This window comes from Ruegeria sp. YKSD179 (assembly GCF_059612885.1).
Genome location: NZ_JBXWRL010000042.1, coordinates 1 through 50,309 on the forward strand (window position 1 = coordinate 1; position 50,309 = coordinate 50,309).

Sequence of the window (50,309 nt, forward strand, 5' to 3'; positions counted from 1 at the left end):
CCTGACGCCGCTCGCACATCCCTAAGTTTAAGGGTGATTTCATCCGATTCCATTTCAGCGCCTTGCGATTTCACTTGTGCGTTATAACGCACATGTGGTACGTGCGCTATAACATACAAGCTCAGATACCGCATGCAGGGCAAAAGGGAAACAGTATCATGCCATTGTACCGATCCAGAACTTCTACCCATGGCCGCAATATGGCCGGCGCGCGCGGTCTATGGCGTGCGACTGGTATGGGAGACGACGATTTCGGCAAACCGATCATCGCCATCGTGAATTCGTTCACCCAGTTCGTGCCGGGTCACGTCCACCTGAAGGATCTGGGCCAGATGGTTGCGCGCGAAGTCGAAGCCGCTGGCGGGGTCGCGAAAGAGTTCAACACTATCGCTGTCGATGACGGTATCGCGATGGGTCACGATGGAATGCTGTATTCGCTGCCTTCTCGAGAAGTTATCGCGGACAGCGTCGAATACATGGTCAATGCCCATTGCGCGGACGCGATGGTCTGTATCTCGAACTGTGACAAGATCACTCCGGGCATGCTTATGGCAGCAATGCGACTTAACATTCCAGCGATCTTCGTTTCGGGTGGTCCGATGGAAGCCGGTAAGATCGACATCGCCGATCTGGACGTCAAGAAGATTGACCTCGTCGATGCAATGGTTGCCGCTGCGGATGATAAGTACACCGATGAAGAGGTGAAACATATCGAGGAAAACGCATGCCCTACTTGCGGCTCATGCTCCGGAATGTTTACCGCCAACTCGATGAACTGTCTGGCCGAAGCATTGGGTCTGGCCCTACCGGGCAACGGTTCGACACTTGCCACACATGCTGACCGAAAGAACCTCTTCCTTGAGGCCGGACGTCGGATCGTTGAAATCACCAAGCGGCATTATGAGCTTGACGAGAAAGGGTTTCTGCCCCGCGAGATCGCCACTTTCAAAGCATTCGAAAATGCGATGAGCCTTGATATCGCCATGGGTGGTTCAACGAATACCGTTCTGCACCTATTGGCAATTGCGCACGAGGGCGAAGTCCACTTCACCATGAGCGACATGGACCATCTCAGCCGCAAAGTACCCTGTCTGTGTAAGGTCGCACCGAACACTGAAAACGTTCACATGGAAGACGTTCACCGTGCTGGCGGAATATTCTCAATCCTAGGAGAACTCAGCCGAGCAGGATTGATTCACGAAGAATGCAGCACGGTCCATTCTGCGACGATGGGCGAAGCGATTGCCAACTGGGACATCAAGATTGCCAATAACCCCAAGGCGCAGGAGTTGTTCAAAGCCGCACCCGGAGGCGTACGCACGACACAGGCTTTCAGCCAATCAAACCGCTATAAGGAGTTGGATGTTGACCGCGAGAACGGAGTAATCCGATCCAAAGAACACGCGTTCAGCCAAGATGGCGGTCTAGCAGTCCTTTTCGGCAATATCGCCCGCGAAGGGTGTATCGTTAAAACAGCAGGCGTCGACAAACACATTTTGAAATTCACAGGCACGGCCTATGTTTGCGAAAGTCAGGATCAGGCGGTCAATGACATCTTAACAGGCAAGGTCAATGAAGGTGACGTGGTCGTCATCCGTTACGAAGGACCGCGTGGCGGGCCTGGAATGCAGGAGATGCTCTATCCGACCTCATACCTGAAATCCAAAGGTTTGGGTAAAGTCTGTGCGTTGCTCACCGACGGGCGTTTCTCGGGAGGCACCTCGGGGCTTTCCATCGGGCATGTATCGCCCGAGGCTGCAGAAGGTGGCGAAATTGGACTCGTCAACAACGGCGACACGATCGAAATTGATATCCCCAATCGAACTATTCATCTGGCCGTTTCTGACGAAGAGCTAGCAGAACGCCGGGAAGCTCAGGAAGAACTGGGATGGCGGCCTGCGGAGCCACGCAAACGTAAGGTTTCGACTGCGTTGAAAGCATATGCAAAGCTTACGACCAGCGCTGCGAAAGGTGCTGTGCGTCAAGTCTAACTGATCGCGTTCTCTTTGTCAGATGGAAAGCAAGAGGTGTTCAAAGTTGTATTTTTTACACATTTTACCGTTTAGGTTGTAAATATTCGTGCAGCTCCTAAGTTAGAAAAACTCACAGATTAGTGAGGAAATCAAAATTGTTCATAAGGAGAATAGGAATGGGAAAAGGTTCACCTCAAAACGACCCAAAGGGTGCAGGATACCCATCGCAGACCGGCAAGTCGTCTGGCGGTGGCCGCGGCAATGACAAGCCGGGGGGGAAGAAGTAACCTGATTTTTTTCTATCAACGAGTAGAAAACCGAAATCAGAGTTCAGTTTCTTTTAGTGCGCTGCGCGGAGACGACCTTCGCGTAGCAAACTCAAAAATCTGTTTTTCGAACTTCAAAAAAGTCAATCGCCCAATTTGGCGTGGACCTCGTCCAAATCAATCTCAGATACCGGCATCTTATTGCTCGGGTTCTCAAAATCATATTTGAATAATTCAAAATCCTGTTTGTAGATTTCATAGACAAGGTGCATCGATAAATCGTCAAAGTAGTCTTCGACGGGATGCGCTCGTTTGGGGCCATGACCCTCGGATTCGTTAAAGCGCGGAATTTCGGACAGCGTTACTTGATGCTTCGTTTCCAGGTGATCGAGAACATCCTGCATGCCGTCGTTGAATTTCTCGGTCCAAAATATGCGATCGTATCGTCCGCCATTTGCTATCAGGGTTGAGACATGCCCTGACATGGCAGACCAATGAATATCAGGATCCATCGGTCGGCGCCAAAGGATCGTATCTCGAGCAAAGAGTAGAAACCTGCGAAAGCTGGCAATTTGATCGAAATCTCCTTTGCCGTCCTCACCACCAACTTCGATCCCGTAGTTGTAGATCAACGTTGGAACCAGATTACCGCGGTAACGTTTCCCGTTTCGCTGAATGCCGCAAATCTTGTCAAAAAACGAACTCAGGATGCGGGTATATGGGTTTCGAACGCAAGTGAACGTATACGAACCGTGAGACCGTACGTTTCGGGTGATCAAACCCTTGCTTTCGTCAAAGGCCCATTTGTGTAATCCGCTCGTCGCATCGTGTATATCGCCTTCAAAGAATTTGCCGTGATCCGAATAAAACATGATCTGGCCAATCGTCGAGCAGGCGCATTTAGGCACAACTCGGTAGACCATACTTTGGCTCTCGGTCATCCATGTTCCGGGAAAACCCATCGACTGCGCCTCCTCTGCCGGTCGCGTCTTAGAACGACACCCCCGCATTTGAAATCAAAGAACCAAAAATATTCTGTTTATTCAATCGTTCATCATAAGTATCACGGTTGCAAACAGGCAGAAACGGAATTTGCGGAAGTCCAATGGCAAAGATTGCCTTCATCCTTTTGTGCCATAAAAACCCCGATGCGATCATCGCGCAGGCCAATCAACTGACTGCCGCCGGCGATTGTATGGCAATCCACTTCGACGCGCGCTCGGGGCAAGCGGAGTATGAACGCCTGTTTGCTGCCTTGGCCGACAACCCCAACGTCACTTTCGCCGCAAAACGGGTTAAATGCGGTTGGGGGGCGTGGTCGCTGGTTCAGGCGACATTGAATGCTTTGCAAGCGGCGACCGAAGCATTCCCACGTGCCACGCATTTTTACATGCTGTCTGGTGACTGCATGGCGATCAAAACCGCCGAATACGCGCATCGCTTTTTGGATGATAATGATGCGGACTTCATTGAAAGCCACGATTTCTTTGAGAGCAATTGGATCAAGACCGGTATGAAAAAGGACCGGTTGATCTATCGGCATTACTTTAATGAGCGAACTCAGGCGGGACGGTTTTATGCAAGTTACGAGTTCCAGAAAAAGCTGGGCCTAACTCGCGATATCCCCCGAGATATTCAAGTTATGATCGGCAGTCAGTGGTGGTGCCTGCGTCGCCGGACGGTGGAGATGATCCAAAAGTTTCTGAACGACCGTCGCGACGTAGTCCGGTTCTTCTCCACAACGTGGATACCGGATGAAACCTTTTTTCAAACTTTGGTTCGCCACCTTATCCCAAAGGAAGAAATCGAAAACCGTACGCTGACATTTCTGATGTTTTCAGACTATGGAATGCCCGTCACATTTTACAATGATCATTATGACATGCTGCTTCGTCAGGACTATTTGTTCGCCCGCAAGATCAGCCCTCATGCCCAAGAACTAAAAGACCGATTGGGACAGCTGTACGCCGGCAAGGACGTAACCTTTCAAATTTCGGATGAAGGTCGAAGTTTACACCGCTTTCTGACCAATCGCGGACGCGTAGGTCGCCGATTTACCCAACGCTTTTGGGAAACGTCAAATACACTTGGGCCGGATCGGGATCTATATTTAGTTACTTGCAAAAAATGGCACGTGGCCAAGCGACTTGTGGATCAGATCAAGACAGAAACCGACCTTCCCTGCCTTCACTACGTATTCAACGAAGAGAACACTCCATTACCGGATCTGGGCGGGATTGAAACCACATTGGCGAAACGGTCCCGACACCGCCGTGCAGTTGTAAACATGCTTTACGACCATTTTCGGCGCGACAGGCTGGTATTGTGCGTCGACCCCGGCAGTATCGAGATCATCCGAGATTTCTGCGCCGACCAAGTCAAGCTGCACGTACTAAACATCGCCTGCGAGTTTTCCAACGACTACCTTGCGGGGCATGCCCTTCGGGTCGGCCTGATTGGCGAAAGCAGCCCAGTTGAGTCCGTGCAGCGGATTTTGCCGACTCTTCGCAACGAACTGTCTCACGAAATCGAACAGATCCGATCAGCATCTAAGGAAGAGTATTTTCGTATCTCAGAATCACAGAACCGGGCCAACAACGTCGCTGAGTTGGCCCGATTCTTGACAGTTTCTAATAAGAAAGCCGAAGCTATTTTGAGTTTGGACTACCTGTTCAGCGACTGAATGAAGAAATCAAATGTCGAATTTGACCCCTTGTGCCAAGGGTAACTCAGCAGAGTAGTTAACAGTGTTTGTCTGACGGCGCATGTAGGCTTTCCATGCGTCGGAACCACTTTCTCGACCTCCTCCGGTTTCCTTTTCTCCGCCAAACGCTCCACCAATTTCAGCCCCTGACGGGCCGATGTTTACGTTTGCGATACCACAGTCAGATCCTGCTGCGGTCAGAAACTGCTCGGCCTCGCGCATGTTCAGGGTAAACACACAGGAGGACAGCCCCTGCGGGACATCATTTTGGAGATCGATGGCCTCTGAGAACTCATCGTAGCCCATAACGTAAAGGATCGGGGCAAAGGTTTCAGTTTTGACCGTCCGAGTTTGGCCTGGCATCTCGACAATTGCGGGTTCCATGTAAACGCCAGCGGGTACACCCTCTGTCACGCGTTTACCGCCGAACACGATGCCGCCTTCGGCCTCGGCGGCGCTTAGAGCGGCTGTCATCGCAGCACCGGAGGCTTCGTCCACCAATGGCCCGACCAGTGTTCCTTCGCTCAGCGGATCGCCGATCGGCAGGCCGGAATATGCTTTCTTCAACCGAGCGACCAACTCATCTTTTATCGAGTTGTGAGCAATCAAACGGCGGAGCGAGGTACAACGTTGCCCAGCTGTGCCAACAGCAGAAAAAACGACCGCCCGAACCGCCATTTCAAGATCGGCAGAAGGTCCGACGATCATCGCGTTATTTCCGCCCAACTCCAAAATGCATTTGCCGAACCGTTGAGCCACAACCGGCGCAACAGCGCGACCCATACGGGTGGATCCAGTTGCGGAAATAATCGGAACATCTTCGCTTGCGACCAGAGTTTCCCCTAAATCTGTTCCACCAATTACCGTTTGCAGCAGTCCGTCAGGCGCGTCGCCAAACCGAGCCAGCGCACGCTCGAAAACCCTCTGGCAGGCCATGGCGGTAAGTGGGGTTTTTTCAGACGGCTTCCAAATCACCGGGTTACCGCAGACAAGGGCAATTGCGGCATTCCATGACCAAACGGCCACCGGAAAATTGAAGGCAGAGATGACACCAACCGGGCCAACCGGATGCCAAGTTTCCATCATTCGATGTCCGGGGCGTTCCGAAGCGATGGTCAGGCCGTACAATTGGCGCGACAAACCAACGGCAAAGTCGCAGATGTCGATCATCTCCTGCACCTCACCCTGCCCTTCAGACGTAATCTTACCGACCTCCCAACTGACCAAGGCACCCAGATCGTTTTTAGCTGCACGCAGTTCCTCACCCAGCAGCCGTATCAACTCACCCCTTCGTGGAGCAGGTACAACGCGCCAATCACGAAAAGCTGCCTTTGAACGAGCAATGATAGCGCCCATCTCAACCTTGGAGGTCTCGTTCACCGTGGCCAGCTGCCTTCCATCGATTGGGGAAGTCACACGCAAGGTTCCACCGCTTAAGTCAGCGGCCGTCAGATCCAGATTCGCCAAAACAGTGTCTACAGTCATCATGACATCTTTCATTTCTCAGGCAGCCTTGTTTTGTTGAGTTACGTTGCCAGCGCGGTACAGCCGGCCAAATTCTGTATTCAGAAACTCGGGTAACTTGACTTGTTCCTGTCGAATAAATCCTTGCGACGGCAGCACACCCGTCCGCATTAAATCCACAACGCCCAGCACTCCCGCAGCGGTTGTTACCTGAATTGCACTCCAAACCCGCCCGTCTATGGTGCGCGCGAAGGATTTGTTGATCAAAGATTTCTCGCGCAGCGATCCGTCGATCGTGCCACGTGCAGTGCAAAAAACCAAAACCACATCTTGATCCGTGCGTGGCAACGCATTCTCGAAAATGTTTTTAAGAAGGTCCTTGCGCTGTCCCAGCCCTAGGTCATTTAACAGCAAACGCAAAATATCCCGGTGTCCAGGATAGCGAATTGATCGATATGACACAGCCTGCGCTTTGCCTTCCAGGGTTTCGGGCAATGTTCCAAGCCCTCCCGAGGTGTTAAAGCATTCGTATTCCACCCCGTCATGGCCAAAGATTTCATAATCCTCCAACGGGGCAGTTTTGACGCATTGGCCATTTACGATTGCATCGCAGGGATTGCAGTATTCGTTGATCAAACCGTCAGTCGACCACGTCAGATTATATTTCAGAGCATTGGTTGGATACAAAGGCAGGGCGCCCACCCTCATATGCAGGCTGTCTATCTCGTCGAACTCTGCTGCCAGGGCAGCGCCGGCGATTCCGACAAAACCAGGTGCAAGGCCGCATTGCGGCATCATTGCGGTTTGGCTCTTACTTGCCAGCTCGCGCACTGCCTGCGTTGCCGAAACATCCTCGGTAAGATCAAAGTAATGAGCGCCGACCGTGCATGCGGCTTTGGCGATTGCCGGAGTCAGAAAAAACGGGGCTGCGGAAATTACTGCATCAAATCCCTGCAACCCACGTATTAGATTGTCATCATCAGATGCATCAATCTGCCGTGTCGAAACACCCATCTTATTTAGTGCTGACAACGCAGCAAGATCATGATCAGCTATTGTTACTGAATAGTTCGCCGATGTTTTCAGCAAGGTGGCGATCATCTGCCCGATCTTACCTGCGCCGACAATGCAAATGCTCCAAGTCACGAAATGCCTCCATTTGTTGTTTCTTTTGATTATGAAAGGCAATTTGTTCGTTTCGCAGGGGTAATCATGACGAAATTCACGCCAGTGTCAGCGTTTTGACGAAAACTTCGGCAATATGCTGGCTGGCGAGACTGGAATCGATGGGTGCCATGACTTTCTCCACCTAAGGTAGACGGGCTGAGATCAAGCCCCTCAAGCCAAACGTTTGACCCATTAGTACTGAAAAACTGGATACGATGTTGATCGCGAAAACCACCAGATTTGGCCGGATATTATGTGTCCAAGGGTATTTGAATGCCCGTATTTGGAGACAAAAATTACTTCTTTCTCTTTTCAGGCGGTTTTGTGCTATGGTCTCAAGATAGTTTATACATTTAAAATTCTGGAGGATGTGAGTCCTTTGTCGGAAGCCCAAATTAGGAACTACAGGCTGCGCCCTCTGGAGAAGGTGGACCTGGAAACGGTAGTGCGTTGGTTTCAAGACGTTGAGGATTTGTCGCTTTTTGACCGGACCTCGCGCGTCCCGTTGAACCATTGGCAGACCGAAGACGCATGGAAGGACGTGATCGACGGATCTCATGCCGGATGCAAGTGTTGGTTTGTTGTCGAGACCGCCGAAGGACTGCCCTTGGGTTTGACAGGTTTAGAAGCAATTTCAAACATTAACCGCGATGCCGTTATTCCGCTGTTCGTAGATAAGTCAGCCCGTCGTATGGGTATTGGAATTCGCGCGGCTGCATTGACTCTGGACTTTGCATTTCGACAACTAGGGCTTCATCGGATCACGTCCTATTACCGCGCAGACAACCACAGCACACGGGACCTTGTTAGTCGGTTGGGTTGTCAGGTCGAGGGGAATATGCGGCAAGCGTGGTTCGCAGACGGGCGGTATCATGACATGGTCGTGGTGGGAATACTTCAACAGGAGTGGAGCAAACGGCGAGAGGAGTTGGCCAAAGAGCTGTCCAACAACATAACTATTAGCTTTGGTGACGGCGCATCAGATAGCTGGTGCTGGCCGCCGAGAGGTGCCAAGCTTGACTAGGACATTAAGATTCGCAACGCTCTTTCAAAACAAAATTCTGCTATATCTTGTTCGTCAGTATCGCCGAAAAGTTTTAGCTGAGTGCCCACTGTGAACAGTACACATTCTCAAACAACGATCAGGCAAAAGCTGGGCGCCGTCGTTTTCGCGGATGTTGTTAGCTATTCGCGGCTAATGAGCGAGAATGAGATGGCTACGTATAACGCGTTGAAGTCTCTGCTATCGCAGTTGGAACAAGTCTGCGAGCAACATCAAGGCCGGGTAATCGAGGTCCGTGGCGACGGAATTCTGGCGCTTTTTGAAACTGCCACCAGCGCAGTCGAATTCAGCGTGGAATTACACCGGATAGCAAGCCAGCACAACCAGGCGCGAGATGACGATCAACAGATCAAGTTTCGAGCAGGGGTTCATTTGGGCGAGGTCCTGATGGACGAGCGGGGCATTCACGGCGACAACGTCAACATAGCCGCACGATTGCAGGAAATTGCCGAACCCGAAAGGGTTTACGTCAGTTCGGCAGTCTACGATCAGATCCGAAACCGGCTGCGATATGGATATGAGTTCCTTGGACCCAAGCAACTTAAGAACATCCTGTCACCGGTCGCAACCTATTGCGTACGCAGCGAGATTGAAGGCGCAACCATGGCTGCAACTCTGCGACCCGAAATGCAGCTCGAGGTGTTAGAACGTCCAGACATCCCATCTGTGGCGGTGTTGCCTTTTGCAAGCCAGGGCAGCGATGAGGACGATCATTGGGTCGCTGAGGGGCTGACCGACGACATTATCATGAACTTGTCCAAGTTCCGGAACCTATTCATAATCGCGCGGAATTCGTCGTTCTTCTTCAAGACACAGTCGATGCCTCCACAAGAAGCAGCGCGACGGCTGAATGTCCGCTACGTGGCTCGCGGTAGTGTACGCAGGTCGTCCAGCCGAATCCGCATCACAGCCGAGCTAATTGACGCCAATTCTGAACGAACGATTTGGGGAGAACGTTTCGACCGCAAAATCGACGACATATTCGACATTCTGGACGAAGTTACAGAATGTATCGTAGCGGCCACTGCAGTTATGATCGAAAGCCACGAAAAGCAGCGAATGGTCCAGTCTGTACCGTCCGACATGCAGGCCTATGGATCGGTACTACAGGGGCAGCACCATATCCTGAAGTATACGCGGAACGATAACCGCAGGGCCCAGCACTGTTATGAGTCTGCACTCCAGCGCGACGGCGGTTATGCGCGGGCAGCGGCGGCGTTGTCGCGGACGCTAAATATCGATTGGCGGTATTCATGGACTGAAGACCCAAACAGCGCCTTGGACAAGGCCTTAAAGCTCGCACAACGGGCAGTCGAATTAGACCCGACTGACGCTCGCGGATTTGGCGAACTCGGTTATGTGCAGCTTTATCGTAAAGAACATGACTCAGCTATCGAGTCTTATAAACGGGCATTGCAACTTAATCCCAATGACGCAGATATGCATTCTGATTATGCTGACGCTCTGGCACATTGGGGTGACAACGAAGCTGCAATAAAACATATCCAACAGGCGATGCGACTGAATCCGTATTTTCCTGACCAATACCTCTGGCACTTGGGTGGCGCCTATTACAATCTGAAACGCTATGACGACGTAATTTCAGCGGTCAACAAGATGAATAACCCGACAGAAGGTCAGCGGGTTTTGGCCGCCAGCTACGCTCAATTGGGCAAAATGGATATGGCGAGGCAGATCGCCGACAAGCACCGCGCGGCTCATCCCAACTTTTCCCTTTCTCGCTGGGCGGAAGTTCAACCCGATCGTCTGGCGGACGATACCCAACATTTTGTTGAAGGTTTGGAAAAGGCAGGGTTCTGAACGTGAAAAAGGGCGCACGTCAAATGCGCCCCTTGCCTTATTTTAAGAGTGATTATTCGCCGCGAGCCTTTGCACCGCTGACTTTTGCACCACTCACTTTCGCTCCGCTAACCTTTGCACCGCTGACTTTCGCGCCGCTGACTTTGGCGCCGCTCACCTTGGCTCCGCTGACTTTGGCGCCGCTCATCATAGGCGCATCATATTCGAAATAGACGTCCAGAAGGACTTCTTCGATCTGACCAGCTGCAATGTCCATACGGATCGTGTAATCAGCTTGATCGTAGTTCCAGACACGGATGTCATTGGCCATCTGGTAATCCGCTGCCGCAACACCAGAAACCGAAGGATCCAGAGGCGCACGTGCCGTTTGCCGCGTTGTATCGGGGCCACCAGTGTTTTCCAGATTGAAGCCGCGCGGAAGGTTGCCCCCAGTGGCGCTTTCTCCATGTCCATGCACCAAGAATATCGTTGGCTCCGGCAGTTCGTAATAAGTTCCATCATATGCAAAGCCATAAATCCGGGCCAGGCGAGCATCGCCTCCGAACTGATCTCCGATGAAATTATTCACTCCACGACCGCGCCTGCGATCATCCTGTTCGATGAACAATTGTCTATTGTGAGTGTTGGAATCCTGTAACCAGAACGTATGTTTAAATTGGCGACCGCGCCGCACATAAACGTAAGATTGATATTGGGCTTTCTTCCGCTTGTCTAGGTTGAACGCACCAGCACCATCATCCACAACTTTGTAGATCCCAGATTCGTTATTGGCAGTGTCACCCTTTTGAACCAGAACCCTGTCGTCCAACCGGACTGTCACCCCATCAATAGTTGTGAAGCCTGTGGGCAGAGAACCCGCCGCCGGAATTTCAACCGCTAGGCGAACGGATTTCTGTTTTAGTTTTAGATCGCTTAACTCTCTTCCAAACAATAATACTTCTGAAAAACTGAGTAAGGACTCAGACATATCAATTTCTCCCTATGGTAAGAAAGATGACGTCGTAGACCCCATCCACCCCTCTAACGCATCAATGCGCGCTCAGTCTCAAATATCATCCCTTGCGCACAAGTTGCCACAAAACGCGGCCAAAAACAAAGACTTTCAGGTCGTTCTACTCTGGTTTCAATGTTCGAACTGAAGATGCGTGGCTGGTCCCATCCGGTTTGCTCAGACGCGGACCGGGTCTCGTCAGCCCAATTTCGCGCATTCTAAAGTTGCCTTCAATGATCCTGCGAAAAGCACCTCCGGTGATCTCCTGATCAACGACCAACAGCGCACGCTCAACTCCAAAATAACTGAGCATGTCTGCATCCAGCATCTCCCACGCGTCGGCGAGATATGAACCCAAAAGATCCCTGGCCTCGACCAATGCAATTCTGAAACCCTCTGGATTTTCCGCGTAATGCTCGTCGAACAAGTCCTGCATTATCTCGTTATATTCCGGGGTACCCTCAAGTTCATCCGACAAGTCCTCCATCTCGGGATCAATCACGTCGTGCGCCACCAACCTTTCGTGATAGATATCCACCAAGATGTCGAACATCGCGCCGGTCAAAGGTTCCGATAGCGCATGTTCACTGGACCACCCGTGTGAAAACTCGGACAGAACCCGGTCGTTGGCAGCGATCCTAATCTGCGCATTTTGAGAAAGTTCGGCAAACCGACTGAGGCGGTTATAGGTGTATAGGTTTCCCCTCGTGTTTCTAAGCAAGTCTTCGACAACCGACCCGAAATGCAGCGATGCAAGCAAAGCCACCATGTCCGCTGCGGATTCATGGAATCCGTAGTACTCGCCCGATGCGTCTCCGTCGGACGGCAAACCGATGACGCTGTATATTATTGCATGTCCAATTTCATGCGCCACCACATCAAAATTCAAGCTATATGGGCGGTATTCTTCCCCATGCTCAGTTGTCCCACCGGTTTCCAGAAAACCCCAACCGATATGCGCGTTGTCGAGGCTTGGCAGTAAAGACAATTCCAGCCGATCAAAGTCTTGTTCGAAATGCCACGGTATAGGCCGCCCGAAATACCCCTCCCAAACATCCATTGTGAAATACGCGGACCCAAACAAATGCGCGGCTTCAAAAGCCGGATCAGACGGATCTATGTGAATGAAATTGCCGAACTCATCCGGTTCAGGCGGCGGAAGAATGTATCCGTCCCAAGCTGGAAGGTACATCTGCGGCCCGTCAGGTCCCGGGATCATCGCCCCATATGGCGTCGTCTTGCCAATCGGGTTCATTGCGTACATCCGAGGCCCAGAAGGGCCTGGGCCGATAGAGCCTTGCGGCGCAGAGATTTCAACCATCTCGGGTTTCATGCCCGGTTCCAGAAATGGCGATTGCGGATACAAAAGGAACCGGGTGCCCGGTATCTCTTCTTCAGCAGTCACAGACCAGCCCATCTGTCTCCCCCTAGGATTTACCAAGCGGCGCGGCACCGATTAAATCCCAATGTCCGCGTTAAGCCTGGGACCTGTCAAAATGACAAAACAAGTATTCGGCTTCAATCAATTCAATCAACTCTTCACGCCCTTCCAGACCAAGAGCGGCTGCATAGGATTCAAGATCATCAGGTACGTCACGGTCAAGACAAGTTTCAAAATACCACATCAGGATCTGGGTCCGATTGGTCGGGGCTCTTGTCTCGCCTGCATCAGTCTGATCTTGCACTACCAACGATTTTCGGTGTGCTCGGTCCTTCAAATCCGAATAAACTCCATCGCGCCGCAGCTCATCTATTATGGCAACATTCAACGTGTGATTACGCTCGGCGATTGCCGCATCGGTGTGGCACTGATCAGCAAGCAGTGTCTCGTATTGTTGCAAAGTCAGATCATTGTCTTCCAGCCACGACATCAGATCCGAGCGTCGTGGCAGACCCGCTTCAAAGCGGTGGCGCGACATTTGCTGAACCAAATCGTTGCGCTGCAATTGGCGTTCAGCTCGGCGTGCTTCTTCTCTCGACAACAGGGCAAGAGCCGCTCTGTCCCGTAGGCGCGCGTAATGCGTCGGGGTAAGCCTTAATTCATCTACCAAAGCAGCGTCACCTTCGATTCCCAAGGGGCGTTCGGCGTCAACGCGATCGCAAAGCTCGCGCCAAGCCAGCGTCCGTTCGACTCGGGCAGGTTCACCAACAAGCTGCGCAGTTCCGCCAAGGTGTTGGGCCATCATTGACAGCATCTCGCGAGCGTCGTCGGCCTTTACGTCAACGCCACCCTGCGGCAGCCAATCAAGGAAAGCCTCTATTCCAGAAAGTCCGGCGGCGGAGCCTGTGATCCTGTCCCAACCTCGGTCGCGATAATTCAGTTCCTTCGTCAATCGCACCAGTTCAACAGCTGTATCAGGAGGCAAAACGCCTTCTTCCCGCGCCTTTGTTACAGTTGCACGGACCGAGACCATAGGCTCGCTCAAAGGTTTGAACCCAAGTTCCGCGGGGCCGTGAATAACAGCAACTTCATCGTCGTCGAGGATTGTGCCACTCAAGTAATCCTGGAACACGCGGCCCACACCGATCATACCAAAGTCTGCCAATTCGGCGGCACGTAATGCACCCATGCTTGCGCTACCGTAGACCGGAATACCCTGTTCCATCGCCCACAGAATTTCCTTATGCCAAACGGATGGAACCCCATCAAAATACCCATCGATAATTCCGATGGCTTTGGGATTGCTTTTGACTGCACGATAAACGTCACCCTGCTGCACCGGAGGCAGAATAGTCGCATCAAGAATTTCCGAAACACTGTTGGCCGAAAGTGTTGGCCCTACAAACACAATTACATTCATGCGTGCACTTTCGCGGCCTGTCTCGCACGTGGCCCTGCCACGAAATCCGGGTCGTCATGCGGTGCCTCAAGACCCGGGATTACAGCCCGAACAACCGAGATGTCAATTTCAGGTCGCGAAAGGTCTACGATCACAATCTGCGGTATTCCAACAATGGAAAGCTGAGTCTTAATAAGAGCCAAATCTTCGTCAAATGAGTCAGTCATATGTGTCGGGCACATCCTGAAATCCTCGCTCGCCGCGGAGTTTTGGATCAGATCCTGAATGTACTGTCCACGCCAGGATCGAGATGAACTTGAGAATTCGTCTGGATCCAGATCGTCTCTTGCACCAGATATGTAAGTCAGTCGGGTTTGCGCAGCTTCGGTTAACGCCCGCAACAGCGCGATGGATCGGTCCGGGTGACATCCATCCCCAATACCGATATGGCCGGATACGGCACCCAATTCGCAGATAACGCAACGGAAACTCGCAATCCCAATATCCGAGGTTGTGTTCCAAATACCAAGGTCCAAGCCCGCTGCAGCGATCCTTTCCATCGCTTGTCGGCACCTTTGATCCTCAATTGTCCCGGGATCGATGCGCGCCTGAGGACCTCGGAAATGCCAAAGCGTTGTGGCGTCCCGCTCAATCAGTTCACAAATTGCATGGCAAGTTGCCTCTGTCAGATCATTCCCTGACGCTAAACCATTGGTCGTTCTAGGAAAGGCCCGGCGGCCACTGACTGGCGATGAGGTGTAATCTGTGTCTACCATCTCATAGGGAACCCAGCAAGGGCGTCCCTTCGTCAAATCCTGCCCCTTGACCCATAGGATACTGGCATGCGGGACGAAACGACCGCCCGTGACCTCTGGCAGTTTGTCAACCTCAACGACATACTCAGTCTCAACAAGGTCGGAATAGCTGGCGAGGCGTAGACCCAACTCGATCCGTTCGGCATGCCAGGATTCAATCGCTTCCATTACCCCCGAGGCTTGGGCCGCACTCAAAGAGAGCCCCTTGCCCAGTGAGACCGCAACCGAACGCGAATTGGGTCTTGTTACCATGACGGTGGGCAAGCCGATGCGGTCCAATCCGGTAATGTTAGCGATGCGGGTTATGCCCATATCCTTGAGAAATGGCTGTACAACGGCCAGAGTTTGTTCCGGATCCCGCAGTCTGTGGGTGTCGTGCATATACGTCTTCTGAGAATTTCCAGGCATACGCTAACCTTGCTATTCCATTGAAAAAGAACCCGAAACCCCGACAAAACAATACCCGAGGTCCGTAACGGTTCGGGTTAGGATGCTGAATCAGACAGCGTGGGTCAACAGCGCCGGTTTTTCAGGTATGTTTTTATTGAATGATTGATCCCCCTTGCACGGACTGGTCTCTACAGTTAAATCGGCCTTCGCATAGCCTCAATGGCTCAACCGTTAGAGCAGATCCTTCATAACCAGCGGGTTCATTCGCAATTGACGCTCGAGGCCAGTAGGTTAGAGAAGGCGCGCAGTAACGAGTAGGGCCATAGTAGGGCCGCGGAAAAAGAAGGAGGCCGCTGTAGCTCAGCTGGTAGAGCACGTCATTCGTAATGCGTGTCAGATGGGCGAAAGCCGCTTATGAAACATACGGTTAGGCGTGGCTTCGCCTCTCCATTACAAGGATCTTACAAGACAGAGACTGTCTTGATTGGATCACACCGCGCTGATAAATCGGCGCAGATGCCGCAGTAGCTCAGCTGGTAGAGCAATGCATTCGTAATGCATGGGTCGGGGGTTCGAGTCCCTTCTGCGGCACCACCATTTCTACTAACTCGCTGTTAATCAATTGGTCGTAGGTTCGATCCCTACCGCCGGAGCCAAAATCTCTCTTAGATAACAAGAGAGTAACGAGCCGCCCCTAGGGGCGGCTTTTGGCATTCTGCAACATCTCTGCAACATAGCGAAGACTGCCGCAATCAAAAGCCAGCGTAGCTCGACTGGTAGGAGTAATGCACTCGTATCGACGAGTTCGCGGTTGCGCCCCATCAGTGGATTCATCCCTCAGGGAACGGATTAGACATGGTCGGATAATCTAAAAGCCGATAAATAATCTAAATGAAAACCAAATCTTACTTCGCATCTAGCGCTTTGGAATTTCTGAACACTCCAACTGAAATTGTACTTGGCCGTCTCGCGACACGAGTTGGAACGGAGCACAGCGGCGATGAAGCCAATCAAATTCGCGCCTGGCGGGTTCAGATCGACTTGCTCAAAGCGTCATTATCAAAGCTCGATACCGATGGGTGGGGTATCCTTCTCGAAATGCCTCTGCTCCGCCTAGGTAGACGGATCGACGCCATCATATTGGTTAGAGATCAAATCGCGTGCATCGAGTTCAAGATCGGTTCGAAGAGTTATGGATCAGCAGATGTTAGACAGGCGGTCGACTACGCGCTATGCCTACGTGACTTTCATGCGGCCAGTCATGGCAGGCAAGTGGTGCCAATCCTCTGTGCGGATCAAGCACCCGACAATCATGAAGCGCTTGGGATCGACTTCATTGACGATGTCGCGGGCTGTCTTAGTGTTAACGGCGAAGGTTTGTCCATCGCATTGAACGCTGTCGCGGAACTCGCCAATGGCGACCAAATGTCTTGGGCCGATTATGACGCCTCTTCGTATAACCCCACTCCAGATATCGTTTCGGCAGCGCGGGGTCTTTATGCCGGTCACTCCGTTCGTGAGATAGGGCGCGCAGATGCATCCGCCGAGGCGCTGGAACGCACTTCAGAACGCTTGCGGCAGATTACAAACCAAGCGCGCGACCAAGGACGCAAAGTTGTGTGTTTTGTTACCGGTGAACCTGGCTCTGGTAAAACGTTGTTAGGCCTTGATTTAGTTTTGACCGGGAACGCCGGACGTGTCGCTGGAGAGCCAGCGGCACTCTTGAGCGGTAATCGACCGTTAGTTTTTGTGCTCCAGGCTGCAATCGCCGAAGATGCCCGTGATCGCCTGAGCATCAAAGCAGGCGAAGCTAAACGGCAAGCACAACAGGCGCTGCAGACATTGCTGGGCTACTTGAAGGACCATGTGGAGCCGACATCGAATCCGCCGGAACACGTGATTGTTTTTGACGAGGCACAACGAGCATGGGACGCTGAGACTGGTCTGAAGCTTCTCGGACGAGCCAGTTCAGAACCCAAACTCTTTCTTGAAATCATGGGACGACTACCTTGGGCGTGTCTTGTCTGTCTCGTCGGGCCTGGACAGGAAATCAATCGAGGAGAAGGTGGACTTGCACTTTGGGGTGAAGCTCTCACCAAAGCTCGCGACTGGACCGCACATGTCTCAACCGAAGCACTGCGTGGTCGAGATGGGATGACCGGTCTTCTGGACAGCTTGGACGAAAATGCTCTTAAATTCGACATCGAGCCAGACTTGCACCTATCCAGCAATTTGCGTGCATATCGAAACAATCTTTACGGTCATTGGGTTGGTGCCCTGCTGAACGCGAAGATCGCGGATGCAGCCGCAATCGCTAAGAATATGGAGCATCCTCCGGCGTTTGTGACGCGTGACGAGCATGTTATGAAAGCGTGGTTGCGGTCTCGACAACGCGGCGAACAGCGGGTTGGACTGCTGGCCAGCTCAGGTGCGACGCGTTTGATTGCCGAAGGTATACCGCCTTCACCAAAATCGAATGAGTTAGATCAAGTTGTGCATTGGTTTCTAAAGCCAGAGGTCGATTTCCGATCATCGAATGCTCTCGAGGTGCCGCTATCCGAGTTCGTATGCCAAGGTTTGGAAATTGACTATGCCGGCCTATGTTGGGGCAACGACCTCACATGGTCAGGGCAGGATTGGATTCCTCGCAAAATGCGTTCTCCGAAGTGGCAGAAGTTGAAAAAAAAGGAAGCTAAGCAATACCGCCTAAATGCATACAGAGTCCTTTTGACGCGAGCCCGCGCTGGCACCGTGATTTACGTGCCACTCGGGGAGTTGAAAGATCCCACACGCGAACCGTCTGATTTTCATGGCGTCTACGCCCAACCGGATTTCACCACCGAGTTCAAGTTTCTGTCCGCCGGAAGCATCACCAGAGTAAGCATAGGTAACGAGGGGCACCGAAAATCCCGTCTGAGGCGGGATTGCCGCAAAGCTCGCGTACTGACCCGGCAACCAGAAGCTTACGCCACCTTCGTCTGCACTAGCATATGAGCTTGCGGCAATTGCGGCTATCATGCACGGACCAGCTTTCAAGACCGATCCGAGCTTTGCCGAAAACCCTATGCGATCGCTCCAGGAAATCATTATCATTAACCCGGCGTGTACCAGACAGGTGACGTGTACGCGCGCTCCTGCGTCGAGGTTGGCACGTCGTCTGAGATTTCGTCTCCGAAACGAATTGCGTCGTAGACCGTCCAACGCGGTGTCGGAATTTCCAGAACTCTAGCGTAGTAAAATGCCCGCAAAGACGGATCGAACTCCGGATCGCTCCAGACGGCGATCAATTCCGGCGCACCAATGGAGTTGGTGAAGGTCCCAGTTGCAACGTCAACTGTGTTCCCTACAGATGGCAGCTTGCCATCCGGTCCCGGTTCGCGATCATCCGACCAAACCACATCGAAAACCTTTTCTTCAGTTTCTCCTGCCTTATTCAGCCAGCCTTTGACGATCTGGATGCGGTCGAGATTGCCCGAGAACGGATCCTTGAGGGCGGCGACCAGAAAGGTCGGTGCCTCGGCACCTTCCGGCGCATCCGGCAGATCGCCCCCCATTGGAACACCCTTCTCGTAGCCAATGTCTGCCGGTAAACGCGACCGGGCGTCAGCGTCGACAAACTCCCATCCTCCGAAGAAACGAACCCCGATACGGCTTCCCGTGGTCCCATAAACCTCTTTGCGTTCCATGGCGTCAAAGATTGCTGCGCGGGTATTGTCCTCGGCCCAGACCGCAGCCAAGCCGGACGCGGCCATTTCCCATCCCAGGACGGTAAGCCCTTCGAAGTCGCCGACGAGGTGGTTCCACCGGCCAGGCTCCGGCTCGACCCCGGAATGCTTGCCGAAGAAATTGTCCTCCTGCGCCGTCGCGAGCGCGGTGTGGCTGTCGGTTGATCCGACCACGCCGAATTTGTAGGGGTTGGCGCCAAGCTGGTCTTCGAGCTTTAGCCCGTTTTTCAGCGCTTCCCGCGCATACTCGTATTGAAGCATCCAATCCTCTTTCGGCGTAGGCCCCAGATTGGCCTTGTCCCATGTCTCGTAGTCCGCGAACTCGTCATTCGGGCTCAGGAACGGATGCGCCTCTCCATCGCCTTTGATCTGCGTGATCTCGTACAACGGCTCCCATTTTGCTCGGCGCTCGACATAGTCACCCGTGAGCGGTTCGCCCGTTTTGGGGTTGGTCTCGACAGGGAACATCAGACCGTTCGAAACGTTTCCATTATGGGCCAGCGCAAGGATCCGTCCCCCGGTTTCGTCTTCGTAGCGCTCCATCCAGTCCCAAAGGTCTTCCGGGTTGAATGTTTCCGCAGTGGTAAATGGCAGCATCTGGCGCGCACGGCTCGCATCGTCGCGATATATGACGTTGCGGTGCAGGTTGTTGCCGGCCTCGGTCGACGTCCATTCATAGCCGATGAAGGCGGTGAAGGTTCCGGGATCATCGAATGCGTCAGCGGATGACGTAAAGTCGTCCCAGACCGACTGGACAAAACGACGATCGGCAATCGCTTCGGGAAGCGACTCTCCCGTAATCCCGGCGAATGTCTCAATTACTTCCATCGTCGCTGCCAGAGCGACGTTTCCGCCCTGGTTAATACGGTCATTCCAATCCCGGAGCGTAGGGTCGCGCATCAGCGTCGCGTTGCCAGCGACAATCTCATTCATTGCTCCCATGGCATCAGAATGATCTGCGACGACAAGCCAGTCGAGCGGTCGTGAGAGCTTCACGCGCAAGCCATGTGATGTGGTCACTTCATCGCCCCGCGCAAAGCGGTAAGCGTCCGCCGGTGTCAAAACAACTCCAAACGCGCGCGCATCCAGCGAGTTCGACGTGTGAAGATGCGTATCGCCCCAGAGCGGTCTAGTCGGGAAGTTTCTGCCAGCGTACGGCGAAAAATCGTCTGGTGCCAATTCCGGCATGTCTTCTGAGGAAATGGTCATTTCGCCGACCTGCCCGCCTTGCGCAGCTTCCTGCGCAACGGCGTTAGTCCCAAGCACCCCTACAGATATTAAAGCTATTGAAACAGCACGAAGTTTCATTGTTTCTTCTCCTTATTTTTTAATTCTGACGTGCGCTTAGCAACGCGATTGATTTTTGGCGGATTATGAAAACCTCGAACGTTACGAACGTCACTGCGGCGGTTGATACGGATCAGGTGTTCCAGGAGGGATGGCTGGAAACTCTTTGAATGTCGTCGCGTGTTCCAACAATTGCGGAAGTGCTTTTTCCACGGCCCAGGTGTGCGGGAAGAGGACGCTTTCTCTCTCGTTCGGATCGTTCAGTAGGTTGTAGACGCGCGGTGTGTCAAAGGTCAGAGTTTCGTCAAAGATCGACGCGTTTTCCTTGAACATGACCTTCCAGTCTTGCCACTTCACGCCGAAGACCTGATCGCCCATGTAGACAATCACGCCATCACGGTTTGAGTTCTCCTGAACACCAAGGAAAAATGCCGACTGATCGATGCCGTCAAATGCTCTGTCGCTTGGCACGGATCCTCCGGCGAACGCGGCTAGTGTCGGAAACAAGTCCATTGAATGCACGATCTCATTGCTGGCAGACCCTGCGGGGATCGTGCCGGGCCACCTGATGACAAAAGGTACGCGCATACTGCCTTCGAGGCTGGTGAAGAGCGTACCGCGCCACGGACCAGCGGTTCCCTGCACCATAGGTACCGGCGAGGCATTTGAATTGCCAATCCGTGCCGCTTCCGGACCATTGTCCGCAGTGAAAATGACGATCGTGTTATCTGCGATGCCTGCGTCTTCAAGCGCCTGTTTCACCCTCCCCAGGTAAGTGTCCACCTGCAGCAGGATGTCGGCCCACACGCCGTTGCCTGTGGCCCCTTCAAAGTCAGGGTGAGCGATATTCGGATAATGCGTCTGAGTGTAGGCGAGGTAAATGAAGAACGGGGCGTCTTCACCACTTTTGCGGTTGATGTAGTCTACGGCCTTGTCGGTCAAATCCCCGTCTATCAGACCCCGATACTCAAGGTCATAGTCACGAGCCACGGAAGCAGGCTCCCCTGCGACGCCTTGCATGACGACTGGCTCTTCCATCCCGGCTTCGGCAAAGCCGCTAAGGGTTCGCCACACCGTCACGTCGGTGGTTTCAACGCCGTAGAACTCGTCAAAGCCTTGGTTTGTGGGATACCGCCCCTCTGACCAACCGAGGTGCCACTTACCATACATGGCCGTGCTGTAGCCCGCGTCTTTTAGCATTTCGGCCATCGTGATTTCCCATTGGGTGAGCCCGTAGACACCCCCACCCAAGGGGACCGTATGATTGCCGCTACGTACCCCATAGCGCCCTGTCATTGTCGCCGCTCTGGAGGGCGTACACTGGCTTTCGACATTGAAGTTCGTCAACCGCAAGCCCTCTGCAGCGAGTGCATCCATCTCCGGGGTTGCCGTTCCACGGATAATGCCTCCACCGTTGAAGCCCGGTTCACCCCAGCCAAAATTGTCAAGGAAGATAAAAACGATGTTGGGTTTGTCCTGTGCGAACGCCACGTTTCCCAAACTGCAAAATATAAGCAAAATCAATGTGCGCGCTGTTTTCACAATACCCCCCTGATACTGTCGGCGATTGTTCTTACAGGAGGCTAAACCACGCGATCGTTGATTGCCGAACCATTTTGCGCCAACAATAGAGAGAAATTTCGAAACTTTAGCCTATGACTTATTCGCCTTCCGTTACCGTCGCCGAAGCACTTGGAAGTGTTCCGACACTGATCACCAATGCTCTCGGCGATCGTACGTTAGAGCGGTGCCTGGCGGAGGCTGGCTTGCCTCTCGGCATCTCAGAGAAAGTCGGTTTCTACATTCCCGAAACGGCCTTGAACCGATTTCTGGACGCTGCGGCGCGAAGCGCTGGTGACGACCTTTTCGGACTGTATCTTTCGGAGCATCTTTCCGTAACGGAGTACGGCGATTGGGGTGATTATGTTTTGGAGGCTTCCAATCTTGGAAAGGCTTTGGCAAGGGCAGTGCGGATTATTCATCTACACGCCAACAGGGACATGCTGGAAGTAAGGCAAGACTCAGGTTCGACCTTTTTCAGGTATGTTTTCGCTGAAAGACGAAACGCCGGTTATCGCCAGTCAGCTCTTGCCGCCTTGGGCTCCCTTCTGAGTGTGCCACGCCATTTTCTAGGGCCAACATATCGTCCTTTGTCCATTGGCCTCAACCTGAACGATGTCAGTTGCGAAGCTCGAATTGAAGCTCGCGTCGGGACCAAAGTTCACACTGACAGAGACTGCATTTACTTGGAGATACCGACTTCCGATCTGACGGCGTGCAATCCGGCCATTCCAGAAATGTATACGACAATTGGGGACGTCATTCGGGCTTGCAGGGGGGGGCCTCCCAAAAATTTCGTTCAGTACTTGGAACAGCTTATTCTGCAAAGATTAGGAGAACAGCATATCGACTTGGATGACATTGCGCATGCCACGGGCACAAGTAGAAGAAGTCTCCAACGAAGAATTGACAGATCTGGTACCAATTTTCGATCTATCCACACCGCGGCTAGGATGCGCAAGGCAAGCGAGCTGTTGACTCAGACATCAGCCACTGTATCGGCCATAGCCCTATACCTCGACTACTCGACCGCAAGTCACTTTTCCCGCGCATTCCGGAAACAATTCGGCATTACGCCCCTTCAATTCCGAAACACGAGATCTGTTCTGATCTGACCTCTCCTTTGGGCTTTGTCGCACCATGGTGTGGAAAGGCACAAACTACGTCTTGCCCGATCAATGAATGTCGGTTCCGTGACGTACGTTACGGGTCTTGGGTTTGAAACCCCTGAGCAGCTTGTCAGCAGCGTCTTTCGATGCTCCGGGTCTCTTGTTCATCTTCGCTCCATAATGGCTTCGATGAACCAGAAATCCTCCGTTGCTCAAACCCCTAAATCTGTCCGGAAAGTGCTGACGTCAGACACACGGGAGGGCTTGCAATTTCACGAGTCTATTAGGAACTTTCGACGCGCATCCTGATTGATACCTGAAAGTCCCATGAAAATGCGCAAAGCTCTCCACTCTCCGCTCGTCCATTTCTTTGCACTTGGTGCCCTGATCTTCGCCGTCTACGCGGCTACCGTGGACGAACCTGTTGCTCCTGCACCTGATGCCATCAGTCTGACCGAGAGCGAGGCCGACCGTCTCGTGCAGAACTTCGCCGCAACCTGGAACCGCTCGCCGACGGCGCAGGAGCTTGAGAACCTAATGCAGTCCTGGGCGCTGGAAGAGGTCCATGTCCGCGAGGCGCTAACCCTCGGACTTGATCGGGGCGACGCAGTTATCCGCCAGCGATTGAACCAGAAGATGCAGTTCCTGGCGGAATCTGGCGCTGCGATGCTGGAGCCCGATGAGGCCATGCTCCAGACCTATCTCGACGAGAACCCGGATCGTTTCAGACGGCCCGCCCGCATCGCTTTCGAACAGATCCTAGTGCCCGGAGGTTGGGACACCTCGGAACTTCGGGCGCTGCTGGAGAACGGTGCCGATCCGTCGACGCTGGGGCCCGCTACTTTGCTGCCGCCATCCTTTCCGATGACGCCAGCACCCGTGATAGACCGCACCTTCGGAGAGGGGTTTCACGAGGCACTGGCAGACCTACCGGTCGGGCAATGGCAGGGCCCGGTCGAGAGCGGTTACGGCCTGCATCTCGTTCGAGTAATCGAGAGGAGGGATGCCGCTCTGCCACCGCTGTCCGAAATCCGCGACCGCGTCGAGGCCGAATGGCTCGCGTCCGAGGTGGAGAAGATGCGTGAAAGCTTCGGTCAGGCACTGCTGGACCGCTACACCGTGAGCTTGCCCGACGCCGAAGAGGTGCTGAGCCAATGAGCCGGCTAATGCTCCTTTTGATTGTCATCCTCGCCGTATGTCTGCCTGGGTCCCCTTCAGCCCACGCGCTCGATCCAGGGTATCTCGATCTTTCGTCCATGGGGCAGGAGCGCTGGCGCGTGACCTGGCGCGCACCTGACGTTAACGGGCAAAAGATGCCCATAGAGGCGCGCCTTCCTGGGAACTGTTCACATGAACCGCCTCCATCACCTTTCTTCGATGGACGTGCCTGGACAACCGCATGGGTATCGAAGCAAGCAGGCGCTCTGGTATCACGGTAAACTTGTGATCGAGAACTGCGGGGGTTTTGAGGTGCACGGTAAGAGGTTGCCTGCGGCGCTGTCTGGCTCCGTGCAAAACTTCGACCTCAAAATTCGTAATGATGGGGTCGTAGGTTCGAGTCCTATCACCGGCACCATTCTTCTTCGGAAACACTCCAAATTTAACACTGGAATCAACACCTTCGGCAAATTCGCAAGGTGAAGTTTGCGCTTTCGGTTTTCAGACAACCGGGCTAGGCTGCGCTCAGGAATGGCAGATAGAGCCAGTCTCGGGGCGTATTAACCCCTCCGGTATCGGTCGGTGTCGATCGTAATGACACCTCCTCGAACCCTAAGCGTATCTATTTTCAACAGCGCGTTGCTGTGAAAGGGAACGCTTCGGTATCGCGGATAGCCGCGCAGCCCTTCGCAACAGTTGGCAAGCAGGCGGCCGCTGCGATGTAATATTGGGCCACGAGATCAAATGCTCTTTGAACATACGGTTCAAACTCATCTCTTGGCGTTTTATAGCTCATCGCACTATTTTTTTTGATAATTTTTCCAAAAACACCGGCGCGCAATGATACCGCCCAATTTCTTCTATAATTGCAAATACTCACTTTAGCACTTCAGACTGTCGCACCTTTCAGACGAATGGCTGTGCCAATACTGCCGGCGCAGACGCCCACTACGATGGCAATCACCAATTCGAGTGTTTCGACATGGGCTAGTTGCCAGCCAGCGAAGATTAGTGTCTCGATCACGCCGACCACACCGCCCATTAACGCACCCAACCAAAGTTTGCGCGTCATCATGCCCAGCGCCAACCCGAGAATACCGGGCAGGCTAAGGACATTGCCACCGATGGTTCCGAGAATATCCAGCATTGTTGCGCTACCTTCAGTCTGTGGAATTTTGCAGGAATGAACGAATATCGTCGCCAGCGGCTGCGTGTTTCTCAAGCGGTTCCGCTGCTTGGGCACTCAGCTCTTCTGTAACCTTTTGATACTCTTCGAGATAATCCGACGGCAAACTATGAGCGATACCCTGATGGCAATCAATACAGGTCATATTGTTGTCAATGGCGCGTTGATGCTCCGAGGCTGCACGTGCCTCCTGAATGGTGAAGTCCATATAGGCAAAGTTATGACAATTCCGACACTCACGACTGTCGGATTCCTTCATTTTTTTCCAAACAGCCGATGCCATGCTCAACCGATGTGCCTCGTACTTCTCGGACGTGCCAATGGTACCAACCAACTCGTGATAGACATCCTTGACCGCCATGACCTTGGCTTTGATCTTGTGGTTCCATTCGTGAGGGACATGACAGTCCGAGCAGATCGCGCGGACGCCGGAATGGTTGTTGTAATGGATCGTCTGCCGATACTCACCAAGATTGGTTTCCATGGAGTGGCATGAGGTACAAAACTCTTCTGTATTGGTCAGTTCAAGCGTCCAGTGAAATCCACCCCAGAAAAGGATGCCTGCCAAAAACCCGGCGATCAAAGTAAATCCGACGCTGAGTACGGGTATCGGGCTCCAGAACCAGTCCCATATGCGACGGGTACGGCCTCGGTTGTCTTCTGCCATCTTGCGCGCTCCTTATGCGATCCGTTTCGATCAGTTGCCGTAGGACGGCACAAAGACGTTTTCGACCAGCGGTTCAGTGTCGGCCTGTGGCACATGGCATTGATTGCAGAAATACCGTGTGCCCGCGATGTGATCCAGTTCGTTTCCTTCGCGATCAAGGTAATGGGTCATAGATAGGGTAGGTGCATTGCGTTCCCCCGCCTTGGTCCAGTCATGGCAAGACAGGCATTGATTGGTTCTCAGGTCGATCTGATACTGGGTGATCGAATGCGGGATGAGAGGTGGCTGCTGACGGTAGTTCCTGACCATGCGCCCCTCGCGCCCTTCCCACTGAAGGCTCATATTGACAACGCTTGGTGCATCCGGCGGCGTACCGCGCAGGTCCTGAAGCTCCTGAGCCAGAGAAATGCTGCCAACCACAACTAACAGGGCAGCGACTATAGCGACTATCTTTTTCATCTTGCATGTTCCTTATATTTGGCTGGACGGCTGTTTGTTGATTGCCATCGCTGCTTTAGGCACGCTCGACTTTGCAGGCGCATTTTTTGAAATCTGTCTGCTTGGAAAGCGGACAGGTCGCATCAAGTGTCAGTTTGTTTGTAAGTTGCCCTTCATCAAACCAAGGCATGAAAACCAATCCGCGTGGCACCTTGTTTCGACCTTTGGTCATGATCCGGCTAGTCACTTCGCCCCGGCGGGTCTTGATCTTGATTTCCTGACCGTGCCGCAATCCGCGATCCGCGACATCGTCCGGATGCATATAGAGAACCGCCAACGGGAACGACCTGTGCAACTCGGGGACCCGGCGCGTCATCGACCCAGAATGCCAATGTTCCAGAACGCGGCCAGTGCAGAACCACAGATCATATTCCTCATCCGGGACTTCCGGCGGCGCTTCGTAAGGTGCGAATATTATCTTGGCTTTCTTGTCGGGGAACCCATAGAACTGCAGTTCCGAGCCGGCCTCAACATACGGATCATGGCCCTCGCGATAACGCCAGCGTGTCTCTTTGCCATCGACAACCGGCCAGCGAAGACCGCGTTCTTCGTGATATCGTTCAAAAGGCGCAAGATCGTGGCCATGGCCACGACCAAATTCGGCGTATTCTTCAAACAGGCCCTTTTGTACGTAAAAGCCAAAGTGGTTGGCGTCGTCATTAGGATGGCCGTGTTGGATTTCGCTCAGTGGGAACTTATCGACATTGCCGTTGTTGAAAAGGATTTCATACAAAGTTTTCCCGGCCATTTCGGGCGCAGTAGCAACAAAGTCTGCGCCCCACGCTTCCTCAACGGTAAAACGTTTTGAGAATTCCATAAGTTGCCAAAGATCAGATTTGGCATCGCCAGGGGCGTGCACTTGCTGGCGCCACATTTGGGTCCTTCGTTCCGCGTTTCCGTAGCACCCTTCTTTCTCGACCCACATCGCTGTTGGCAGAATAAGATCTGCCGACATTGCCGTGACCGTTGGATACGGATCTGAAACAGTCACGAAATTGTCCGGGTTGCGATAACCTGGCCAGCCTTCCTCATTCATGTTCGGTGCGGCCTGCATATTGTTGTTACACTGCACCCAATAAGCGTTCAGCACCCCATCGTTCAGCATGCGGTTTTGCAAAACAGCATGGAAGCCCACTTTATCCGGAATTGTACCCTCGGGAAGCTTCCAGATTTTTTCTGCTTTGGCGCGATGTTCAGGGTTAGTAACAACGTAATCGGCAGGCAACCGATGGGCGAAAGTGCCGACTTCCCGGGCTGTACCACATGCCGACGGCTGCCCTGTTAACGAAAATGGAGAGTTGCCGGGTTCAGAGATTTTGCCTGTCAACAAGTGTACATTGTACATCAACGAATTCACCCATGAACCACGGGTGTGTTGGTTAAAGCCCATTGTCCAAAGGCTCATAACCTTACGATCGGGATCGGCATACTGCTTGGCAAGGCGTTCAAGTTTTTCAGCGGGCACACCGGACAATTCAGCTGTGTATTCCAAAGTGTAAGGCTTAACCGACTCAGCATATTCATCAAAACTAATTGGGGTGAGTTCGCCGGAATTCGGGTTGGCGGCGGCCAACTGAAGCGGGTTTTCATCTCGCAAGCCGTAGCCGATATCCGTGGCGGTTTTAGTGATGTTAACGTGTTTGGACAGGAACTCTTCATCCACCGCCCCGGTCTGGATAATGTGATTGGCAATGTAGTTGAGAATTGCCAGATCGGTCTGCGGCGTGAAAACCATCCCGTTGTCGGCAAGTTCGAATGAGCGGTGTTCAAAAGTAGAAAGCACATGAACCTGACAGTCTGCCTTTGTCAGGCGCGTGTCAGTAAGACGCGACCACAGGATAGGGTGCATCTCGGCCATGTTCGAACCCCACAAAACAAATGTGTCCGCGGCCTCCAGATCGTCATAGCATCCCATAGGTTCGTCCACGCCGAAGGTGCGCATAAAGCCTACGACGGCTGACGCCATGCAGTGCCGTGCATTAGGGTCAATGTTGTTGGACCGAAACCCTGCCTTCATTAGTTTTGACGCAGCGTACCCTTCCCACACGGTCCATTGGCCAGAACCGAACATTCCGACCCCTTCGGGACCCTTGCTTTTTAGCGTCTCTTTCCACTTCTCGGCCATAATGTCGAAAGCCTGATCCCATGAGACAGGTTCGAACTCTCCGTCCTTGGCGTACTCACCGTCCCTCATGCGCAACAAAGGTTGGGTCAGCCGATCTTTCCCGTACATGATTTTGGACAAGAAATAGCCTTTGACGCAATTGAGGCCCCGATTGACCTCGGCTTGAGGGTCGCCCTGTGTCGCGACAACGCGGCCATCCTTCGTTCCCACCAGAACGGTGCATCCGGTCCCGCAAAACCGGCAAGGTGCCTTATCCCATTTGATATCCGGGACACCGACCTGTGCATTGGCTTTGCCTGTGGTCAGCGTCAAACCCGCTGTTGAGGCCGTGGCAGCGGCAGCAGTCGCTTTCAGAAAGGTCCGACGGGATTCAGAGATGGTCATATCGGGGTCTCCGGTGTTAAATTTGATGAGAAGCGATATTCTGCGGATGAGTATCCGCTGGATCTTCGAAATGGTGATAGGTTAGGGACAAAGAAATTACGCCCGGCACATGGTGCAGATCCATAATCGTCTCTGATGCAAGGCGGTTTGGCGTGTCCTCGACGACCACGACAAGGCGGCCGTCCTCGGTGGCTGCGTGAACTTCAGCACCCTCCACGCTTTCAATTCTATCCCGGGCAGCCTTCAGTGAATCAGGCGACACATGAACAAGGCAGCCACATATGTTCATTGGCTTACCTCCAAAATTGGATTGTCGTTGCGCTTCAATGTGACTGCACCAGCGGGACACGCACCGACGCATGCGCCACAACCCGTGCATGTTTCGGCGTCCAATTCAGGCACATACAACCCACCAAGCTGGGGGCGAAAACGCAGAGCGTTTTCCGCGCACGCGTCCTGACAAACTCGGCAGCTGACACCATTCAACGCCAAGCAGGACTCAGCAATTTTTGCAAGCCAAGGCCAATCCTTAATCCTTGTTTTTTCCAACGCACCGGTTGGGCAAGCTTCGGCACAAGCGGTGCAAAAAGTGCAGCTCCCCGAATCGAAACTAAGGGCGGGCCATCCCTGACCATCGATGGAAATAATATTTTCCGGGCAGGCCGGAACGCAGTCATTGCATTCCTGGCACAGGTTATAAAACTCGTCACCAATTGCGCCTGGCGGCCGGATGGCTTGGCGATCTGGTCGCAGCGCTTTGCCGGTCATAAATGCGCGCCGGCTTGCTTGCTTGTTCATTAGCTTGCCACCTCCGGTTCAACAGGCCACACGTTAAATGCGCCCGTACCAGAGCTAGCCTAGCACGTAGTTTGAAAATTTGACCCACTTGATTTCGGATGTGATAATTGTTTAATCTAATATTTGAATTTATTAAATCTTTTCCCAGATCGGACTGCTTTTAAGTAGAAAGAAACTCGACTCAAATCGGGTCAGATCGATAGTTCAAGCCCGTTTTTCTCCGATTGAAGCCACTCCCAGAACTGAAAGAACCTTTTCTTCAATATGTTCTGCGTTCATCCCTGCCGCCGCATACATATCTGCCGGATTGGCTTGATCTATGAAAGTGTCTGGAAAGACCATGGACCGGTACTTTAATCCCTGATCAAATACACCTTCATCGGCAAGCAATTGTGCCACATGGCTGCCAAACCCGCCAATGGCACCTTCTTCTACCGTTATCAAAGCCTCGTGTTCGTTTGCTAGTTCAAGAATCAGGTCGCGATCCAAAGGTTTGGCAAAGCGCGCATCCGCTACGGTGGGTGTGACCCCACGCGCAGTCAGCGCCTCGGCAGCCTTTTGAACCTCGGTCAACCTTGCACCAAAAGACAACAAGGCGACCCGCGCCCCTTTCTGGATCAGACGGCCCTTGCCGATTTCGATGACCTCGCCCCGTTCGGGAAGCTCCACCCCAACACCTTCGCCACGCGGATACCTGAACGCGATGGGCCCCTCGTCATGCGCCGCGGCGGTCGCGACCATGTGTACAAGCTCAGCCTCATCGGCTGCGGCCATGACAACCATGCCGGGCAGGTTGGACAGGTAGGCGATATCAAATGATCCTGCGTGAGTCGCTCCGTCCGCGCCGACCAAACCTGCGCGGTCAATTGCAAATCGAACCGGCAACCTTTGGATAGCAACATCATGCACAACCTGATCATAGCCTCGCTGCAAAAAGGTTGAATACATTGCACAGAACGGCTTCATTCCACCAGCCGCCAAAGCGGCTGAAAATGTGACCCCGTGCTGCTCAGCTATCGCCACGTCGAAACAACGGGAAGGATAGCGCTCGGCAAATAGGTTCAAACCTGTTCCGTCCGGCATCGCTGCTGTTACGGCAACAATTCTGTCGTCCCTTGCGGCTTCATCCACCAGGGATTTTCCAAACACCGACGTATAGGACGGCGCGTTCGAGGGCGTCTTTTTCTGTTCGCCCGTAACAACATCAAACTTGGCAGTAGCATGCCCTTTGTCTCGGGCCCGTTCGGCAGGGGCGTAGCCCTTGCCCTTTTTAGTAAGAATGTGAATCAGCGTAGGCCCGGTCGCACGCGCTTTGACTGCGCGAAGAACAGGAAGCAACTGGTCCATGTCGTGCCCATCGATAGGACCGATATAGGAAAAGCCCAGCTCTTCAAACAGCGTTCCCCCAACGGCCATACCTTTAAGCATTTCTTTCGCGCGTTTCGCCCCCTCGCGAAAAGGTTCCGGCAACAAGGACACTGCGCCTTTGGCCGCCGCCTTGAGATCATGGAACGGTTCTTCGGCATAGATGCGCGACAGGTATGTCGAAAGGGCACCTACTGGCGGAGCGATGCTCATCTCATTGTCGTTCAGGATAACGATCAGACGCTTTTTCAGATGCCCCGCGTTGTTCATCGCCTCAAACGCCATGCCTGCTGACATTGAGCCGTCACCGATGACAGCAATTGCATCACCCAGACCTTCAGGAGTCACGCCACCCAGATCACGCGCAACTGCAAAGCCCAGTGCAGCGCTGATCGAGGTCGAACTATGGGCCGCTCCAAACGGGTCGTATGGGCTTTCACTCCGTTTAGTGAAGCCGCTAAGGCCGTCTTTTTGACGAAGCGTTCGAATGCGATCACGCCGCTCAGTGAGTATTTTGTGAGGGTAACATTGATGCCCCACATCCCAGACGATTTTATCGCGCGGTGTTTCAAAAACGGAATGCAGGGCTGTTGTAAGTTCAACGACCCCCAGGCCAGCGCCCAAGTGCCCACCCGTTGTGGAAACCGCGGAAATCGTCTCGGCCCGCAGTTCATCCGCCACTTGCTTTAACTGAATATCTGACATCTGCCTGAGATCCGCAGGGCGGTTCACAAGGTCCAGCAGCGGTGTGTGCGGGCGTTCAGACGTCATCGTTGTAGCGTTCCTTGCGGCTTAGCTGTCCCGGGCAATAACGAAGCGGGCGGCTGCGTTCAAGGTTTCAGCGCCAGAACCGTACCCTTCTAGCGCCGCGCAAGCCTGATCAACCAGATCTGCAGCGCGGGATTTGGCACCATCTAGTCCAAGAAGCGAGACGAACGTAGCCTTGCCAGCTTCGACATCCTTTTGCAGACGCTTTCCGGCCTTTTCGGCGTCACCCTCCACATCCAAGATGTCGTCGGCAATTTGAAAGGCAAGGCCAAGGGCGTGGGCATATCGGCGCAGGGGTTCTGGATCAGTCTGAGCCAGCCTGGCACCTGCACATGCCGACCATTCGATCAACGCGCCAGTCTTACCAGTCTGCAATCTTGTGATATCATCCAAGGTCAGCGGATCCTGTGCTGTTTCCGCTGCAATATCCAATGCTTGGCCTAATACCATCCCTTCGGCACCGCTCGCCTTTGCCAGCGTCAGAGCCAGTTCCGCCCGAATTTCAGGATTTCCAACTTCTGGACGCGTGCATAATTCGAACGCCAGCGTCTGCAGGGCATCGCCTGCCAGAACAGCCGCGCCCTCATTCCACTTAACGTGCAATGTCGGTCGCCCACGTCGCAAATCGTCGTCGTCCATACACGGTAAATCGTCATGAACTAGCGAGTAGGCGTGAAGTGCTTCGATCCCGGTTGCGGGCCAAATTGCCTGCACAGGGTCAACAGCGTGCAGTCTGGCGCTCTCCATAACCAAAAAACCCCGCAGTCGCTTACCACCCTTTGTGGCGTAAGCCATCGCCCGGGTCACATCTAAGTCGTCCAGAGCACCTAACACCAGATCGAAATGCTCTTGAATGCGCGCTGCATCCTGCGCCAGTCTTTCGCGAAACATTCACTGACTTTCGACAGGTGTTGTTCCGGTTGGTTGGCCGTCAGCATCCAGAGTAATCGCAGCTACTTTTTCCTCGGCCCGCTTCAACTCGTCTTCGCAGCGCTTCTTCAGTTGCGCCCCGCGTTCGTAGAGAGCAATGGACTGATCCAAAGCCACGTCACCGCGTTCCAACTGACCCACCACAGTTTCAAGCTCTTTCATCGCCTGTTCGAAAGTCATCTGATCAACTGGGGTATCGGTCATCGTGCTGCCTTCATTAATTCTTCCACGTGGGCGCGTGTTGCCTCGGACAGTGCGTTCAGATCATACCCGCCTTCCAGAGTCGAGACGATACGACCATCACACATTTCATTTGCGATTTTGCACAATTCACCTGTGATCCACGCGAAATCGCTGGTCGTCCAATTCAAACTTGCTAAAGGATCATCCTGATGAGCGTCGAAACCAGCAGAAATGATGATCAACTCCGGTCTAAAGGCGCGTAGGCGAGGGAATGCCTGGGCCTCGTAAGCTGATCGCATCTCTGTTCCACCCGAACCAGGCGGCAGTGGAATATTCAGCACTGTTTCATAAGCGCCAGTTTCGTCTGGACGCCCAGAGCCGGGCCACAATGGCATCTGCTGACTAGTTATTACCAGTGCGCGCCTTTCATCCCACAGGAGTTCTTGCGTTCCATTTCCGTGATGCACGTCAAAATCAAATACTGCCACCCTGGACAACCCATGGTGATCCAGCGCGTGTTTGGCGGCAAGTGCGGCGTTTCCAAACAGACAAAATCCCATGGCGGTCTCTGTTTCGGCATGGTGCCCAGGTGGTCGAACAGCGCAAAACGCATTCGAGACCTCACCGCACACAACCATATCAACCGCTCGTACCGCCGCGCCAGCCGCGCGGTAGGCAGCATCGACCGATCCCGGAGACATGAACGTATCACCATCGATTTGCTTGAACCCTTCGATTGGCCGACTGTCGCGGATATCGGCGATGTAGTTGGCAGGATGCACCCTTAGAAGGTCGTCGTCGGCAGCCAATGGCGCGGTTACCCGCTTCAGATCTAGCGGTTCCAATGCGAGCAAGATATGTTCCAACCTCGCCACTCGTTCCGGATGCCCATTTGGAGTCACGTGATCAAGACAATCGGCGTGGGTCAGAAGAGCCGTCGCCATCAAATATCCCCCTCTATAAGGCGGAATACGCCATTCGGTAACATCAGTCCGGAGCCAACATGTAACCCGCACCTCTGACGGTTTGCAGATAGCGGGGTTGTTTTGGATCCTGTTCGATCTTACGACGCAAGCGTGTAATCTGTACGTCGACCGCACGCTCCTGCGCCTGCCCTTTGTCACGACCAAGATCTTCGACCAACTTGGCTCGACTAATCGGCTCACCCGGCTGTGCTGAGAAAATTTTCATCAACTGGCTCTCTGTCGCGGTCAGTCGCACCGGGTCTTCGCCCTTCCACATTTCGCCACGCTCAATGTCGTACCGGATCGGCCCCAGATGCAGAATTTTGGCTATGGCATCCTGGGCGGTCGTTTCCGGCATACGCCGCAGAATCGCGTTGATCCGCAAAAGCAGCTCCTTGGGCTCGAACGGCTTTGCCAGATAGTCATCAGCGCCAGCCTCCAACCCGGCAATTCGGTGTTCGGTTTCGCCCTTGGCCGTCAACAGCAAAATCGGTGTCGTGTGAGTCTCGCGTAGAACGCGGGTCAGGCTGACACCGTCTTCTCCGGGCATCATCACGTCCAGAACGATCAAATCGAAATCAAGCCCAGAAAGAACCCTGCGCGCATGAGCTGCGTCACGGGCCGAAGTCACCAGAAACCCGCTGCGCATCAGGAATTTCTTGAGCAAGTCCCGAATACGCTCGTCATCATCGACAATCAGAAGATGGGCGTACATATCGCTCATGAAGTTGTATCCCGCAGTTTTGTGTACGAGTGACGCATATCAGCATCCATCATTGCCTCAAGCACCTTGCGAAATCCAGCCACGGCTTCGGGGCCAGCATCTTTGTAAGCCGCCCGCATGCGCGCCCGCTGCGCATCTGACAATCTGGTTTCAAGCGCTTCACCATTTTCCGTTAAAAAAAGATGCCTCTCTCGTTTGTCAATCGTCCCCACGCGGCTTTCGACCAAACCGTCCTCGATCAAAGTGCGCAACACACGATTCAGAGACTGCTTCGTGACACCTAAAATCGCGAGCAGATTGTTAACGGTCGTTCCAGGTGCGCGGTTGATAAAATGGATCGCCCTGTGATGAGCGCGGCCATATGCCATTTGTGCCAGAATGCGATCAGGATCCGCTGTGAAACCGCGATATGCAAAGAACATTGCCTCAATCCCTTGCCGCAGTTGCTCGTCCGTCAAAAACAGCAAGCTTTCGCCCCCAAAGACCGGAGCAGGCCGGATCTCAGACATATCACGCCTCATTCGTTACACGGTTTGACTTTATGTCAGCGTTATTGACATTCCAAGGGTGGGCAGGTATCGAATCGCAATTTTTGAGCAACTTTATGTCCGATCCGGACTTAAATAGCGCAACAATCGCAAAATTGGCGATATTCAGGAGGTTGGCATGGCGGGATATGATGACCGTGACGGTTTCATTTGGATGGATGGAAAAATGGTGCCTTGGCGGGATGCCAATGTCCACATCCTTACGCATGCGATGCACTATGCCTCATCTGTTTTTGAGGGCGAACGCGCTTATAACGGCAAAATTTTCAAAAGCCGGGAACATTCCGAGCGGCTCGTTGCTTCTGCCGAAGCGCTCGATATGCCCATGCCATATTCAGTCGATCAGATTGAGGCTGCGAAGGAAGAAGCCTTGAAGACCAGCGGCCTGCAGGACGCATACGTTCGAGCACTGGTTTGGCGCGGTTCCGGCGAAGACATGGGTGTGGCATCGGCTAAAAACCCGGTGCGAATGGCGATCGCAGTCTGGCCTTGGGGAGCCTATTATGGCGACGCCAAAATGAAGGGTGCCAAGTTAGACATCGCCGAATGGAAACGCCCCAGTCCTGAGACAATACCGGTTCACGCCAAGGCTGCAGGCCTTTACATGATTTGTACAATCTCCAAGCATAAGGCCGAAGCAAAGGGATGCTCGGACGCGTTATTCATGGATTGGCGCGGTTATGTAGCCGAGGCGACAGGGGCAAATGTTTTCTTCGTCAAAGATGGCGAGGTTCACACGCCATTAGCCGATTGTTTTCTTAACGGGATCACCCGTAAAACGGTGATCCAAATGTTGAAAGACAAGGGCATAACTGTACATGAGCGCCGCATCGAACCCGAAGAGATGGCTGACTTTGAGCAATGTTGGTTAACCGGAACTGCGGCTGAAGTCACACCAGTGGGTCAAATCGGTGATTACACTTTCGAAGTTGGAGATCTAACCCGCGAGATCGCCGAGGATTACGAAAAGCTGGTCCGCTCCTGATCCCGACGAACATAGCATCTCACTAAGGCAGAGTTAGCGCTTTGTAAGCGAACCAAAATTCATGGTATTATGCAGGCAGGCGGGAAAAGGTTGGAAAATGATCGATCCGTTTGGCGAAATCCTAGCAAGGCATGACGCTGCTTCTGCCTGCGGATGCACAGGATGCGACGACGACTATTGCGCTTATGTCGAGCATCCAAATTGCATGATCCAAGCAGAAAACCGATGGGGCACAAACCAGACCCTCGGTGTTGCTCGACAACGCAAATCAATTCGCTATTTGTTTGAATCGCAGATGTCAGTGCAAACACCTGACGACCTTTAAAGCAGCGTCGAAGTAGATGCCTAAGCGCTTGGGATTTTAGAAATCAACACCACGTTGCGCTTTGATACCGGCTTGGAACGGGTGCTTTTCTTCGGTCATTTCAGTCACCAAATCGGCGTATTCGCGCAGTGCCTGTGGTGCATCACGGCCAGTCAGGAAAACGGTCGTCTTGTCTGACCTTTGTTCAACCCCTTCAATTACTTGATCTGAAGACAAATACTCGTATCGCAACGCAATATTGATCTCATCGAGAACAACCAGATCGTATTCGCCGCTTGCCATTAATGCACGCGCTTTGTCGAAGGCTGCATTTGCCGCTGCGATATCACGTTCGCGGTCCTGCGTATCCCAAGTAAACCCCTCACCCATAGTGTGCCACGTCACAAGATCACGCTCTTCAAAGAAACGGCGTTCTCCGGTTTTCCATTTACCCTTGATGAATTGTACCACTGCGACCTTCTGGCCCCAGCCCAAGGCGCGGACCACGACACCAAATGCTGCAGAGGATTTACCTTTGCCCTTGCCAGTATTTACCAGAACCAAACCGCGCTCAGGATCTACTGCCTTGGATACTTTCTTGCGGTGCTTGGCCTGCACCTTTTGCATCTTTTCCTTGTGATCCTGCGCGTCGCTCATTGGGGTACCTCGCTATTTGTCTGGGCCAACGTAGGGGAAGTTGGCAAAAGGTAAAGTCATGGTTTGTGGTCGGACAAAGACCGTGCGTTGCCACGTTCCAGCCCCAGTTGGTGCTCTCGCCAAATCACAACCACATTGCCAACTATGACAAGTGCAGCGCCGATCAAGATCGCAAAGGTCGGCAATTCATCAAACCAAACGTAGCCGATGAAAATTGCAAACAACATTGTGGTGTAGTCATAGGGTGCCAGCATTGAAGCCTGCCCAAACCGGTAAGAAGAGGTAACTAGGATTTGCGCCACGCCTCCGATCAAGCCCATTGCGATCAGGATGGCGGCCTGTTCCCATGTTGGCATGGTCCAACCCCAAAAAGCAGTCAGACCTGATAGAAGAGTCGCCGTCATCGAGAAATAAAACACGATTGCCGCTGGATGATCGACCTGAACCAGTTGGCGGATGTGAATTTGCACAAAAGCACGCGCAAATGTCGCCCCCAAAACGCACATCGCGCCAATCGTCGCAGCCAGTTCCATCTCGCTGCTACCGAGACGAGGCCATATCATGATCAGTACACCCAACAACCCGATGGCAACCGCCCCGATCCGGATCATTCGAATTCGTTCACCCAGCATCACAGCGGCCAGGATAAGAGTGAATATTGGAGTGGCATACCCGATAGCCGTGACTTCGGGCAGTGGGAGTAGACTGAGGCCTGTAAAAGTGAGACCCATCGCAGCCGTACCCAATACACCGCGCCAAAAATGTCCCATCGGTTTCCTGACCACAAAACCCTGGATGAGTTCGCCGCGCGCTACCAACCAAATGACGATAACGGGAATAGCAAAAAGTGACCGGAAGAAGACCAGCTCGCCAGGTGGAAAGTCTTCGGACAAGGCTTTGACCAACGCCGACATTGACGTGAACAAAAACAGGGCACTTAGTTTTAGCGCCACGGCAAGAATCGGTCGATGCGATGTTAAGGATTTTGCCATCGGCGCGACCCTGCGCCTTTGCAGCGCAAAGATCAACGGCGGTTGTTTAGTTGTTGGGGTTTGTCCAACTTGTTGGCAAGGGTAAACCTACTTCCTCTGCCAACTCTTGCAAAAACCCGACCATCTTCTTTACGCGGTCCTCTGCGAGTCTCTGCCCGGACACAGTCAACATGTCTTGCGGAAGTTGAAGCAGCTTTACCTTCCAATGGTCCAGTGAAAACGTCAGATCGTCCAAACGGCGCGTTTCTGCAAACGGGTCAAGCGGATCATATAGGGCCCGCCCCAATGCTCCGGATACTATAAAGGTTCGCGCAATGCCAATTGCTCCCAATGCGTCTAACCGATCTGCGTCTCGCAGAATGCGCGCCTCATTCGTTTTTGGTTGTATTTTGGCCGAGAAGCTATGCGCAGCAATTGCATGCTGAGTAGCACGTATTTGGGCAGCGTCAAATCCAAGTTCGCTCAAGATAGGCTCTGACTCCTCGGCAGAGCGACGGGAGGCCTGACCACGATCAGGATCGTCTTTGGGAAGATTTACAAGATCGTGCAGGTAACAGGCCGCCAGCAAAACCTGCATGTCCAACTTAACATCGCAAATGGCCTGAGCATTTTTCCAGACCCGATCCAAATGGGCTAGATCGTGCGCGGGATCGGTCTGCATACGGTGCAAAACAACGCGACGAAGGCTGTCGCGCAGGTCAGCCAATCCTGCCACGGTTCTCACCAATCTGGCCACGATGCAGTAACAGGTGATCAAGGATCACGCAGGCCATCATTGCCTCGCCCACCGGTACCGCGCGAATTCCAACGCAGGGGTCGTGACGACCTTTTGTAATGATCTCGGTTTCCTCGCCAGATTTTGTGATAGTCTTTCGGGTGGTCAAAATCGAAGAGGTTGGTTTGACCGCAAATCGTACTACCAAGTCTTGGCCCGTCGAAATACCGCCCAGAATACCACCAGCATGGTTTGAGCTGAATTGCGGTCCGTTCTGGCCCATGAATATCTCGTCGGCATTGGCAACACCGGTCAGTTCAGCGGCAGCCATGCCTTCGCCAATTTCTACGCCTTTGACGGCGTTTATAGACATCATCGCAGCGGCCAAATCAGTGTCTAATTTACCGTAGACAGGAGCGCCAATCCCCGCGGTTACGCCGCGGGCCACAACTTCGATCACAGCTCCAACTGAATTTCCAGACTTACGCAGATCATCCAATATGATTGCCCATTCCTTGGCAGCCTGAGCGTCGGGAGTCCAAAACGGGTTCTGTTCGATCTGCGACCAATCAAACCTTTCCCGCTCGATTTTGTGCGGGCCGATCTGGGTCATATACCCGGTAATTTGCACATTCGGGGCGATCTGTTTGATTGCCTCGCGCGCCAAACCCCCAGCCGCCACCCGCGCTGCCGTTTCCCGGGCCGAGCTGCGCCCGCCTCCACGATAGTCGCGGATTCCGTATTTCTGCCAATAGGTGATATCTGCATGACCCGGCCGGAACTTGTCTATGATATCGCCGTAGTCTTTTGAACGCTGATCAGTGTTCTCGATCATCAATTGGACTGGGGTGCCGGTGGTTTGTCCCTCGAAAACGCCGGACAGGATTTTCACTTGATCAGGTTCACGTCGCTGAGTGGTGAATTTATTCTGCCCGGGCTTACGTCTGTCCAACCAGTGTTGGATCATGTTTTCGTCGATCGCGACTCCCGGCGGACATCCATCTACAGTTGCACCCAACGCCGGCCCATGGCTTTCACCCCAGGTGGTGACACGAAAGAGATGGCCAAAGCTGTTCATTGACATATGGAGTGCTCCTTTGGGAATCGTGATTAGCGGTCAAGTGCTTTGGCCTCAAGCGGATTTGCAGCTGGGGCGCCGCGGCCCCAACCCAACTCTCTTTACGCAGCGGCAGCCAACCCGGCGCGGGTCTTTGCTACTTTTAGTGCTGCATGGGCCGCTTCGCGACCCTTTTGAATAAAATGATCACGATAGATGGCATTGTGATGGTCTGTTTCCTGATATTGGTGAGGGGTTAGAGAAACCGACAAGACAGGGACCCCGGAATCCATACCTGCACGCATCAAACCGTCAACCACTGCCTGCGCCACGAAATCGTGCCGATAAATACCACCGTCGACCACAAAGGCCGCGCAAGCAACCGCGGTGTAGCGACCTGTCTGGGCCAAATCTCGGGCAAGCAGCGGCATCTCGAACGCACCAGGTACGTCGTATACATCGACTTGTTCGGCGGGTATCAGCTCTAGAAATCCCTCTAGCGCGCGATCTACGATATCGGAATGCCAGTTGGCCTTAACAAAAGCGTAGCGGGTGTGTGTCATCTTGATCTCCTTTCGCAACAGACACGTCACCCAAGGCGATCACGAGCAGACACACCGCATCACCGGTACGCTGCACGTTCTCTTTCATCCGGACTTTAACCGTCGGCTCTGGCCTCTCACCAGATCTGCTGGACACCTCAAAAATCGAGGCCGCTCGCGGGCTTACGGGACATCGCCCGCATACCGCCGGTGGGGAATTCCGCCCCGCCCTTAGAACAATGCAGACCTTGCCAAGGACTGCGGCGTACTGCAAGAGCTATAAGCAGGAGAATACGCATGCACCCCAACCCATCTTTTCATGCCGATGATCGGAGCCGAGACATTGCTTTTGCAAGGGATCGAGCGTTTGGCACTCTGGCTGTTTCGACCGATGACTCGCCGTTACTAAGCCATATTCCATTTCTGATGGACGAAGACGGAAACACAGCCGAACTTCATCTTTTGCGTTCCAACCCAATCGCGCGGGCACTTAATAAACCGCAGCCAGCGCGAATCGCGGTGCTGGGTCCGGATGGTTACATTTCGCCTGATTGGTATGGAATCGACGATCAAGTGCCTACCTGGAATTACCTGGCAGTTCATTTGATTGGAGTGCTGGAGTTGCTGCCTCAGAGAAAATTACTGGATTTGCTGGACCGGCAGTCAGCGTTTTACGAAAATCGGTTACTACCAAAACCTCCGTGGGCAACAGGAAAAATGACGGATGAGACGTTGCAAAGGATGATGCGCATGATTGTGCCTTGCCGATTGCAAATCGACGACATTCAGGGCACATGGAAGCTAAGCCAGAACAAATCCGACACTGTCCGGTTGTCTGCCGCCGATGGCGTCGCGATGGGCGGAATTGGTTCCGAGCTTGATGCATTGCAGGCGCTTATGCGCGACGCTACCGAAGGCGCGACCTGAAACCAATTTTGCTCTCAAATTTCACAACCAAGTCCCATTCCGGAGAAAAACATGCAGTTGTATCATAGTTCGACCTCGCCCTACGTCCGTAAAGTAATGGTAGTGCTTCACGAGACCAACCAGTTGGCAGATGTCGAATTAAAGACAGTGGCGACTACTCCTGTATCTCCGGCCGATCAACTTTTTGGCAAAGCACCGCTGACCAAAGTGCCGGCCTTGGAACGCCCTGATGGCCCGACATTGTTCGACAGTAGGGTGATTTGTTCATATCTGGATAGCCGTGCGCAAGCCGGGCTGTATTCCGACGGTTCCCGATATTGGGATATCCGGACTCTGGAGGCACTGGCTGATGGTATTTTGGATGCCGCTCTTCTGATTACGTATGAGGAGCGCCTCCGACCTGAAGAAAAACAATGGAATGAGTGGGCCGACGCACAATGGGGCAAAGTTGAACGCGCCTGTACTGCGCTGAACCAGCATTGGATGGCGCATTTGTCTGAACCGCTCGACATGGGGCAAATCGCAGTTGGTTGCGCGCTGGGCTACCTTGACCTGCGGCATGACGCTCGTGCTTGGCGCAGCGGAAACGATGCACTGGCCAATTGGTTTGCGGAATTCGGCGAACGACCAAGCATGGTTGCAACGCGCCCGCCCAGTTAAACAGTTCGCAATAGGTCTAAATCAGTCCGACATTCTTCGACCAAACTCCGCCGATTGGTCACGAAAAGCATTTGGAGCGTAGCATTCTAAGCGCCATTACGACTCAGCGGGTCCAAGAACAGCCGAATCGCCGCAGGTTGATTCGGCTGTTCAGAAAAACCTGACGCGGAGAATCACTAAAAAAGCCTGCTGCTAAGCAACAAATTTCCCAGATGCGGCGTATTGCGCGTTTATGACCGCTAGACGAACACTATTCTCCCCGATAGACAGCGCGGTTAAGACGCCGCATTCGTGCGGTGCGCGAGCTATTTGCCCGTACGCGGGCGCCAGACAATCGGAGATTACCTCGTGTCCCACGCAGAAGACCACGAAGGCACCCGCAGAGACTTTCTGTATTACGTCGCTGGCGGCGCAGGTGTCGTTGCGACAGGTGCAGCCGTATGGCCCCTGATCAATCAAATGAACCCTTCGGCAGATGTTCAGGCTCTGTCCTCGATCCGGGTGGATGTCAGCGGGGTCGAGCCGGGTACGCAATTGACCGTCAAGTGGTTGGGCAAGCCCGTCTTTATCCGTCACCGGACCGGAGCAGAAATCGCGGAAGCCCAGGAACAAGATGCTGAAGGAACTGGCGCGCTGCCGGATCCGCTGGCCCGAAATGCAAACCTGAACGCGGATGCGCCGGCAACGGACGCCAACCGCGTCATGCCGTCGCCGGAAGGTGAAGCACCAGGTGCCTGGATCGTTCAGATGGGCGTTTGCACACATTTAGGTTGTGTGCCTTTGGGCGATGCCGGCGATTTCGGAGGCTGGTTCTGCCCCTGCCACGGATCACACTATGATCTGGCCGGCAGGATCCGCAAAGGACCCGCGCCTGAAAACCTTCCTGTTCCGCCCGCGGAATGGACCGACAACAGCACAATCAGACTCGGCTAAGGGAGAGCCAAGATGTCAGGAATTCCCCACGATCATTATGAGCCGAAGACCGACGGAGAAAAGTGGCTGAACAGCCGACTCCCGATCGTAGGCTTGTTGTACGATACACTCATGATCCCAACGCCTAAAAACCTGAACTGGATGTGGATTTGGGGCATCGTCCTGACTTTCTGTCTGGCGTTGCAGATCATAACCGGAATTGTTCTGGTGATGCATTACACTCCGCATGTCGATCTGGCCTTTGCCAGCGTCGAGCACATCATGCGCAATGTGAATGGTGGCTACTTTATCCGCTACTTGCACATGAACGGCGCATCGTTGTTCTTTGTTGCGGTTTACATTCATATCTTCCGCGGCCTGTACTACGGGTCCTACAAATCTCCGCGCGAGATTACGTGGATCATCGGGATGCTGATCTATCTGATGATGATGGGCACGGCTTTCATGGGATACGTCCTGCCTTGGGGCCAGATGTCTTTCTGGGGCGCGACTGTGATAACTGGCCTGTTTGGTGCGATTCCGTTTGTGGGCGATGCGATCCAAACCTGGCTATTGGGCGGTCCTGCGGTGGACAACGCTACGCTGAATCGCTTTTTCTCACTGCACTATTTGTTGCCATTTATCATCGCGGCTCTGGTTGTCGTGCATATCTGGGCTTTCCACACCACTGGCAACAACAATCCGACCGGTGTAGACGTTCGTCGCACGTCTAAAGCTGACGCCGAAAAAGATACTCTTCCTTTCTGGCCATACTTTGTGATCAAAGACTTGTTCGCGCTTGCGGTCATTTTGGTGGTGTTCTGGGCCATCGTCGGCTTTATGCCGAATTATCTGGGCCACCCGGACAACTACATCGAAGCCAACCCGCTGGTCACTCCTGCGCACATCGTTCCAGAATGGTACTTCCTGCCGTTTTACGCGATCCTGCGCGCATTTACTGGTGAGGTCTGGGTTGTACAAATCGCCAGCTTCATCACAGGCGGCATCATCGATGCGAAGTTCTTTGGCGTTCTGGCCATGTTCGGAGCAATCCTTGCGATGGCACTGGCTCCGTGGCTGGACACATCAAGCGTGCGTTCTGGGAAATACCGACCGATGTTCAAATGGTGGTTTTACCTCTTGGTCATCGATTTCTTTGCGCTGATGTGGCTGGGCGCTATGCCTGCAGAGGAGCCTTACGCAACTTTCTCGCTGATCGCGTCTGCGTATTGGTTTGCTTACTTCTTCGTAATCCTGCCGATCCTTGGGGTAATTGAGAAACCACAGGCTCCGCCAGAAACCATCGAAGAAGACTTCAACGCGCATTATGGCAAGGCTGACGCCGATGCCACGCCGGCAGAGTAAGAAGAGGGACCGGAAACATGTTCAAGAAACTTGCAATCGGTGCCGCGCTTGCTCTGGCCGTTGCTCCTGTAGCTTCAAATGCTGCAGGTGGTGGTGAACAGCACGTCGAGGATTTTCATTTCTCTTTCGAAGGTCCGTTTGGCACTTACGATGAAAGCCAGTTGCAGCGTGGTCTTCAGGTCTACACCGAGGTCTGCGCGGCTTGCCACGGCCTAAGATACGTGCCCCTTCGCGACCTAGAAGCTCTGGGTTATTCAGAAGAACAGGTCATCGCTTACGCGGCGGGCAATTTCGAAGTGTTCGATCCCGAACTGGATGATTTCCGTCCGGCGATCCCAACAGACCACTTCCCTGAAAACAACGGGGTTGGTGCGCCAGACCTCAGCTTGATGGCAAAAGCCCGAGCTGGGTTCCACGGTCCATATGGCCTGGGGATCAATCAGTTGTTCAAAGGTATGGGCGGTGCCGAGTACATCGCTTCGTTGCTGGATGGGTATACTGGAAAAGAAAAGGAAGAGGCTGGTTCGGTTCTGTATGAGAATACTGCTTTCCCCGGTGGTTGGATTTCCATGGCGCCTCCGCTGGCGGATGACCAAGTCGAATATGCAGATGGCCATGCCGCGACCGTTGAAGAGATGTCAAAGGATGTCTCGGCATTCCTGATGTGGGCCGCAGAACCCAAGATGATGGATCGCAAGAACGCAGGTTTTGTCGGCGTTTTGTTCCTGACCATTTTGTCGGTGATTTTGTACCTGGTGAACAAACGCCTGTGGGCGCCTGTTAAGGGCAAAAGGCACTAGAGCCATCCTATTGGCTGAATTTGAAAACCCCCGCTCCTGCTGGAAGCGGGGGTTTTTTTCGGAATCGTGTGACTTACCTTGGAACAGGCATCCTCCCGTTTGTCGACGGACTAATTTATCCCCATAAACTCATCAAGCTATTAGCTGTGTCAAAGAATGCCCAGTAATCGTCGCGTTAACAATCTTCCCTTCTTGCTGTGGCGCTTGGAACGTGACTTCGGTGAACTGCTCTGTGCGTCCCATGCAAGGGTTTTCCATTAAGATGCGATGAGATTTTCCGATCTGGGCGGCCAAGTGTTTTGCAACCTGACTTTCACCTGCTTTGCGCAGGCGCGCGGCTCTGTCCTTGATCACCTTTCCATTCACTTGTTGCGGAATCCGCGCCGCGGGGGTGCCGGCGCGTTTGGAATAGGGGAAGACATGCAACCACGTCAGATCGCACTCAGCAACAAGTCGCAAGGAATTTTCGAAATGTGTTTCTGACTCTGTCGGAAATCCAGCAATTATATCCGCGCCGAAAGTAATGTCAGGGCGAAGCTTTCGAGCCTCTTCCGTAAACCGGATGGCATCATCGCGCAGGTGGCGGCGTTTCATACGCTTGAGGATCAGGTCGTCTCCATGCTGCAATGATAAATGCAGATGCGGCATCAGGCGCGGTTCAGTTGCAATGGCTCGCATAAGGTTTTCGTCAACTTCGATGGAATCGATCGAGCTGATCCGCAGACGCGGAAGGTCAGGGACCAACTTTAGGATACGCATCACCAGATCGCCCAGCTTGGGCTGCGCGGGCAGGTCGGCGCCCCAAGACGTCAAATCCACCCCTGTCAAAACGACCTCGTTGTAACCTTTGTCGACGAGGCGCTTGATTTGATCCACCACGACGCCCGCAGCAACGCTTCGGGAATTTCCACGCCCGTAGGGTATGATGCAAAAAGTGCAGCGGTGATCGCAGCCATTCTGAACCTGCACATATGCGCGTGAGCGGGTGCCGAACCCGTCAATCAGATGCCTTGCCGTTTCTGTGACAGACATGATGTCGTCAACTTGCACCGCCTCGGTCTCACCAATGAAGTCTGCCGCCATGCTCTTCCAGGTCTCGGGCCGCATTTTTTCACTGTTCCCAAGCACTGCGTCGACCTCATCCATCTGGACAAATGTGTCAGGCTCGGTCTGCGCGGCACATCCAGTGACAATCAGGCGGGCCTCTGGATTTTCCCGCCGAAGTCTACGAATTTCCTGACGGGCTTTCCTAACAGCCTCGGCAGTAACGGCGCATGTGTTAACGATTACGGAGCCCCTCAAGCCTGCCTGTTGCGACAGCTCTTTCATAGCCTCAGTCTCGTATGCATTCAGGCGACAACCCAATGTTGTGAATATCGGGGCGCTCATGCCAGAGACCTCAGAAACTCCGGTGTCAGCGTGCCAGAAAACACGTGGCACGTTGGGCCTGTCATCCAGACCCCATCGTCGCGCCAATTGATCCAGATCCTACCACCATCCAGTTCAATCTGCACTGTGCGCCCGGTCAATCCACGCCGCGCTGCTGCAACAGCAGTCGCGCAAGAGGACGATCCGGATGCCAGCGTTATTCCAACACCTCGTTCCCAAACCCGCATCCGCAATTGATCCGGTCCGGTGACTTGAGCAACCTGAACATTGGTGCGTTCCGGATAAAGAGGATGATGTTCATACCTCGCTCCAAACTCTTCCAATGATACAGCTTCGGCATTTTCGACAAAGAACGTGCAGTGCGGATTGCCCATACCCGTCGCGGTCGGCCCACCTTCGATTGGCAACTCCAATGTGTCCAGTTCTTCGGCAAGTGGAACCTCATTCCAGTTCAGTTGTGGTTGACCCATGTTCACCGAGGTCAGGCCGTCTCCGGCATCGCGGGCCAAGAGGTAACCCCGCGCGGTTTTCAAAGTCAGTTCCGACTTACCGGATTCTTCCATAAGGAAACGGGCAATACATCGTGTGGCGTTTCCGCAAGCCGCTGATGTCGATCCATCGGCATTATAAAATACCAAGTTCGCATCGACGTCCCCTGCCTCAATGACAGCGAGTTGATCAAATCCAACACCGAACTGGCGGTGCCCAATTCCTCTTGCCAACGCGGGCGTGACCGCGACCGCCTGTGCGCGGGCGTCTACAATGACGAAGTCATTTCCCAGCCCATGCATTTTCATGAAGGGCAAACCGATGTCATTTGTATGTCGCATGGCGGCCATATAACGATGGTCAGGAAATGATTCCACCCTCTCTGGAAGATTCATGAAAAAAGGGGTTGACCCCTTCGCCCCACCTGCCTAATTAGGCCGCCTATCGGGGCGCCGGACACAAGTTTTATGTCGGCGGAAATGGGTGCAAATTAAGGTCTTGAACCCGATCAGGAAAATACCTTAGAGAGCACCACGGGTCGATTAGATCCAAGAAAGAGTGGGCCGTTAGCTCAGTTGGTAGAGCAACTGACTTTTAATCAGTGGGTCACAGGTTCGAATCCTGTACGGCTCACCACTTTTTCAAATTGTCTGACGCCGAATTGCCAAGTTCTCTATTGGTTACCCTCCTCGGGTTTAAGATTCGACTAAAAGCAATTTGCCTAAACAGGCATCTTTGTATTCAGTCCCAGACTGAATTTCTAATGCCGCCGATTTAAACCAAGGCAGGTCTAGCCCTGTTTTAGACCGTTTAACCCTTGGAAATTAGTCCATCTGGCTACAGCTTGGAAAATCCATCGTTTCCAAGTGGAACTCGGTCAGCTTTCACAGCTGGTTCAATACTGCTTGCAACGACAGCAGAGGATACTATGAACTTTCCCGGCAAGGGATGACAGTTTCAAAAAGTTCTCCACCACGACGCATTCGCACTTTGCAAACCTGGTTTTCCGTGACCGTCAGAAGATTGGAGATTTCTGCATCGCCGACTAGCAGTTGAGCAATCTGTACAGCTTGTTGCGCACGCTCCTGTGAGCTTATTTTTCCTGATAGAACGATCGTTCCTCCGAGATCGTGGACACTGACCAGTTCGTCGGGAAGAAGTTCGCGGATCTGTGCCTCAACTTCAGCTGGATCAACGATTTCGACTGCAGGTTCTGGCTCGACCTTCTCCGGCTTTGGCTCTGGCATTGGAGGTGCCTCTTGGATGCGCACATTCAGTAGGTTCGATATTTTCCCTTGCGCGTAATGTCCCGCCACCTCAAGTGCCTTGCTGACCACCTCTGGGCCTGACACAGATCCGGTAAGAACGAAGCCGTCGTTCGCGGAAAGGACTTTAATCTCTTCATCTGGCAAAACTTCTGTCAGACGGCGCTGTAATTCCGTTGTGTCCGGTGAAACGCGTATGTCGATCGAAGAAATTATGCTGCTGTCATCCCGAGTCAGCATCAGGGTCGTGCGACCCGGATTCTTACCCAAGATGTAAAGGGAAGTACCTGTTATCGACGAAATATCAGCGATGTCCGCGTTCGCGATGAAAACTTCGCTAAATGGCTCCGCGCTTTCTATGGCAACCGCACCATCAGCGACAACCTCGACAGTTTGCGTCGCCGCGTTCGCCTCAATCTTTATAGTGGCGCCGGCGAATGCAGGCGCGCCAATCAACGTAACGGTAGCGACCGCTATGTAGACTATCCAGCTCAGTCCGTTTTTCATAATCGAAGACCTCAACATTAGCACTTTTTTGGGCAGATTAGTCGTCCTGCCGGAAAAAGTGTGGCTGAAAAAGAAGTCGAAATCGGGAGCAAAATTTAGAAAACTATGTGACCACAAAATGTCATATTTTGCTGTCCGCATTGGGCTCAATCTGGGCAGTTGCTTAGGACCGTGGCCGAAAAGATCATCCGTCCGCGTGTGTCACAGCCCGTTGATAAAGATGCCACGTGGTGTGGCCAAGGATCGGCAGCGTGAAGACAAGACCCAGAAAAGCTGGAACCAAAGACAGTAGCATAGTTACCGAAATGATCGCCGCCCAGGTGAGCATGACCGCTGGGTTTTCTGTGACGACGTGAATGGACGTCAGCATGGCGGAAACGAAATCAGTTTCCTGATCAAGCAACATGGGCATAGACACGACAGTTAATGAGAACAACGCAAGCGACAAAAATGCGCCCACGCAGGTACCAATTGCAAGGAAAGTCCAACCCTGTGAAGTAAAGAACAAGGTGTTCAAAAATCCGTCAAAATCCGAGAAAGACGCATCCTTCAGGATGATCGCCAGCCATAGCCGAACCTGGTAAATCCACACCCAAAAAATGAACAGGGTGACAAAGGCCATCCAGCCCATTTCTCGTTTGTGTTGATTAGCCATGACAGAAAGTATTTCAGACCAACCGAAATTCTCTCCCTTCTGTAGTCGGCGGGACATCTCATAAAGCCCGGCCGCGGCGAAAGGTGCGACTAGCGGGAAGCCGACCGCGGCGGGAATGATCATCCAAATCTTTCCCAGCCAGACAAGGCACCAAACAAACAGGATTCCGAAAGCTGCATAAAATAGGCCAAAGAAACCGCTCATCAAAGGACGAGCCAGAAAGTCGGAAAATCCAGCTTTAAGCGAGGACGTGATATCACCTGCAGTCACCTTGTTGACCCTTGGCATCGCCCGCTGCTGTGGCGTCACATTGTCCGGTGGTATGGGACCCGTGGTTTTGGATGTCATGACAAACCCCTCCCAAAGCATAAAGACGCGTTGGCCTATTTGCCAACGGACCCCGTGGTGAAACAGGCATCCCTCCGCTGAATATGAAACTGCATCAGCTGACGCATAAGGGCAAGGGGACAGAAAGGCGGTCGGGGCCAACCGATACGTTACTTGCTCCCCTGCGTCAGTTCCCAGAGCCAATCGGACATTCGACTTTCGCCGCCAGATCGTGTTTCCGCAGAAAGCTCATCTGAAGTGCATTGTTGGTCGAGTTTTTGTTGAAGATCTGAGTTTGTGATATTGTGGAGTTTAATTGTTGATCGGAATTTGTTTTGTTTAGATAC

46 protein-coding genes, 2 tRNA genes and 1 riboswitch are annotated in these 50,309 nt (G+C 53.2%); of the genes, 17 read left to right on the forward strand and 31 right to left on the reverse strand.

Going from position 1 to position 50,309, the window contains the following annotated elements; all coding sequences use genetic code 11:
- Positions 1-158 precede the first annotated feature (158 nt).
- Positions 159-1,991, forward strand: a complete 1,833-nt coding sequence (gene ilvD / locus AC2FNE_RS17690) for a dihydroxy-acid dehydratase (RefSeq protein ID WP_496805914.1) — start codon at positions 159-161, stop codon at positions 1,989-1,991.
- Between the two features lie 391 nt (positions 1,992-2,382).
- Here ilvD and AC2FNE_RS17695 read toward each other — a convergent pair whose 3' ends face one another.
- A complete protein-coding gene (locus AC2FNE_RS17695) occupies positions 2,383-3,201 on the reverse strand; it encodes a sulfotransferase family protein (RefSeq protein ID WP_170607419.1) in 819 nt (272 codons plus the stop codon).
- A 143-nt stretch (positions 3,202-3,344) separates the two neighbouring features.
- Between AC2FNE_RS17695 and AC2FNE_RS17700 the strand changes: the two genes are divergently transcribed.
- Positions 3,345-4,922 carry a DUF5928 domain-containing protein gene (locus AC2FNE_RS17700; RefSeq protein ID WP_496805915.1) on the forward strand — a complete coding sequence of 526 codons (1,578 nt, stop codon included), beginning with the start codon at positions 3,345-3,347 and terminating at the stop codon, positions 4,920-4,922.
- A gap of 9 nt (positions 4,923-4,931) precedes the next feature.
- Here the strand turns inward: AC2FNE_RS17700 and amaB are convergent, their stop codons facing one another.
- Together amaB and AC2FNE_RS17710 are read right to left on the reverse strand one after the other, a co-directional pair.
- Positions 4,932-6,428: an L-piperidine-6-carboxylate dehydrogenase gene (gene amaB, locus AC2FNE_RS17705; protein WP_437436828.1), complete on the reverse strand. Its 1,497-nt coding sequence runs from the start codon at positions 6,426-6,428 to the stop codon at positions 4,932-4,934.
- An 18-nt stretch (positions 6,429-6,446) separates the two neighbouring features.
- Positions 6,447-7,553, reverse strand: a complete 1,107-nt coding sequence (locus AC2FNE_RS17710) for a saccharopine dehydrogenase family protein (RefSeq protein WP_496805916.1) — start codon at positions 7,551-7,553, stop codon at positions 6,447-6,449.
- Positions 7,554-7,944: 391 nt separating this feature from the next.
- On the opposite strand from AC2FNE_RS17710, the gene AC2FNE_RS17715 reads away from it, so the two are divergent.
- Together AC2FNE_RS17715 and AC2FNE_RS17720 are read left to right on the forward strand one after the other, a co-directional pair.
- Positions 7,945-8,598 carry a GNAT family N-acetyltransferase gene (locus AC2FNE_RS17715; protein WP_367648202.1) on the forward strand — a complete coding sequence of 218 codons (654 nt, stop codon included), beginning with the start codon at positions 7,945-7,947 and terminating at the stop codon, positions 8,596-8,598.
- A 90-nt stretch (positions 8,599-8,688) separates the two neighbouring features.
- Complete coding sequence (locus AC2FNE_RS17720) at positions 8,689-10,458, forward strand: adenylate/guanylate cyclase domain-containing protein (RefSeq protein ID WP_496805917.1); 1,770 nt, start codon at positions 8,689-8,691, stop codon at positions 10,456-10,458.
- Positions 10,459-10,510: 52 nt separating this feature from the next.
- On the opposite strand, the gene AC2FNE_RS17725 is transcribed toward AC2FNE_RS17720, so the two are convergent.
- The 4 genes from AC2FNE_RS17725 to AC2FNE_RS17740 all read right to left on the reverse strand — a co-directional run bounded on the left by AC2FNE_RS17725 (position 10,511) and on the right by AC2FNE_RS17740 (position 15,425).
- A complete protein-coding gene (locus AC2FNE_RS17725; RefSeq protein WP_170607407.1) occupies positions 10,511-11,425 on the reverse strand; it encodes a pentapeptide repeat-containing protein in 915 nt (304 codons plus the stop codon).
- Between the two features lie 145 nt (positions 11,426-11,570).
- Positions 11,571-12,866 carry a gluzincin family metallopeptidase gene (locus tag AC2FNE_RS17730; RefSeq protein WP_496805918.1) on the reverse strand — a complete coding sequence of 432 codons (1,296 nt, stop codon included), beginning with the start codon at positions 12,864-12,866 and terminating at the stop codon, positions 11,571-11,573.
- Positions 12,867-12,924: 58 nt separating this feature from the next.
- On the reverse strand, positions 12,925-14,250 hold the full coding sequence (locus AC2FNE_RS17735; protein WP_496805919.1) for a TfuA-like protein: 1,326 nt from the start codon (positions 14,248-14,250) through the stop codon (positions 12,925-12,927).
- Positions 14,247-15,425, reverse strand: a complete 1,179-nt coding sequence (locus AC2FNE_RS17740; RefSeq protein ID WP_254442625.1) for a YcaO-like family protein — start codon at positions 15,423-15,425, stop codon at positions 14,247-14,249. The genes AC2FNE_RS17735 and AC2FNE_RS17740 overlap by 4 nt, the downstream gene beginning before the upstream one ends.
- 527 nt (positions 15,426-15,952) lie before the next feature.
- On the opposite strand from AC2FNE_RS17740, the gene AC2FNE_RS17745 reads away from it, so the two are divergent.
- Together AC2FNE_RS17745 and AC2FNE_RS17750 are read left to right on the forward strand one after the other, a co-directional pair.
- A tRNA-Thr gene (locus AC2FNE_RS17745) sits at positions 15,953-16,028 on the forward strand.
- 297 nt (positions 16,029-16,325) lie between these two features.
- Positions 16,326-18,428, forward strand: coding sequence for a DNA/RNA helicase domain-containing protein (locus tag AC2FNE_RS17750; protein WP_496805920.1), 2,103 nt, complete (start codon positions 16,326-16,328; stop codon positions 18,426-18,428).
- A 98-nt stretch (positions 18,429-18,526) separates the two neighbouring features.
- Here the strand turns inward: AC2FNE_RS17750 and AC2FNE_RS17755 are convergent, their stop codons facing one another.
- Both AC2FNE_RS17755 and AC2FNE_RS17760 read right to left on the reverse strand, forming a co-directional pair.
- Positions 18,527-20,467, reverse strand: a complete 1,941-nt coding sequence (locus tag AC2FNE_RS17755) for a DUF3604 domain-containing protein (protein ID WP_496805921.1) — start codon at positions 20,465-20,467, stop codon at positions 18,527-18,529.
- 90 nt (positions 20,468-20,557) lie between these two features.
- Entirely contained in the window at positions 20,558-21,988 is a 1,431-nt protein-coding gene (locus tag AC2FNE_RS17760; protein WP_496805922.1) for an arylsulfatase, read from the reverse strand.
- A gap of 113 nt (positions 21,989-22,101) precedes the next feature.
- On the opposite strand from AC2FNE_RS17760, the gene AC2FNE_RS17765 reads away from it, so the two are divergent.
- The 3 genes from AC2FNE_RS17765 to AC2FNE_RS17775 all read left to right on the forward strand — a co-directional run bounded on the left by AC2FNE_RS17765 (position 22,102) and on the right by AC2FNE_RS17775 (position 24,554).
- Positions 22,102-23,121: an AraC family transcriptional regulator gene (locus AC2FNE_RS17765; RefSeq protein ID WP_496805923.1), complete on the forward strand. Its 1,020-nt coding sequence runs from the start codon at positions 22,102-22,104 to the stop codon at positions 23,119-23,121.
- Positions 23,122-23,442: 321 nt separating this feature from the next.
- Entirely contained in the window at positions 23,443-24,273 is an 831-nt protein-coding gene (locus AC2FNE_RS17770; protein WP_496805924.1) for a peptidyl-prolyl cis-trans isomerase, read from the forward strand.
- An 8-nt stretch (positions 24,274-24,281) separates the two neighbouring features.
- The gene (locus AC2FNE_RS17775) at positions 24,282-24,554 is read left to right on the forward strand and encodes a hypothetical protein (protein ID WP_496805925.1); all 273 of its coding nucleotides are present in this window, start codon (positions 24,282-24,284) and stop codon (positions 24,552-24,554) included.
- 347 nt (positions 24,555-24,901) lie between these two features.
- On the opposite strand, the gene AC2FNE_RS17780 is transcribed toward AC2FNE_RS17775, so the two are convergent.
- The 13 genes from AC2FNE_RS17780 to AC2FNE_RS17840 all read right to left on the reverse strand — a co-directional run bounded on the left by AC2FNE_RS17780 (position 24,902) and on the right by AC2FNE_RS17840 (position 35,375).
- Positions 24,902-25,114: a hypothetical protein gene (locus tag AC2FNE_RS17780; protein ID WP_496805926.1), complete on the reverse strand. Its 213-nt coding sequence runs from the start codon at positions 25,112-25,114 to the stop codon at positions 24,902-24,904.
- Between the two features lie 48 nt (positions 25,115-25,162).
- On the reverse strand, positions 25,163-25,420 hold the full coding sequence (locus AC2FNE_RS17785) for a hypothetical protein (RefSeq protein WP_170474216.1): 258 nt from the start codon (positions 25,418-25,420) through the stop codon (positions 25,163-25,165).
- Between the two features lie 13 nt (positions 25,421-25,433).
- A complete protein-coding gene (locus AC2FNE_RS17790; RefSeq protein ID WP_170607392.1) occupies positions 25,434-26,126 on the reverse strand; it encodes a NapC/NirT family cytochrome c in 693 nt (230 codons plus the stop codon).
- A 30-nt stretch (positions 26,127-26,156) separates the two neighbouring features.
- Positions 26,157-26,585, reverse strand: coding sequence for a nitrate reductase cytochrome c-type subunit (locus tag AC2FNE_RS17795; RefSeq protein ID WP_170474210.1), 429 nt, complete (start codon positions 26,583-26,585; stop codon positions 26,157-26,159).
- 55 nt (positions 26,586-26,640) lie between these two features.
- Positions 26,641-29,133, reverse strand: a complete 2,493-nt coding sequence (gene napA / locus AC2FNE_RS17800) for a nitrate reductase catalytic subunit NapA (RefSeq protein ID WP_496805927.1) — start codon at positions 29,131-29,133, stop codon at positions 26,641-26,643.
- Between the two features lie 16 nt (positions 29,134-29,149).
- Positions 29,150-29,422: a chaperone NapD gene (locus tag AC2FNE_RS17805; protein ID WP_170474204.1), complete on the reverse strand. Its 273-nt coding sequence runs from the start codon at positions 29,420-29,422 to the stop codon at positions 29,150-29,152.
- Positions 29,419-29,931: a ferredoxin-type protein NapF gene (gene napF, locus AC2FNE_RS17810; RefSeq protein ID WP_170474201.1), complete on the reverse strand. Its 513-nt coding sequence runs from the start codon at positions 29,929-29,931 to the stop codon at positions 29,419-29,421. Before napF ends, AC2FNE_RS17805 begins: the two co-directional genes overlap by 4 nt.
- 204 nt (positions 29,932-30,135) lie before the next feature.
- The gene (gene dxs, locus AC2FNE_RS17815; RefSeq protein ID WP_170607388.1) at positions 30,136-32,067 is read right to left on the reverse strand and encodes a 1-deoxy-D-xylulose-5-phosphate synthase; all 1,932 of its coding nucleotides are present in this window, start codon (positions 32,065-32,067) and stop codon (positions 30,136-30,138) included.
- Positions 32,068-32,088: 21 nt separating this feature from the next.
- Positions 32,089-32,955: a polyprenyl synthetase family protein gene (locus AC2FNE_RS17820; protein WP_170474196.1), complete on the reverse strand. Its 867-nt coding sequence runs from the start codon at positions 32,953-32,955 to the stop codon at positions 32,089-32,091.
- Complete coding sequence (locus AC2FNE_RS17825) at positions 32,956-33,198, reverse strand: exodeoxyribonuclease VII small subunit (protein WP_170474193.1); 243 nt, start codon at positions 33,196-33,198, stop codon at positions 32,956-32,958.
- Complete coding sequence (locus AC2FNE_RS17830; RefSeq protein WP_496805928.1) at positions 33,195-34,121, reverse strand: histone deacetylase family protein; 927 nt, start codon at positions 34,119-34,121, stop codon at positions 33,195-33,197. The genes AC2FNE_RS17825 and AC2FNE_RS17830 overlap by 4 nt, the downstream gene beginning before the upstream one ends.
- Before the next feature lie 43 nt (positions 34,122-34,164).
- Complete coding sequence (locus AC2FNE_RS17835) at positions 34,165-34,866, reverse strand: response regulator (RefSeq protein WP_496805929.1); 702 nt, start codon at positions 34,864-34,866, stop codon at positions 34,165-34,167.
- Positions 34,863-35,375, reverse strand: a complete 513-nt coding sequence (locus AC2FNE_RS17840; RefSeq protein ID WP_170607382.1) for a MarR family winged helix-turn-helix transcriptional regulator — start codon at positions 35,373-35,375, stop codon at positions 34,863-34,865. The genes AC2FNE_RS17835 and AC2FNE_RS17840 overlap by 4 nt, the downstream gene beginning before the upstream one ends.
- 157 nt (positions 35,376-35,532) lie before the next feature.
- Here AC2FNE_RS17840 and AC2FNE_RS17845 point away from each other — a divergent pair, with 157 nt between their 5' ends.
- Together AC2FNE_RS17845 and AC2FNE_RS17850 are read left to right on the forward strand one after the other, a co-directional pair.
- Positions 35,533-36,399 (forward strand): branched-chain amino acid aminotransferase, encoded by an 867-nt coding sequence (locus AC2FNE_RS17845; protein ID WP_170607380.1) that lies wholly within the window; start codon positions 35,533-35,535, stop codon positions 36,397-36,399.
- Between the two features lie 97 nt (positions 36,400-36,496).
- Entirely contained in the window at positions 36,497-36,724 is a 228-nt protein-coding gene (locus AC2FNE_RS17850) for a hypothetical protein (protein ID WP_170474178.1), read from the forward strand.
- Between the two features lie 36 nt (positions 36,725-36,760).
- Here AC2FNE_RS17850 and cobO read toward each other — a convergent pair whose 3' ends face one another.
- The 5 genes from cobO to AC2FNE_RS17875 all read right to left on the reverse strand — a co-directional run bounded on the left by cobO (position 36,761) and on the right by AC2FNE_RS17875 (position 40,687).
- Entirely contained in the window at positions 36,761-37,360 is a 600-nt protein-coding gene (gene cobO, locus AC2FNE_RS17855; RefSeq protein ID WP_170474175.1) for a cob(I)yrinic acid a,c-diamide adenosyltransferase, read from the reverse strand.
- 56 nt (positions 37,361-37,416) lie between these two features.
- On the reverse strand, positions 37,417-38,352 hold the full coding sequence (locus AC2FNE_RS17860) for a DMT family transporter (RefSeq protein ID WP_170607378.1): 936 nt from the start codon (positions 38,350-38,352) through the stop codon (positions 37,417-37,419).
- A gap of 46 nt (positions 38,353-38,398) precedes the next feature.
- On the reverse strand, positions 38,399-39,067 hold the full coding sequence (locus AC2FNE_RS17865) for an HD domain-containing protein (RefSeq protein ID WP_496805930.1): 669 nt from the start codon (positions 39,065-39,067) through the stop codon (positions 38,399-38,401).
- The gene (aroC, locus tag AC2FNE_RS17870; RefSeq protein ID WP_496805931.1) at positions 39,051-40,151 is read right to left on the reverse strand and encodes a chorismate synthase; all 1,101 of its coding nucleotides are present in this window, start codon (positions 40,149-40,151) and stop codon (positions 39,051-39,053) included. The genes AC2FNE_RS17865 and aroC overlap by 17 nt, the downstream gene beginning before the upstream one ends.
- Before the next feature lie 95 nt (positions 40,152-40,246).
- The gene (locus AC2FNE_RS17875; protein WP_170607373.1) at positions 40,247-40,687 is read right to left on the reverse strand and encodes a 6,7-dimethyl-8-ribityllumazine synthase; all 441 of its coding nucleotides are present in this window, start codon (positions 40,685-40,687) and stop codon (positions 40,247-40,249) included.
- 72 nt (positions 40,688-40,759) lie between these two features.
- Positions 40,760-40,908: riboswitch (FMN riboswitch) on the reverse strand.
- A gap of 55 nt (positions 40,909-40,963) precedes the next feature.
- On the opposite strand from AC2FNE_RS17875, the gene AC2FNE_RS17880 reads away from it, so the two are divergent.
- The 5 genes from AC2FNE_RS17880 (at position 40,964) to AC2FNE_RS17900 (ending at position 45,330) form a co-directional block, all read left to right on the forward strand.
- Positions 40,964-41,593, forward strand: coding sequence for an FMN-binding negative transcriptional regulator (locus AC2FNE_RS17880; RefSeq protein ID WP_170607371.1), 630 nt, complete (start codon positions 40,964-40,966; stop codon positions 41,591-41,593).
- A gap of 51 nt (positions 41,594-41,644) precedes the next feature.
- Positions 41,645-42,253: a glutathione S-transferase gene (locus tag AC2FNE_RS17885; RefSeq protein WP_496805932.1), complete on the forward strand. Its 609-nt coding sequence runs from the start codon at positions 41,645-41,647 to the stop codon at positions 42,251-42,253.
- A gap of 348 nt (positions 42,254-42,601) precedes the next feature.
- Entirely contained in the window at positions 42,602-43,186 is a 585-nt protein-coding gene (petA, locus tag AC2FNE_RS17890) for a ubiquinol-cytochrome c reductase iron-sulfur subunit (RefSeq protein ID WP_170474158.1), read from the forward strand.
- Between the two features lie 12 nt (positions 43,187-43,198).
- Positions 43,199-44,530 carry a cytochrome b gene (petB, locus tag AC2FNE_RS17895; protein WP_170474155.1) on the forward strand — a complete coding sequence of 444 codons (1,332 nt, stop codon included), beginning with the start codon at positions 43,199-43,201 and terminating at the stop codon, positions 44,528-44,530.
- A 17-nt stretch (positions 44,531-44,547) separates the two neighbouring features.
- Positions 44,548-45,330: a cytochrome c1 gene (locus AC2FNE_RS17900; RefSeq protein ID WP_170474152.1), complete on the forward strand. Its 783-nt coding sequence runs from the start codon at positions 44,548-44,550 to the stop codon at positions 45,328-45,330.
- A 132-nt stretch (positions 45,331-45,462) separates the two neighbouring features.
- Here AC2FNE_RS17900 and mtaB read toward each other — a convergent pair whose 3' ends face one another.
- On the reverse strand, positions 45,463-46,719 hold the full coding sequence (gene mtaB / locus AC2FNE_RS17905) for a tRNA (N(6)-L-threonylcarbamoyladenosine(37)-C(2))-methylthiotransferase MtaB (protein ID WP_170607631.1): 1,257 nt from the start codon (positions 46,717-46,719) through the stop codon (positions 45,463-45,465).
- Positions 46,716-47,558 (reverse strand): diaminopimelate epimerase, encoded by an 843-nt coding sequence (dapF, locus tag AC2FNE_RS17910; protein WP_170607367.1) that lies wholly within the window; start codon positions 47,556-47,558, stop codon positions 46,716-46,718. Before dapF ends, mtaB begins: the two co-directional genes overlap by 4 nt.
- Before the next feature lie 210 nt (positions 47,559-47,768).
- Here dapF and AC2FNE_RS17915 point away from each other — a divergent pair.
- Positions 47,769-47,844 (forward strand) — tRNA-Lys (locus AC2FNE_RS17915).
- Positions 47,845-48,134: 290 nt separating this feature from the next.
- Here AC2FNE_RS17915 and AC2FNE_RS17920 read toward each other — a convergent pair.
- Positions 48,135-48,980, reverse strand: a complete 846-nt coding sequence (locus AC2FNE_RS17920) for a pilus assembly protein N-terminal domain-containing protein (RefSeq protein WP_170607365.1) — start codon at positions 48,978-48,980, stop codon at positions 48,135-48,137.
- Between the two features lie 184 nt (positions 48,981-49,164).
- The gene (locus tag AC2FNE_RS17925; protein WP_496805933.1) at positions 49,165-49,983 is read right to left on the reverse strand and encodes a DUF2189 domain-containing protein; all 819 of its coding nucleotides are present in this window, start codon (positions 49,981-49,983) and stop codon (positions 49,165-49,167) included.
- Positions 49,984-50,309 lie beyond the last annotated feature (326 nt).

Coding starts and splice junctions, on each gene's coding strand:
- AC2FNE_RS17885 (WP_496805932.1), top strand. CDS start 41,645: ATGCAGTTGTATCATAGTTCGACCTCGCCCTACGTCCGTAAAGTAATG.
- AC2FNE_RS17795 (WP_170474210.1), bottom strand. CDS start 26,585: ATGAAAAAGATAGTCGCTATAGTCGCTGCCCTGTTAGTTGTGGTTGGC.
- AC2FNE_RS17790 (WP_170607392.1), bottom strand. CDS start 26,126: ATGGCAGAAGACAACCGAGGCCGTACCCGTCGCATATGGGACTGGTTC.
- AC2FNE_RS17695 (WP_170607419.1), bottom strand. CDS start 3,201: ATGGGTTTTCCCGGAACATGGATGACCGAGAGCCAAAGTATGGTCTAC.
- AC2FNE_RS17820 (WP_170474196.1), bottom strand. CDS start 32,955: ATGTTTCGCGAAAGACTGGCGCAGGATGCAGCGCGCATTCAAGAGCAT.
- AC2FNE_RS17875 (WP_170607373.1), bottom strand. CDS start 40,687: ATGACACACACCCGCTACGCTTTTGTTAAGGCCAACTGGCATTCCGAT.
- amaB (WP_437436828.1), bottom strand. CDS start 6,428: ATGACTGTAGACACTGTTTTGGCGAATCTGGATCTGACGGCCGCTGAC.
- AC2FNE_RS17770 (WP_496805924.1), top strand. CDS start 23,443: ATGAAAATGCGCAAAGCTCTCCACTCTCCGCTCGTCCATTTCTTTGCA.
- AC2FNE_RS17830 (WP_496805928.1), bottom strand. CDS start 34,121: ATGGCGACGGCTCTTCTGACCCACGCCGATTGTCTTGATCACGTGACT.
- mtaB (WP_170607631.1), bottom strand. CDS start 46,719: ATGAGCGCCCCGATATTCACAACATTGGGTTGTCGCCTGAATGCATAC.
- AC2FNE_RS17740 (WP_254442625.1), bottom strand. CDS start 15,425: ATGCACGACACCCACAGACTGCGGGATCCGGAACAAACTCTGGCCGTT.
- AC2FNE_RS17765 (WP_496805923.1), top strand. CDS start 22,102: ATGACTTATTCGCCTTCCGTTACCGTCGCCGAAGCACTTGGAAGTGTT.
- AC2FNE_RS17700 (WP_496805915.1), top strand. CDS start 3,345: ATGGCAAAGATTGCCTTCATCCTTTTGTGCCATAAAAACCCCGATGCG.
- AC2FNE_RS17825 (WP_170474193.1), bottom strand. CDS start 33,198: ATGACCGATACCCCAGTTGATCAGATGACTTTCGAACAGGCGATGAAA.
- AC2FNE_RS17775 (WP_496805925.1), top strand. CDS start 24,282: ATGCTCCTTTTGATTGTCATCCTCGCCGTATGTCTGCCTGGGTCCCCT.
- dapF (WP_170607367.1), bottom strand. CDS start 47,558: ATGGCCGCCATGCGACATACAAATGACATCGGTTTGCCCTTCATGAAA.
- aroC (WP_496805931.1), bottom strand. CDS start 40,151: ATGTCAATGAACAGCTTTGGCCATCTCTTTCGTGTCACCACCTGGGGT.
- AC2FNE_RS17850 (WP_170474178.1), top strand. CDS start 36,497: ATGATCGATCCGTTTGGCGAAATCCTAGCAAGGCATGACGCTGCTTCT.
- ilvD (WP_496805914.1), top strand. CDS start 159: ATGCCATTGTACCGATCCAGAACTTCTACCCATGGCCGCAATATGGCC.
- cobO (WP_170474175.1), bottom strand. CDS start 37,360: ATGAGCGACGCGCAGGATCACAAGGAAAAGATGCAAAAGGTGCAGGCC.
- AC2FNE_RS17805 (WP_170474204.1), bottom strand. CDS start 29,422: ATGAACATATGTGGCTGCCTTGTTCATGTGTCGCCTGATTCACTGAAG.
- dxs (WP_170607388.1), bottom strand. CDS start 32,067: ATGACGTCTGAACGCCCGCACACACCGCTGCTGGACCTTGTGAACCGC.
- AC2FNE_RS17880 (WP_170607371.1), top strand. CDS start 40,964: ATGCACCCCAACCCATCTTTTCATGCCGATGATCGGAGCCGAGACATT.
- petB (WP_170474155.1), top strand. CDS start 43,199: ATGTCAGGAATTCCCCACGATCATTATGAGCCGAAGACCGACGGAGAA.
- napF (WP_170474201.1), bottom strand. CDS start 29,931: ATGAACAAGCAAGCAAGCCGGCGCGCATTTATGACCGGCAAAGCGCTG.
- AC2FNE_RS17920 (WP_170607365.1), bottom strand. CDS start 48,980: ATGAAAAACGGACTGAGCTGGATAGTCTACATAGCGGTCGCTACCGTT.
- AC2FNE_RS17860 (WP_170607378.1), bottom strand. CDS start 38,352: ATGGCAAAATCCTTAACATCGCATCGACCGATTCTTGCCGTGGCGCTA.
- AC2FNE_RS17925 (WP_496805933.1), bottom strand. CDS start 49,983: ATGACATCCAAAACCACGGGTCCCATACCACCGGACAATGTGACGCCA.
- AC2FNE_RS17735 (WP_496805919.1), bottom strand. CDS start 14,250: ATGAATGTAATTGTGTTTGTAGGGCCAACACTTTCGGCCAACAGTGTT.
- AC2FNE_RS17750 (WP_496805920.1), top strand. CDS start 16,326: ATGAAAACCAAATCTTACTTCGCATCTAGCGCTTTGGAATTTCTGAAC.
- AC2FNE_RS17725 (WP_170607407.1), bottom strand. CDS start 11,425: ATGTCTGAGTCCTTACTCAGTTTTTCAGAAGTATTATTGTTTGGAAGA.
- AC2FNE_RS17755 (WP_496805921.1), bottom strand. CDS start 20,467: ATGAAACTTCGTGCTGTTTCAATAGCTTTAATATCTGTAGGGGTGCTT.
- AC2FNE_RS17835 (WP_496805929.1), bottom strand. CDS start 34,866: ATGAGCGATATGTACGCCCATCTTCTGATTGTCGATGATGACGAGCGT.
- AC2FNE_RS17845 (WP_170607380.1), top strand. CDS start 35,533: ATGGCGGGATATGATGACCGTGACGGTTTCATTTGGATGGATGGAAAA.
- AC2FNE_RS17840 (WP_170607382.1), bottom strand. CDS start 35,375: ATGTCTGAGATCCGGCCTGCTCCGGTCTTTGGGGGCGAAAGCTTGCTG.
- napA (WP_496805927.1), bottom strand. CDS start 29,133: ATGACCATCTCTGAATCCCGTCGGACCTTTCTGAAAGCGACTGCTGCC.
- AC2FNE_RS17730 (WP_496805918.1), bottom strand. CDS start 12,866: ATGGGCTGGTCTGTGACTGCTGAAGAAGAGATACCGGGCACCCGGTTC.
- AC2FNE_RS17785 (WP_170474216.1), bottom strand. CDS start 25,420: ATGCTGGATATTCTCGGAACCATCGGTGGCAATGTCCTTAGCCTGCCC.
- AC2FNE_RS17900 (WP_170474152.1), top strand. CDS start 44,548: ATGTTCAAGAAACTTGCAATCGGTGCCGCGCTTGCTCTGGCCGTTGCT.